At 68.7% G+C, this 40804-nt stretch carries 32 protein-coding genes and 8 pseudogenes; 20 read left to right on the forward strand and 20 right to left on the reverse strand.

Going from position 1 to position 40804, the window contains the following annotated elements; all coding sequences use genetic code 11:
- Positions 1 to 210: 210 nt before the first annotated feature.
- Positions 211 to 510: pseudogene (locus ACIBK0_RS47185) on the reverse strand (Ppx/GppA family phosphatase); the annotation flags it as partial.
- Between the two features lie 279 nt (positions 511 to 789).
- A pseudogene (locus tag ACIBK0_RS47190) lies at positions 790 to 1793 on the reverse strand (IS5 family transposase).
- 350 nt (positions 1794 to 2143) lie between these two features.
- Between ACIBK0_RS47190 and ACIBK0_RS47195 the strand changes: the two are divergent.
- Complete coding sequence (locus tag ACIBK0_RS47195; RefSeq protein ID WP_399095212.1) at positions 2144 to 2629, forward strand: DUF3761 domain-containing protein; 486 nt, start codon at positions 2144 to 2146, stop codon at positions 2627 to 2629.
- Positions 2630 to 3208: 579 nt separating this feature from the next.
- Here the strand turns inward: ACIBK0_RS47195 and ACIBK0_RS47200 are convergent.
- On the reverse strand, positions 3209 to 3496 hold the full coding sequence (locus ACIBK0_RS47200; protein WP_399095215.1) for a hypothetical protein: 288 nt from the start codon (positions 3494 to 3496) through the stop codon (positions 3209 to 3211).
- Between the two features lie 121 nt (positions 3497 to 3617).
- Between ACIBK0_RS47200 and ACIBK0_RS47205 the strand changes: the two genes are divergently transcribed.
- On the forward strand, positions 3618 to 4121 hold the full coding sequence (locus tag ACIBK0_RS47205) for a hypothetical protein (protein ID WP_399095218.1): 504 nt from the start codon (positions 3618 to 3620) through the stop codon (positions 4119 to 4121).
- 811 nt (positions 4122 to 4932) lie between these two features.
- On the opposite strand, the gene ACIBK0_RS47210 is transcribed toward ACIBK0_RS47205, so the two are convergent.
- The 3 genes from ACIBK0_RS47210 to ACIBK0_RS47220 are packed head-to-tail and all read right to left on the reverse strand — an operon-like array spanning position 4933 to position 7283.
- Positions 4933 to 5505 (reverse strand): hypothetical protein, encoded by a 573-nt coding sequence (locus ACIBK0_RS47210; RefSeq protein WP_399095221.1) that lies wholly within the window; start codon positions 5503 to 5505, stop codon positions 4933 to 4935.
- Positions 5505 to 6329 (reverse strand): hypothetical protein, encoded by an 825-nt coding sequence (locus tag ACIBK0_RS47215; RefSeq protein WP_399095223.1) that lies wholly within the window; start codon positions 6327 to 6329, stop codon positions 5505 to 5507. Before ACIBK0_RS47215 ends, ACIBK0_RS47210 begins: the two co-directional genes overlap by 1 nt.
- 27 nt (positions 6330 to 6356) lie before the next feature.
- The gene (locus ACIBK0_RS47220; RefSeq protein ID WP_399095226.1) at positions 6357 to 7283 is read right to left on the reverse strand and encodes a recombinase family protein; all 927 of its coding nucleotides are present in this window, start codon (positions 7281 to 7283) and stop codon (positions 6357 to 6359) included.
- 282 nt (positions 7284 to 7565) lie between these two features.
- On the opposite strand from ACIBK0_RS47220, the gene ACIBK0_RS47225 reads away from it, so the two are divergent.
- The 3 genes from ACIBK0_RS47225 to ACIBK0_RS47235 all read left to right on the forward strand — a co-directional run bounded on the left by ACIBK0_RS47225 (position 7566) and on the right by ACIBK0_RS47235 (position 10318).
- Complete coding sequence (locus ACIBK0_RS47225) at positions 7566 to 8480, forward strand: NADP-dependent oxidoreductase (protein WP_356011282.1); 915 nt, start codon at positions 7566 to 7568, stop codon at positions 8478 to 8480.
- Between the two features lie 36 nt (positions 8481 to 8516).
- Positions 8517 to 8996 (forward strand): MarR family winged helix-turn-helix transcriptional regulator, encoded by a 480-nt coding sequence (locus ACIBK0_RS47230; protein WP_399095229.1) that lies wholly within the window; start codon positions 8517 to 8519, stop codon positions 8994 to 8996.
- 248 nt (positions 8997 to 9244) lie between these two features.
- On the forward strand, positions 9245 to 10318 hold the full coding sequence (locus ACIBK0_RS47235) for an alkene reductase (protein ID WP_399095232.1): 1074 nt from the start codon (positions 9245 to 9247) through the stop codon (positions 10316 to 10318).
- 58 nt (positions 10319 to 10376) lie between these two features.
- Here ACIBK0_RS47235 and ACIBK0_RS47240 read toward each other — a convergent pair whose 3' ends face one another.
- Positions 10377 to 13502, reverse strand: coding sequence for a Tn3 family transposase (locus ACIBK0_RS47240; RefSeq protein ID WP_399095235.1), 3126 nt, complete (start codon positions 13500 to 13502; stop codon positions 10377 to 10379).
- Between the two features lie 267 nt (positions 13503 to 13769).
- Here ACIBK0_RS47240 and ACIBK0_RS47245 point away from each other — a divergent pair, with 267 nt between their 5' ends.
- Positions 13770 to 14525, forward strand: a complete 756-nt coding sequence (locus ACIBK0_RS47245) for a class I SAM-dependent methyltransferase (RefSeq protein ID WP_399095298.1) — start codon at positions 13770 to 13772, stop codon at positions 14523 to 14525.
- A 74-nt stretch (positions 14526 to 14599) separates the two neighbouring features.
- Here ACIBK0_RS47245 and ACIBK0_RS47250 read toward each other — a convergent pair whose 3' ends face one another.
- Entirely contained in the window at positions 14600 to 14899 is a 300-nt protein-coding gene (locus ACIBK0_RS47250; RefSeq protein ID WP_399095238.1) for a hypothetical protein, read from the reverse strand.
- 501 nt (positions 14900 to 15400) lie between these two features.
- On the opposite strand from ACIBK0_RS47250, the pseudogene ACIBK0_RS47255 reads away from it, so the two are divergent.
- Together ACIBK0_RS47255 and ACIBK0_RS47260 are read left to right on the forward strand one after the other, a co-directional pair.
- Positions 15401 to 15625 (forward strand): annotated as a pseudogene (locus ACIBK0_RS47255) (DDE-type integrase/transposase/recombinase); the annotation flags it as partial.
- A 56-nt stretch (positions 15626 to 15681) separates the two neighbouring features.
- On the forward strand, positions 15682 to 15903 hold the full coding sequence (locus tag ACIBK0_RS47260; protein WP_399095241.1) for an IS3 family transposase: 222 nt from the start codon (positions 15682 to 15684) through the stop codon (positions 15901 to 15903).
- Positions 15904 to 16165: 262 nt separating this feature from the next.
- Here the strand turns inward: ACIBK0_RS47260 and ACIBK0_RS47265 are convergent, their stop codons facing one another.
- Positions 16166 to 16663: a MarR family winged helix-turn-helix transcriptional regulator gene (locus ACIBK0_RS47265; protein WP_399095244.1), complete on the reverse strand. Its 498-nt coding sequence runs from the start codon at positions 16661 to 16663 to the stop codon at positions 16166 to 16168.
- A gap of 121 nt (positions 16664 to 16784) precedes the next feature.
- On the opposite strand from ACIBK0_RS47265, the gene ACIBK0_RS47270 reads away from it, so the two are divergent.
- Entirely contained in the window at positions 16785 to 17345 is a 561-nt protein-coding gene (locus ACIBK0_RS47270; RefSeq protein WP_399095247.1) for an NADPH-dependent FMN reductase, read from the forward strand.
- Positions 17346 to 17656: 311 nt separating this feature from the next.
- Here ACIBK0_RS47270 and ACIBK0_RS47275 read toward each other — a convergent pair.
- Positions 17657 to 17923 (reverse strand): annotated as a pseudogene (locus ACIBK0_RS47275) (hypothetical protein); the annotation flags it as partial.
- A gap of 214 nt (positions 17924 to 18137) precedes the next feature.
- Between ACIBK0_RS47275 and ACIBK0_RS47280 the strand changes: the two are divergent.
- Both ACIBK0_RS47280 and ACIBK0_RS47285 read left to right on the forward strand, forming a co-directional pair.
- Positions 18138 to 19325, forward strand: coding sequence for a CE1758 family FMN-dependent luciferase-like monooxygenase (locus tag ACIBK0_RS47280; protein ID WP_399095250.1), 1188 nt, complete (start codon positions 18138 to 18140; stop codon positions 19323 to 19325).
- Positions 19326 to 19328: 3 nt separating this feature from the next.
- Positions 19329 to 20042 (forward strand): CE1759 family FMN reductase, encoded by a 714-nt coding sequence (locus tag ACIBK0_RS47285; protein ID WP_399095253.1) that lies wholly within the window; start codon positions 19329 to 19331, stop codon positions 20040 to 20042.
- Positions 20043 to 20239: 197 nt separating this feature from the next.
- Here ACIBK0_RS47285 and ACIBK0_RS47290 read toward each other — a convergent pair.
- The 3 genes and pseudogenes from ACIBK0_RS47290 to ACIBK0_RS47300 all read right to left on the reverse strand — a co-directional run.
- Positions 20240 to 20299: pseudogene (locus ACIBK0_RS47290) on the reverse strand (hypothetical protein); the annotation flags it as partial.
- A gap of 291 nt (positions 20300 to 20590) precedes the next feature.
- Positions 20591 to 20887, reverse strand: a complete 297-nt coding sequence (locus ACIBK0_RS47295; protein WP_399095256.1) for a hypothetical protein — start codon at positions 20885 to 20887, stop codon at positions 20591 to 20593.
- Between the two features lie 193 nt (positions 20888 to 21080).
- Positions 21081 to 21527: a winged helix-turn-helix transcriptional regulator gene (locus ACIBK0_RS47300; protein ID WP_399095259.1), complete on the reverse strand. Its 447-nt coding sequence runs from the start codon at positions 21525 to 21527 to the stop codon at positions 21081 to 21083.
- 550 nt (positions 21528 to 22077) lie between these two features.
- Here ACIBK0_RS47300 and ACIBK0_RS47305 point away from each other — a divergent pair.
- Entirely contained in the window at positions 22078 to 22776 is a 699-nt protein-coding gene (locus ACIBK0_RS47305; protein ID WP_399095262.1) for an SDR family oxidoreductase, read from the forward strand.
- A 351-nt stretch (positions 22777 to 23127) separates the two neighbouring features.
- Entirely contained in the window at positions 23128 to 25602 is a 2475-nt protein-coding gene (locus ACIBK0_RS47310) for a SpoIIE family protein phosphatase (RefSeq protein ID WP_399095265.1), read from the forward strand.
- A 214-nt stretch (positions 25603 to 25816) separates the two neighbouring features.
- On the opposite strand, the gene ACIBK0_RS47315 is transcribed toward ACIBK0_RS47310, so the two are convergent.
- The gene (locus ACIBK0_RS47315; RefSeq protein ID WP_399095268.1) at positions 25817 to 26407 is read right to left on the reverse strand and encodes a TetR/AcrR family transcriptional regulator; all 591 of its coding nucleotides are present in this window, start codon (positions 26405 to 26407) and stop codon (positions 25817 to 25819) included.
- Positions 26408 to 26576: 169 nt separating this feature from the next.
- Between ACIBK0_RS47315 and ACIBK0_RS47320 the strand changes: the two genes are divergently transcribed.
- From ACIBK0_RS47320 to ACIBK0_RS47330, 3 genes are all read left to right on the forward strand, one after another.
- Positions 26577 to 27206 carry an isochorismatase family cysteine hydrolase gene (locus ACIBK0_RS47320; RefSeq protein WP_399095271.1) on the forward strand — a complete coding sequence of 210 codons (630 nt, stop codon included), beginning with the start codon at positions 26577 to 26579 and terminating at the stop codon, positions 27204 to 27206.
- Positions 27203 to 28780 carry an aldehyde dehydrogenase (NADP(+)) gene (locus ACIBK0_RS47325; protein WP_399095274.1) on the forward strand — a complete coding sequence of 526 codons (1578 nt, stop codon included), beginning with the start codon at positions 27203 to 27205 and terminating at the stop codon, positions 28778 to 28780. The genes ACIBK0_RS47320 and ACIBK0_RS47325 overlap by 4 nt, the downstream gene beginning before the upstream one ends.
- A 360-nt stretch (positions 28781 to 29140) precedes the next feature.
- Positions 29141 to 29626 carry a lipocalin-like domain-containing protein gene (locus ACIBK0_RS47330; protein WP_399095277.1) on the forward strand — a complete coding sequence of 162 codons (486 nt, stop codon included), beginning with the start codon at positions 29141 to 29143 and terminating at the stop codon, positions 29624 to 29626.
- Between the two features lie 300 nt (positions 29627 to 29926).
- Here ACIBK0_RS47330 and ACIBK0_RS47335 read toward each other — a convergent pair.
- Positions 29927 to 30061 (reverse strand): annotated as a pseudogene (locus ACIBK0_RS47335) (transcriptional regulator); the annotation flags it as partial.
- Between the two features lie 415 nt (positions 30062 to 30476).
- Between ACIBK0_RS47335 and ACIBK0_RS47340 the strand changes: the two are divergent.
- Positions 30477 to 31688, forward strand: a pseudogene (locus ACIBK0_RS47340) (IS110 family transposase).
- Positions 31689 to 32229: 541 nt separating this feature from the next.
- On the opposite strand, the gene ACIBK0_RS47345 reads toward ACIBK0_RS47340, so the two are convergent.
- The 4 genes from ACIBK0_RS47345 to ACIBK0_RS47360 all read right to left on the reverse strand — a co-directional run bounded on the left by ACIBK0_RS47345 (position 32230) and on the right by ACIBK0_RS47360 (position 34419).
- Positions 32230 to 32496: a hypothetical protein gene (locus tag ACIBK0_RS47345; protein ID WP_399095280.1), complete on the reverse strand. Its 267-nt coding sequence runs from the start codon at positions 32494 to 32496 to the stop codon at positions 32230 to 32232.
- Positions 32497 to 32783: 287 nt separating this feature from the next.
- Positions 32784 to 33632, reverse strand: coding sequence for a helix-turn-helix domain-containing protein (locus ACIBK0_RS47350; protein WP_399095283.1), 849 nt, complete (start codon positions 33630 to 33632; stop codon positions 32784 to 32786).
- A gap of 12 nt (positions 33633 to 33644) precedes the next feature.
- Positions 33645 to 34163, reverse strand: a complete 519-nt coding sequence (locus ACIBK0_RS47355; RefSeq protein WP_399095286.1) for a DUF6879 family protein — start codon at positions 34161 to 34163, stop codon at positions 33645 to 33647.
- Positions 34144 to 34419, reverse strand: a complete 276-nt coding sequence (locus ACIBK0_RS47360) for a hypothetical protein (RefSeq protein ID WP_399095301.1) — start codon at positions 34417 to 34419, stop codon at positions 34144 to 34146. Before ACIBK0_RS47360 ends, ACIBK0_RS47355 begins: the two co-directional genes overlap by 20 nt.
- Before the next feature lie 559 nt (positions 34420 to 34978).
- Between ACIBK0_RS47360 and ACIBK0_RS47365 the strand changes: the two are divergent.
- Positions 34979 to 35781, forward strand: a pseudogene (locus ACIBK0_RS47365) (IS5 family transposase).
- Between the two features lie 67 nt (positions 35782 to 35848).
- On the opposite strand, the gene ACIBK0_RS47370 reads toward ACIBK0_RS47365, so the two are convergent.
- Positions 35849 to 38119, reverse strand: coding sequence for an MMPL family transporter (locus tag ACIBK0_RS47370; protein ID WP_399095289.1), 2271 nt, complete (start codon positions 38117 to 38119; stop codon positions 35849 to 35851).
- Positions 38120 to 38294: 175 nt separating this feature from the next.
- Between ACIBK0_RS47370 and ACIBK0_RS47375 the strand changes: the two genes are divergently transcribed.
- Together ACIBK0_RS47375 and ACIBK0_RS47380 are read left to right on the forward strand one after the other, a co-directional pair.
- Entirely contained in the window at positions 38295 to 39467 is a 1173-nt protein-coding gene (locus tag ACIBK0_RS47375) for a sensor histidine kinase (RefSeq protein ID WP_399095292.1), read from the forward strand.
- Positions 39442 to 40104 carry a response regulator gene (locus ACIBK0_RS47380; protein ID WP_399095295.1) on the forward strand — a complete coding sequence of 221 codons (663 nt, stop codon included), beginning with the start codon at positions 39442 to 39444 and terminating at the stop codon, positions 40102 to 40104. The genes ACIBK0_RS47375 and ACIBK0_RS47380 overlap by 26 nt, the downstream gene beginning before the upstream one ends.
- Positions 40105 to 40804: the final 700 nt, after the last annotated feature.

The following is a 40804-nucleotide window of genomic DNA, read 5'->3' on the forward strand; positions in this document are numbered from 1 at the left end:
CGCGGGATGCGTCTTGGCGGGTGTGGCGGCGGGCGGGCGGGCGGGGGCGCCGCGGCCCCGCAATAAGCGCGGGGCCCCCCCCCCCGCCCCCCCCCCCCCCCGGCCCTGGCCGCCCGAGGCCACGCCACTCACATTCCCCTGGCCACTGGGCCACGAGCCGGGTTCCCGGCCGTCACGTGCTCAAACGGGCTTGCGGATCCTTCATCAACTTCACGCCGAGGTCGGGGGCGGTGTCACGATCTGCAGTCGTCCCGTCGTAACGGGCTCACCGCCGCGTTCCGCGATGGCCGTCCACCGGGCGGGTCCGTTCTCGATGTAGCGCAGGAGGACTCCCTCACGCACGGCCCAGGGACAGATCGTGACCGTCTTGATCCCGGTGAGTTTCATGGCCGTATGGCCCACCACTGCGCCGGCCAGACTCTGCTCGACCCGTGGCGCCGTGATCCCCGAAAGCTGAGCGCGTCCGGCTACGGTCAAAGCGCCGTCTTCGTCCCCGCCAACGGCGCCACCCGTGAGTCACGACCGTCTGGAGAACGGCTTCCTCGCCGCGGGCCGACATAACTCGCCCAGCTCTGGCCAGCACCCCCCGAAAGGCCGTTTCGGAGCTGGCGACGGCGCGCCGGGCACGGCCCGCCAGACCATCCCGGCCAGCGCTCGATGGAGAACCAGCGGATCTTGCGCGCGCCTTGGCAGCAGCGGGCCGTCGAGCTCGGCCTGGTCGACGTCCGTGTTCCAGTCGGCCCAGGCGTCGATGTCCGTGACCCGCCTAGGGCGCGTATTGAGTCGTGATCATTGGGTGGTCCGGGTGAGGTCTTTGATCCAGATCATCGAGGCACGTAAGTGGAGTCCGGCGAGGTAGCTGTCCGGGGTCTTGTCGTATCGGGTGGCGATGCCTCGCCAGGCCTTGAGCTTGTTGATCAAGCGCTCAACGGTGTTCCTCTCCTTGTAGAGGTCTGCGTCGTGGCTGACGGGCCGGCCGCCCCTGGAGCCCTTCTTCTTCCGGTTGGCGGCCTGGTCTCTCTTCTCCGGGATGACCGCCTTGATGTGGCGTTTCCGCAGGTGGGCCCGGTTCCCGCGGGACGAATACGCCTTGTCCCCGGCGACCGCATCCGGTCGGGTGCGGGGGCGGCCGACGGGCCCGGGGACCCGTACTTTCTTGAGCACGGGGATGAACTGCGGGCTGTCCGCAGCCTGTCCCGCGGTCAGGATGATCGCCAGCGGGCGGCACTTCCGGTCGGCAGCAAGGTGGACCTTGCTGGTCTGCCCGCCTCTGGAGCGTCCGAGGAGGGCGGCCTTCAGCCGGAGTTTGCGTCGGCGCCGGATACGTCGTCACTCTTCCCGCGCGGGATCCGCTTCGGCATCCTGCCCGTTTTGTTCTTCTAGGCTGCCCCCTTCGACCCGGTCTTCTCCTCCTCGCTGGCAGCCCTCTCCAGCGCGGTGATGACGTCCTCGCCCAGGTGCATCCCGGCAGCGTCGTGGTGAGCGCGCGCGGTGGTGGAGTCGATGCTGACCAGAGACATGTCTATCTCACCCCGCTTCGCGGCCTCCCCGATCAGCCCCTCCAGCAGGGCCTCGAAGACCCCAGCGTCACGCCACTGCCGGAAGCGGTTGTGGATGGTCGGCCAGGCACCGAACTCCTGCGGCATCTCCCGCCACTGCCCGTCGGTCTTGAACCGCCAGATCACGCCCTCGAACTGCTGCCGTAGCCGCTCGGGGTACGGGCCGTACCTGCCGATCGGCAGGTACGGCCCGATGAACTCCCACTCCGCGTCTGTCAGTTGCACTCGCGTCACAGAAGAAGATCTACCGCTCCAGGTCTCGCCACGAGGGAGAAATCGACAGATTGATCACGACTCAATACGCGCCCTAGTGATCATTAGCGGATATGTCACTTGCCCCCAGCCCTGGGGCTGTCGTATCCCAAGCCCTGGAATGGAAGCCGAGCGCGGCGCGGCGGGCGCAGGTGATCGGGCACCTCGGCTTCGATCCGTTCGACGAGCTGCGGTCGGCACCGGGCCGGGGCCCCATGGCCGGTCCGACTCCTCTCGGAAGACGTCACGAATGGGTGCCTGCTGCACGAAGTCTGCACACGAGATGCACAACTGGCGCTACGGTCTCCCTCCAACGCTCCCTGGGGGGACACATGACTAACCAGTACACGATGCCGCCGCAGCCGCCCGTCAGATCGGCCCCGAGGTGGGCGCGGAAGCGGTACGTGCTGCCGACGATCGGTCTCGCCTTCTTCCTCGGCATCGGCGCCGGCGCGAGCGGACAGAACAATGGGACCGATGCGAAGCCGACGGCCGACAAGGTGCGGCCGACGGCCACGGTCACCGCGACGGCCACGGCTACGGAGACCGCCAAACCTGAGCCTGGGCCGACCGTCACCGCGACGAAGACGGTCGATGTGAAGGTGACCGTCACCGCGAAAGCCGCCGCCGCAGGTTCGGGGAGCAGCGGCGGTTCGTCGAGCGGGTCGTCAGGGGGCGGCGACTCAAGCTCGTCGGGTGGTTCCAGCAGTGCCGGGAACGGTGCTACCGCTCTTTGCAATGACGGCAGCTACTCGTACGCCGCCCACCACCAGGGCGCCTGCTCGCATCACGGAGGCGTGGCCGTCTTCTACAAGTAGGCCCGGCGGTCTGCGGGCAACGAACGGCCCGGCCAGCGCGTTGACTGGCCGGGCTGTTTGGGCGAGGTCACCGTCCTCCCCGTGGTCGGCGAGTCCCTTGCGGGCGTGGTGCTGGAAGTTGGTCCAGTCGCAGGTGCCGCGGGGGCCGAGGCGGTATCGGTTGCTAGGACCTGTCCGGCCGATCACGTAACGTCCCTGCGGGATCTGCCTTGAGCCTAGTGCGTCATGATCTTGGTGTGACAGATGATTCCGTCTCGGTGACTTTCAGCTCGTTGTGGCATTTGAAGGCCCTGCATCGCATGGTGATGAACCGGAAGTTCGACGGTCCCAAACGACGTCTTCTTCGGCAGCCCTCATCTCGAGGCCGCGCAGCACGCGATCCTTGAAGCGTTGATGCGGGCTGAACCCCAGCAGGCCGCGAGATGGGAGTCTTGGCGGGACGCGCGAGGGCACGAGGATGTCCTGGACAGGGTCCGACGGCACCTGCGGGACCACGCTGAAGCCGTCACAGCCATGGAACCGGCGACTCGCCGTAGCTATGTGGAGAGTCTGCTTGCGCCGTTGGTGGGCGACCCCGCCCTACTGGCGGAGTTGATGGGGTGAGTGGGTCTTCTTGGGCCAGCGGGTGCGTAGCCAGATGACGATGGCGGCGACTGTGACGCTGCCGAGGAAGACGTAACCGCGCTTGCCCGTGAACTCGCCGCGGCCGGGTACTTCGCCCCTGCCATCGCGAAGATCCTGAACGCCGAGGGTTTCCGCCCGCCCAAACGCCGCGACCACTTCGGCACCCAGGCAGTGCGCGACGTGCTGCAGGAACTGGGCTGCGTCAGCCGACAGGAACAGGCCCTGCGCCGCAATGCGACACAACTCGGGTGAGGCCGTCGCGACGGCCCCAGCCGGGGCTTCACCATGTCGCCGGGACCCGCGTCTTCACGAGGTCCACACATGCCGCATGATGTCCCTCCAGCACAACATCCCAGGGGGGACAATGCGTAGACAGCTCACCGCTGAGCAGGAACAGCGCCGCCGCAGCCGCAACAAGAAGATCTTCGGCGTGCTCTGCCTGATGACCGTCGTCGGCGGCATCGTCGATGCGCTGGACGGCAGCGACTCCAGCGACGACAAGCCCAAGGCTGCCACCAGCGCCAAACCCAAGGCCGCGGCGAGCAGCAAACAGCACACCGACAAGAGCGCCAAGCCCAGCGCCGACTGGAGCGCCGCCGAGAAGGCGGCCGGCATCCCGCCCAAGCCGACGGGCGCCAAGCGCGCCCAACTGCTCCGAGCGCTGGCCGCGGCCAACCCGGGCATCGTCAAGTACGAGGACAAGGCGATCGACGCCTCCCGCAACCAGTGCAGCGCCATCAACGGCGGCGGCGGGAAACTCGACTGGGCCGCCGCGCAGCGCTTCACCTACAAGGACGTCACGACCACTGAAGCCCAAGGCAAACAGATCAACGAGGCTCTCAAGGGCCTCGGCTTCTGCAAGGTCTGACCGTCGCAATGGAGCCGGGCCGGGAGAGGTGAGCGTACGGTCGGCACAGGCGCACTGCGGTGCGTCCGTCCTCACGGCTGGTCGGCAGCCGGGCGCCGACGGCGCCTTCCTGGCCGAGCCGCTTGATCTTGTCGTACTTGCTCCCCCCATCGCCGCCTGCTGTCAGGTGAGTGGCGGCGGCCGCGTAGCAGTCGGTGGCCTTCCGCTCAGCGGGAGGGAGAGGTCTTGGGGAGTCGCGGTCCACTTCCTCGTCGAAAATTGGCGCCCTGAGTGCTGAAGGGAATGACGTGAGGACTCGACGGCGGGGAGACGAATGGGTGTGCGACAGGTTGATGGTCCTGTTCGCGAACCGGGCCTGCTGTCCGCTCCGCGCACCCGCGGAGTGGTCCCGACCGCGGGCGCAAGGAGCCCGTCGCCATGGGCTGCTCCCCGTCTCGGCGGGGATGGCCCCCGTCCGACGCGGACGTCGGGGCCGGTACAACACTCCTTGCCCTTGCGGGTTAGTGCCGGAAGCGCCAGAAAACAAGCATCCGGTCACAGCCCCTGAAGCAACTGCAACATGTCGTCCCGGAGTCCTGGAGCAGCCGCGATCGTGGCCGTTGACCGCAGGCTGTGCTTCGACATGGGCGCCTTCCACGGCCCCGGCCTCGATCACCGCGATGAGGCGCAGTGCCTCCGCCGGGCTTACGCCTGCGGCTTCAAGGAGATCGGCCCCACGAAGCCGGGCGCTCGCGGCTGCCTCTTTGTGCACGATGATCAGCGGTAACGCGGGCCGTTCCGGCTGTTCATACGCGGGTTCCCTACTGGTGTGTTACCTGAGTTCGACGGAGTATGAGCCTCCGTCGAACGTCCATCCGTCGGTGCCTTCGCCGATGTCCTCGACGATGACGTCGTCGATGAAGTGGTCCTCGAACGCGTCGTCGGTGAGTTCGCCGGCCAACCAGAGTTCCTCGATCTCGTTCCAGTCGCCACTTCGACCGTCGATCCGCAGGGGCGCGGCATAGCGTGTTCCGCGCTGGCGCCGGTCGCTGCCGGTGGTGACCCAGCCGCTGATCTCGAAATCGCCGTTCTTGACGTGGTCGGGGATCGGGTCGGCGGGGACGATGGCGACGTTCTCGTAGGCGGTGTGGATGAGGTCGCGGTAGCTGCGGCGGACGTGGTACTCGGGGTCGGACAGCCAGTTGAGAAGGGTTTTGACGGTCACGTCCAGGCCGGCTTCTTCCAGGGCCTGGTGGCCGCGGTGGGTTCCGGTGAGCTGGCTGAGCTGGGCGTGCCAGTGCTTGGCGTTGTACGAGGACAGCCGGTGGCGGGGTGTGACCTGGGAGCGCAGGAGGTCGTTGAGGGCGGCGCCCAGGGATCCTCCGTGGCCGGTGGGGCCGGCCATCAGTCGTCACCCTCGGGGATGATCTGGCCAGGCTGGATGAACTTGGCCTTGACTTCGCCGAACCCGGTCCCGATCCGGTACGTGGCGGGCGGTGTGTTGGCGGGTGTCCAGAAGACGGCCGCGTCGACGTTGCGCAGGGCGATGAGCTTGTGGCCTTCCTGGACTGCTTTGAAGGCGACGGTCCAGTGGCGGACGGACGCCTCGGCGACCATGCTCATGCGCCAGTCCGGCCGCCAGAAGGGGGATTTCTGTTCCTTGCGCTTGGGCCACAGCAGGCGCAGGGCGATGGACAGCCGGGTTTTGTACGCCTTGTAGGGGGCGCCGCCGGCCTGGACGAGCTCGGTACGTGCTTGCCGGGCGGCGGTGTAGAAGGGCTTGAAGAGGGACTCGTTGGCCTTTCCGGTCCAGGAGTCGTGGATGGCCGGCATCGCGGTGAGGTGGCCTTCGCGGACGAGTTTCTCGAGCTGCTTGATGTGCGGGGTGGTGACCCACACGTGGCCCTGCTCGCCGGGCCGCTCGATGATCCGTCCCAGCGGGTGCGGCATGTCCGTGCGGTTCCACTTGGGGATGTCGATGAGGTAGATACCGGCGCCGGCCTTGTCGAACGACTGAAGGGGCCCGGTGTGCAGCAGCTTGTTCGGGGCCAGGGGAACGGCCGAACACGCGGACGGGTAGCTGCCGTTGCGGTCGATCAGGCACAGCATCCCCTCGCCGAAGGCGGCGGGCACGTCGAGCTGATCTCGCCGGACACGCTTCCCGTTCTCCCGGATGTGGGGCACGCGGGTGCTGGTGACGTCGGGGTGGACCCCGACCTCGGGGAACATCGGTACAGCCGTTGGCGCTGAGAACGATCATGGCCCGGCCGGTGTGAGCGCGCTGACGCGGTTCTCGTACTCGCGGCGGGCCTTGCGCTGCGCTGGGACCGCGGGGACTCCGCGGCCGCCGTCGAGGGGCTGGCAGTGGGCGAGGAGTCCGAGGTGCACGGCGGGGACGGTGGTGACGCGCAGGGTATAGCCCTGGCCACGTCGTACGGTCACGCCCTGGTCGAGCGCGGCCCGCTCGACGTCGTCCAGCTCGGCGGCGCGGAGGAAGTCGGCGACCTTGCCCGGCATGTCGAGGGTGATCGGCAGCTCCGGCGCCGGGACGTCCTCCTCGATGGCGGCGTGGTCGGGCATGAGGTCGGCGACGGCCGTACGGATCGCGCCGCGGCTGACGCCGTGGTCGCGGGCGAGAGCGGCGATGGAGCGGCCTTCCAGGTACGCGGCGCGCACGTCGGCGGTCTTCGCGGCCGTCACGGCGGGGCGGCGCCCGCCCTTGCTCCCCTTGGCTTCGGCGGCGCGCAGTCCGTCGTAGGTCAGCTCGCGCTGGAGGTCGCGCTGAAGTTCGCCAGCGGCGGCGAGGGTCTGCACCATGAACTTCACGGTGGACAGCAGCTCGCCGGTGCGCGGGTGGCGGGCGGTGAGGTCCATCGCGGAGAACGCGCCGTCGTGGATGCGCAGCGCCACCTGGTAGCGGTGCAGGACGTCGAGCACGTCGAGGATGTGTCCGGTGCCGCGTACGAGGCGGAACATCTCGGAGATGTGCACGGTGTCGCCCGGCCGCGCGTAGGTGAGCAGCTCGCGGAACTTCGGCCGCTGGAGCGGGTGGAGGCGGCTGGATGTGCCCGGGTCCTCCTCGAAGGCGACCGGGTCCTCGATCCCGGCCTCGTCCAGGACGAGGTTCTGCCGGGCGGTGGACTGCTGGTCGGTCGAGACCCGCTTGTAGACCAGGTTCGCCACTGGGGGCCCCTTCCGTACGGAGGAGCGGACCCTATCTGTCGTCAAACCCTGTCAGCAATCACCATCGGATCTGATTGGATTCGCGCCGCCCCGAACCCCCGGATTGCACGGGTTCATTGGACGCCTCGGGCGCCCGTCGGCAAACGATCGTTTGACGACAGGCAGGCTCGCCTCTGGGAGTTCCTCAAACGATTACTTGGCCAGCCACATAATCGGTGCTACATTTATGTGGCTGGCCACGGAAGTTGGTCGGTGCGGCATCCCACTTCAAGGAGAGCAGTCATGAAGGCCATCGTTTTTGACACGTTCGGCGGCACCGAGGTGCTGCACGAGGCGAAGATCGACACTCCCCAGCCCGGCCCCGGCCAGGTCCGTGTGCGCGTCCTGGCTGTCGGCGTCAACCCGGTGGACGGCAAGATCCGCTCCGGCGGTATGGAGGCCATCTTCCCCACCACCCTCCCCGCCGTGCCCGGCGGCGAGATCGCCGGAGTGGTCGACGCCGTCGGCGAGGGCGTCGATCACCTCAAGGCCGGGGACGAAGTCCTCGGCTGGTCCGACACCGGCTCCTACGCCCAGTACGCCCTGGCTTCCGCGGCCGTCCTCGCGCCCAAGCCCGCCGGTCTGGACTGGACGCACGCCGCCGCCCTGCCCGTGGCGAGTGACGGCGCCGAGCGCGTCCTGGACCTGCTCGGTGTCACCTCCGGTGAGACGCTGCTGATCCACGGCGCGTCCGGGGCGCTGGGCACCATCGCCGTCCAACTGGCCGTCGCACGCGGCGCCCGCGTTATCGGCACCGCGGGCCCGGTCAACCAGGAGTACGTCACCTCCCTCGGCGCCACCGCACTGGTCTACGGCGACAACCTGGTCGAGCGTGTCCGTGCGCTTGCCCCCGAAGGGGTGGACGCTGTCTTCGACGCCGCCGGCAAGGGTGCGCTGGAGGACTCCATCACTCTGCGCGGCGGCACGGACCGGATCGTCACCACCGCCGACTTCCGCGCCGCTGAGCTCGGCGTCGTCTTCGCCGAGGGGCCCCAGCGCCGTTCCGCCGCTCGCCTCGCCGAGCTGGCCCAGCAGGCCGCCGACGGCACCCTGGTCACCACGATCAGCGCCGCCTACCCCCTCGCCGAAGCGGCCAAGGCCCAGCAGGCCAGCGACGCCGGCCACAACCGCGGCAAGATCGTCCTCACCGTCAACTAGTCCGCCAGCCCACGTGCTGTGTGATGAGGGAGAACCATGTCAGACCCCACCTCATCGGAGCTTCCGAACACGGCGGGAGCGGGGCCGTTGAGCTACGCCATCTTCCAGCTCGCCCGCACCCACCGCGCCCAGGCCGCCGGCATGCTGCGCGCCATGAACCTGCACCCGGGGCAGGAGCTGCTGCTGATGCAGCTCTTCGACCACGATGGCCGGACCCAGGCGGAACTGCTGGAGCGGGCCGGTCTTGACCACTCCACCGTTTCCAAGTCCCTGCGCCGTATGCAGGAGGCCGGGCTGCTCACCCGGGAGCCCGCCTCCCACGACCGGCGGGTCATGGTGGTCCACCTCACCGACGCCGGGCGTGCTCTCCAAGAGCCCATCGCCGACATGTGGCGGACTCTGGAACAGGTTTCCGTGCGCGACCTGACCCCCGACCAGATCCAGGCGTTCACCACATGCGCGCGCATCATCGAGGAGTCGGTCAGGGACCACAGCCGACAGCCACCTTGCGAGTAAGCGGGCACGGAGAGCCGGCTGACTTGCCGGCACCATCCGTGTCCTGAGGACATGCTTCAACTCCGCCCGTGATCGGCGTATCAGCGCGGCGGGAACGCACGAACACGCACGTGGGGCCTCTGCGGTCCCGTCGGCGCTACGCGGGCGCAGCCCCGTGCCCGGACCCGCGCGCAGTGATGCCTCGCAGGTCGGCGACGCAGCAGATGCCCCCGTTCTCTTCCATTTTTTGTGACAGCAGGGAGATTCTCATGACGAACGTATTCGCCCCGGTGGATGTGGCCGGCCGGTCGCTGGCCAACCGCATCGTGATGGCGCCGATGACCCGCAGCCGGGCCAACGGGCCGGGCGCCACCGCGACCGACCTGATGGCGACCTATTACAGCCAGCGAGCGAGCGCCGGCCTCATCGTCACCGAAGGCATACAGCCCTCTCCGGTCGGCCAGGGTTACCCCGACACACCGGGCCTGCACTCGCTGGAGCAGGTCAGTGCCTGGCGCAAGGTCACCGACGCCGTCCACGCCAAGGGTGGGGTGATCTTCGCGCAGCTGATGCACACCGGCCGCATCGGCCATCCCAGTCTCCTCCCCGCCGGTCTGCACCCCGTCGCGCCCTCACCCGTCGCCGCGAAGGGCCAGGTATTCACCCACCAGGGACCGGTGGACTTCGTCACCCCGCAGGAACTGGACGCCGACGGCATCGCCCGCACCATCGCCGACTTCGCCGACGCAGCACACAACGCGATCGCCGCGGGCTTCGACGGGGTCGAGATCCACGGCGCGAACGGCTATCTCATCCACCAGTTCCTCGCCCCCAACACTAACCAGCGCGCAGACGGCTGGGGCGGTGATGTGGCAGGCCGGATCCGCTTCGCTCTGGAGGTGACTGCAGCCGTCGCAAAGGCGATCGGCGGCCACCGCACCGGCTTCCGCATCTCGCCCTCAAACCCCTACAACGACATCGCCGAGCACGACGCGGTGGACGCGGAGAGCACCTACACCACGCTGGTCACCCGGCTCGGCGAGCTGAACCTGGCCTACCTGCACATGATCGAAGGAGCCGACCGGGAACTGACCACACGCCTGCGCAAGCTCTGGCCCTCGACGTTCATCCTCAACCCGCTCACCCACCCACAGCCCACCGGCCCGGACGCACTCACCCTCATCCATGACGGAACCGCAGACATGATCGCCTTCGGAGCACTGTTCCTCGCCAACCCCGACCTGCCCGCCCGCCTGGCCGCCCAAGGCCCCTACAACACACCGGACCCCGCCACCTTCTACGGCGGTGACCACCACGGCTACACCGACTACCCGCACCTGTAGGACACGCCCTCACCGCGGGACGGACTCTCACTCTGGTCGGCCGCTTGCATCCTCCGGTTCACGTTTCGTCGTCCTCATCCAGCTCCCGCGTGTCCGGGTCGCGCAGCGGACGCAGGGCGCCGGCGGCCGGGACGCTGGCGGTGAAGCTGTAGCGGCCGAGCAGGTTCAGGTTGCGGTGCTTGAGCGGGGAGAGCCGAGCGATGTCCTCCTCCCGGATCTCATGGCCCTCGGCCTGGAGCTGGGCGACGGCGGCGTCGATGTACTTCGTCGTCCAGAGCACGATGGCGTTGAGGACCAGGCCGAGCGCGCCGAGCTGGTCCTCCATCCCGTCCCGGTACGCCTGGTGGATGGTGCCGCGCTTGCCGTGGCACACGTCCCTCGCCAGCTTGTGACGAGACTCCTGCACGGTGAGCTGCCGGTTCATCTGACGGCGGTAGGTGTCGTCCACCGGGTCGACCACCCGCAGCAGGTGCTCGGTCTTCGCGATCCGCCCGTACTCCGCGAACGCCGTCCCCAGCGGAGTGGGGCGCCCCTCGCGCCCGAACATCCGCAGCAGGTCGTAGGCGCGGACCTGGTTGGTGACCAGGGAACCGGCGACCTTCAGCATGTCCGGCCAGTGCGTGATCACCTTGTTCAGGTTCACGCGGTTGCGGGCCAGGTCCTCCACCGCACCGTACGCGCCGGTCTCGACGCCGGGCATTGTGGCCCGCCAGAACCGCTGGTCGTCCAGGTCGCGGAACCGGGGTGAGAAGTTGTAGCCGAGGATCTTGAACAGGCCGAACACCATGTCGGAGTAGGAAGCGTTGTCGGTCGCGACCATCTCCGGCTTCACCCCGCCGTCCAGGTTCAGCAGCGCGTCCAAGATGTGCAGGGAGTCGCGCGGGGTGCCGGGGACGACCATCTGCCCGATGCCCGCGACCTGGTCGTTGACGGCGTTGAGCCAGGTGATGCCGCGCTTGAACCCGAAGTACTTCGGCGACGGCGCCGCGCTGATCGTGCGCACGGGCACGACGAACCGCAGTCCGTCCACCGAGGCGAGCAGGCCGTTGCCCCAGAACTTCACGATGGGCACGGCGGCCTGGGCCTCGATGAGCCGCGCATTCGCCGCGGCGATGGTCTCGGCGCGCAGGTAGTACTGGTCGACGTGCACGAGCCGGGCCCGCGTCAGGGCCTCGTGGCCGGGGTTCACCACCGGAGCCAGGCCGATGTTGCACGCCTCGGACACCAGCAGCGCGACCACCGAGGTGGACAGGTCCTTCATCCGGGTGGTGCCGTCCCCCAGGTGCACGAAGGCGTCCAGGAACCCGGTCCAGGCGTTCACCTCGAACAGCAGGTCCGGCAGGTCGATCTTCGGGAGCATCTTCTCGACCCGCTTGCGCAGCCAGGTCAACGACTTCGGCTCGCCGAGCGCGCCGAGCTTGTCGACGTGCAGCTTCACCCGCCCGTCGCCAGCCACCTCGACGGAGACCTTCGCCGCCGGCCCCGCCTCCTCAAGGCGCTCGGCGAGCTGCTTCCACCCGGCGTCCAGGCCCCGCACCAGCTCCGCCAGATGCTCCTCGACGGGCATGTCCAGGCTCAGGGCCGCCAGGACGTCCTCGCACACCGCCTCCCACTCGGGACCCTCCAGCAGGCGGGCCCGCGGGTTGGACCAGCGGTGCGAGGGCGAGGCAAACACGTCGCGGTTGTTCAGGCCCCGGTGCAGCTGCTCCAGCACGCACACCACGTACGCATCCCGGTCCACCGCGCCCTGCGGCAGGTCGGGGCTGGCGTACACCGCCTTGCGCCACGCCGGAGGCACCAGCTTGTCGTCCACCTCGCGCGGCAGCAGCGGCTTGACGCCCGTCTTCCGCCGCGCCAGCGCCGGCAGGCTGCGGACCCCGGCGAGGACCCGCTTGCCCGCGCTCGCCGCCTCCAGCGCCTTCGACTCGCCCAGCAGCGACAGGAACGGGCGCACCGTGGCGTACCGGGTCGCGAGCGCGGCCCGCATCGCGACCTCGGCCGAGCCCTCGTCCTCGGGCACCAGCGCGACCACCGTGGCCGCGGCGGTCATCACGGCGGCGCGCGGGGCGACTTCCTCCAGCGCCGCCCACAGCGCGGCCACGTCCACATCCGTGCCGTGCTCCTCGACCAGCTCCAGCTCCTCGAACAACACCTTCGCCGCCCGCGCGAGGGTCCGCGACGCCTTCTCCAGCTGAGGGAGCGTGGACAGGCGCTCCTTCTCCGTCTTCCGCTTCGCCGTGCTCAGCAGGCGGGTGGCCATGAGGACCTGGAACAGATCCAGCGCCTCGTCGATCGCCTTCGCCGCCAGATGCCGCATCACCGCGGTGAGCATCGCCGTACGCTTCGGCTCCGCCGCCCGCTCCAGCAACGCCGCCTTCGATCCCAGCGCGTACCGGGCCAGCGACGCCATCCGGTTCGGCGGGATCTGCGACAGCTTCAGCCGCCCGAGCTGGAAGGCGCCGATCTCGTCCACCCGCTCCAGCGCGCGGGCGAACGCCGTGCCCGTCGTCCGCGTCGGCGGCCGGCGCAGCCGCTCCAGCTCCGAGAACCGCGAGCCCTCCGGCGTCCTCAGCGTCGCCACCAGGTCCCCGGGCAACGCCGCATCCGCGCGGCGGGCGGCTCCCGCAACGGTGGCGTGCAGCCGCTGGTCCGCGACCTTGCGGACCTCCGACACCTGCCGGGCCAGCACGCTCACCCCCGGCAGCAGCACGCGGTTGCGGCGCAGCCAGCCCACCGCGTGGTCGAACAGCGCCTTCGGCCCCTCAGCGTGCGTCCACGCCCGCCCGTGCAGGAACGTACGGAACCGCCGCGACCACTCCGGGTCCTCATACTCGTGGTACTCGTAGGCGTCCCGGATCTCCCACGCGTGCTCGTACGCCGTCTTCGGCCGCTCGGTGTACCGCTTCACCACCGACGGGTCCTCGATGCCGAGCTGCGCGGCCAGGTGCTCGACCACCGGCCACGGTGCGTCGAGCGGGTCGTCCGGGAGGAACCGGCCGATGTAGCGCACCGTGCACATCTGGAGCGCGAAGCCGAGCTGGTGGTGCGTCGAGCGCCGCAGCGCGATCAGATCCCGGTCGACGTCGTCCAGGAAGAAGAACCGCTCCAGCTCAGGGCAGGTCGGCTCCTCGGCGAACTCCCCGTACGCCTCGGCCTGCTCATCAGTCAGAAATTCCACCGGCACGAAGCGGACCGTAGCCAGCCCCGGCACCCGCCCGGCGATCTTTCCGCGAACCCCAGCGGAGCCCCCAGCCCGTGTGCTAACCGACCATGATCGTTCTCGGCGCCAACGGCTGTACCGATGTTCCCCGAGGCCGGACACCGAATTCGTCATGCACTTCGACACCGAATTACTGACTGGCTTTGACCGCGAAAACCATTGGTGCGCGGCTTGCTCCGCTGATGGACTGACGTCCTACCGTGAGTCTGCCGCGTGACGGAGGTAGTGGTTGTGACAGGTTATGACGTGCTTGCCGAGGTGTACGAATGGCTCATCTCGGATGCAAAGTTGCCTCCAGCCGAGTTCGCTAAGTCGTTCGACGACGTCCTCAATCTCCTGCCGTCGAACGCTCACGTCCTCGACTGTTCGTGCGGAACCGGACAGTTGGCGGTTGGCCTCGCCGGTCGTGGCATGCAGGTTGTCGCAACTGACGCCAGCGAGGCGATGGTTCGCCGGACTGCAGAGTTGTCTGAGGAGTTCGGGGCATCCGTCCGGGCCGTACGAGCGAACTGGGAAGAGTTGCCCGACCATTTCCAGGACAACACGTTCGACATGGTGTTCTGCGTTGGCAACTCGCTTCACCATGCCGCGGGCGCGACAGGCAGGGGTGCTGCTCTGGAGTCGATGTCACGGCTTCTGCGCCCGGGAGGGCGCTTGGTGCTCACATCCCGGACTTGGGAACTCGTGAGGGCCAGAGGTTCCCGGCTGGACATCTGGGACCGACTCGTCCGCCGGAACGGTCGCGATGCCGTCGTAATTTACCGCTGGGAGATTGCGCCGCATTGGGAGGATGAGCACCATATCGAGATTGCGATCGCCCAAGTTGATGCGACTGGGCCGGTTCTTGTCCGCTCGGAACTGCTGTCCTGCTGGCCCTACCGGTACGAGGAACTCGAAGTCGAGCTGCACCGGGTCGGACTCCAGACGGAACTGAGCACGTTCGATCTTGAGGCCGAGAACTACATGGTGGTCGCGAGCAAGGTATAAACATCGGACTCTCAGTCCCTGGCCGGACCGCGCGGTTGCTCGCAGGACGCTTGCGCCCTCTCATCGGTGCGGGTTCAAGTGGTCAACGCAACGCCTCGGACGAGGAGTGCTCGTCGATCAGACGGCGGTAGATCCGGGGTGATGGTGTGGCGCTGTTTCCTGGTCGCATCCAGATCAATGAGCAGGATCTCGTCGATCAGCGGCGTGAACGGATCCAGCTTCGACGGCCGCGCCGAAGCGGTTGTCGTGCGTGGCTGCGGCCAAGCCGAGGTCAGGGCCTTGTTGACCGTGCTCCAGGTGACGCCGTACTTCGCGTGATGCCGGGCGGCGGGCACTCGCCTTCGCAGCTCAAGGCGTCGCCCCAACGACATCACGCATCAAGTCTCAGTAACCGGAACCGAGCCGTACACAGCCGAGGATCCCCGGCGGCAGAGCCAAGTTCGTGGTGCCAGCGCCTCAGAAATCGCGAACTCAGGCGCTTTAGTCGGCGACTACATCGGAGACAGCACCCGAGCGGAAATCGCCTACGCCCGGTCGCTGGGCAAGCCCGTGCGGTTCAGGCACCCCGAAGTCGACCCTGACGCCTGACCGCCCGCTGCCACCTCGACAACCAGGGCCGGCAGCCCGCCGCCTGACCGTCTCGCGGTGGCTTCGGCCGCCGCCCACCCCACACCCTCCGCAGGCATCCCTTGGAATTGATCATCTAGTTCGACCGGCAGTTGATGGCATGCTTTTGAGGATCGGGGCGTTGGCGCCCTCGGTGACGTGAGCCTGAATGGCGAACTGGTGTCGGCTCGCAGATCGACAGCCTCGTCGTTGTGGACGCGTCAGCAGGGTTCGCTGGCGCGCCCGTGGTGTTCAATTCCGGCTCGTTGATGACCTGGCGAGGCCAGCGGGGTCGATGCTCCCAGGACGACGGCCCAGACGTGCATCTGCTCGGACGGACAACGCGGAAAACGCTGGTCGCCGACGCCCTCGCGGGGGCCTGCCGGCAGCGTCGTCCCGCCCGGCCAGTGATCTTCCGCTCGGATCGCGGCTGCCAGTACACCAGCCAGCAATTCGCTTCTCTGGCAGCCGAGTTCGGCATCCGGCTGTCGGCCGGCCGGCCGGACCGGACAGTGCTGGGACTGTCAACGCCCTCGCGGAGAACCTCTGGATGCTCATCAAAACCGAGGGCCTCCGTGGCCGCACCTTCACCACGAGGGCCGAGGCGAATCTCGCGCTCTTCGAGTACATCGACGGCTTCTACAACTCCCGCCGCATCCAGGAACGGCTCGGCTTCCTCAGCCCGATCGAGTTCGAGGAGAAGTACTACGCCGAGCAGGCGACGGCCGAACCAACGAATCTGAACACCCGTCAACCCCTGCTGACCAGCTGATCAGCGGCTCCCGCATGACGGGGGAACCTCAGTGCTCGACCAGCGCAAACTGCTGGCCCACCGGATCGCCGCTTCGGCGAGCTTCGTGGTGGTACGGCGGGTGCCGGGTGACTCCGCACCCTCTTCGGCACGGCGATGCCTATCGAAAGACCGGCAGCACCCGGCACCTCCCGGCATCAGCCGGTGGCCGTTCTTGTATCGGGACACTCGCTCCGACGCCGGGGCAAACGCCCGGATCAGGTGGGAGCCCGTACACCACTTTTCAGGACGCAACCCGAGCCCCGCGGTTTGTGGACGGCTCAGACGTGGTCGCCACGTCCTGGAGTGCGGCTGTGAGGCGAGTGAGGTCCTGATCGCTGAGGTGGTCGAGGAGGTGTCGTCGAATGCTGGCCAGGTGGGCTGGCCAGGCCTGTTGCAGGCGGACCAGCCCGTTCGCGGTCAGGACGGCGTTCCAACCACGCCCGTCCTTGTCGCACTTGGCGCGAAGGACCCAACCTTGTTTCTCAAGACGGGCGACGACGCGCGTCATCCCGCTGAGCGAGAGGTTGCAGGCAGCGGCGAGTTCGTTCATCCGCATCTGTGCGCCTGGAGCCTCCGACAGGTGCATGAGGGCCGTGTACTCGGACAGAGGAAGCCCGGCATCGCGGATCATGTCGGTGTCGACTACACGCGGTAGTGCCATCATCACCCGGCCCAGCGTACGGACGAGGGCTTCCTCGTGTTCGTTCAAGGGCCGCAAAGGCCATTCAGTGGATGGCATGCCTCACACACTACCTCCTTGACAGGTCAAGGAGGTAGGCATTTACTTGCCGAGTCAATTATCTACTTGATGAGGCAAGCACATGCTCGGCAAGCTGTTCAAGAGGCACGGAGGAACATCCATGACCAAGATCGGAATCATCCTGGGAACCACCCGCCCGGGACGCAATGGAGAGGCGGTTGCGCGCTGGGTGCACGGAATTGCCGCCCAGCGCACCGACGCCGAGTTCGAACTCGTCGACCTGGCCGACTACAAGCTCCCACTGCTGGACGAGGCCTACCCCCCGTCGATGGGCCAGTACACCCAGCCGCACACCCAGGCCTGGGCCGAGAAGATCGCGTCCCTCGACGGCTTCGTGATCGTCACCCCCGAGTACAACCGCTCCGTGCCCGGCGCGCTGAAAAACGCCATCGACTTCCTCTACGCCGAGTGGAACAACAAGGCCGTGGGCTTCGTCAGCTACGGCGGCAACGGTGGCACCCGCGCGGTGGAGCACCTCCGTGGTGTCGCCGGCGAACTCCAGATGGCAGACGTGCGCTCCCAGGTAGCTCTCTCCCTGTTCACCGACTTCGAGAACTTCAGCGTTTTCAAGCCCATAGATGTACAGCGCGATGCCCTCACCACCACACTTGATCAGGTAATCACCTGGACCAACGCTCTCGCACCACTGCGCACCAACTGACCGCAGTCTCAATCGGAACCGGGGGGCCGAACTTGCGGCATCTTCTCCCAGGCCGGTGGGGACTTTCCGCGACGGCGACTGCACCGCTGCACGCAGCAACCGCAGCGCTACGTGCGGGGAGATGAACGGGAGAACGCGGTCCTGACAACCGGACGGCACGACCGGTGGGCGAGCTGTGCACGTAGGCCGTGACGGCCAGGCGTGATGACCACCCGTCGGGCGCCGGGCCGGGCCCGGGCTTCGAGGTGCACGCGGGCCGCGGGAACGCCGATCCTGCGGCGGCGTCAAGTAAATAGATCATGATTGACGAGTCAATCATTTGGTGGAGTGCAGGGAGAGCCACGGCGAGGAGATCCCGCTTTCGCCTCCGGATCTGGTGCCGGCCGCGGCGGCAGCCAGAACCCCACGGAGCCGGCTGGATTCAGCGGGAGTGCTGAGCCCCGACGGCCCGGTTCGCACTTGGTTCTCGCTCCGCACTGTGCGCAGTCCATCGTGGTGTGCGCGGGGTGCACGAGGCGGACATCCCGTGCGTGCTTGCGGCCCATCTCGATCAGGGTCGCCGCGATGGCGGCATCGGCCTCAAGACCATGCGAGAGCTGGGCACGACCCGGTTCGACCTCACGTGCGCCTCGGGCCTGATGCCGCGCTCGCTCCTCATGGAGAACATCCGGCTCTTCGGTACCGAGGTCGCCCCCGCGCACGAGAAGCGCGCGGCTTGGGATCACAGCACGTTCAGGGCGCGTCCGCGCGCTCCTGAATCACCGACCGCACCGTTCAGAAAGGCGGATCACCATGGAATTCGGGATCTTCGGAGTCGGCGACGTCACCCGCGACCCGATAACCGGCCGCACCCCCAGCGAGGGGGAGCGCATCGACTCGGTTGTGCGCACCGCCAAGCGGGCGGAGGAGGTCGGTCTGGACGTATTTGCCATCGGCGAGCATCACAACCCACCGTTCATCCCCTCCTCACCGACCATGCTGCTGGGGCACATTGCGGCCATGACCGAACGGATCACGCTCAGCACCTCGGTCACCCTCATCACCACCAACGACCCGGTGCGCCTCGCCGAGGAGTACGCGATGCTCCAGCACCTCGCCAAGGGTCGGGTCGATCTGGTGATCGGGCGCGGCAACACCGTCCCGGTCTACCCGTGGTTCGGCCAGGACATCCGCCACGGCCTGGAGCTCGCGCTGGAGAACTACAACCTGCTGCACCGGCTCTGGCGGGAGGACGTGGTCGAATGGGAGGGCAACTTCCGTTCCGCACTTCAGGGGTTCACCTCAACCCCGCGACCACTCGACGACGTCCCGCCGTTCGTATGGCACGGCTCCATCCGCACCCCCGAGATCGCTGAGCAGGCGGCCCACTACGGCAACGGCTTCTTCGCCAACAACATCCTCGCCCCATACGGGCACTTCGAGCGACTCGTCGCCTTCTACCGGCAGCGCTACGCCCACTACGGGCACGGAACCCCCGAGCAGGCCATCGTCGGGCTGGGCGGACAGGTTCACATCGCCAAGAAGTCACAGGACGCGGTCAAGGCGTTCCGCCCCTACTTCAACGGCTTTCCCATGTTCCGCGGCCACTCGCTCGAGGAATACATGAAAACCACCCCACTCTCGGTCGGCAGTCCGCAGGAGGTCATCGACAAGACCATGGGCTTCCGGAAGCGCTTCGGCGACTACCAGCGCCAACTGTGGAACGTCGACGGTATGGGCCTTCCCCTCGAAGCCGCCCTCGAGCAGATCGAGCTCCTTGGCACCGAGGTCGTGCCCGTGCTCCGCAAGGAGATGGCCGTGCTCCGCGCGCCCGGCGTCCCTGAGACCCCCACGCACGCGAGCCGCGTCAAGGCGAAGTACGGGGACACGCAGCCCCGTCAGCCGCGCCCGAACCCCAACCGAGGCGACAACGTCACCGGCACCTCGCCGTACGAGGACAGCGACCCCGCCATCGCTGCCCGCCTCCCGCTGGTCGGCTGAGCCATGGCCGACACACACAGCCCACTCTCCCTCGTGGTTGTCAGCGCGGGGATCAGCGACCCCTCGTCGACCCGGCTGCTCGCCGACCGCATCGCACAGAAGACCGTCAACTCGCTTCAGAAACAGGGCCGGACCGTCGCAACCAAAGTCATCGACCTCGGCCCGCTCGCCGTCGACATCGCGCAGGCGATCGTCTCCGGACACCCCAACGAGCGCCTTCAGCCGGAGATCAAGGAGCTCGCTGCCGCGGACGGCCTGATCGCCGCCACCCCGGTCTACACCGCCGGCGTGAGCGGCCTGTTCAAGTCGTTCTACGACATCCTCGACACCGATCTGATCGTCGCGAAACCCGCCTTGCTGTCCGGGACGGGTGGCAGCTCCCGGCACGCACTTGTCATCGAGGACCAGCTCCGTCCGACGTTCTCGTACCTGCGTGCACTCACCGTTCCCACCTCGGTCTACGCCGCGCCAGGGGACTGGAGCTCGCCGGCGCTGGGAGAGCGCATCGACCGCGCAGCAACGGAGCTCGCTGCTCTGATGACCAGCGGAGTCGGCAAGGCGATCGCCGACCGGGCCTGGGCCGGCTACCAACACCGCTTCGGCGGGAACGCGACGCGCGCCGAGCAGACCGCCGCCGACATCGACTTCGACTCACCGCTCATGAGGCTCGCCGCCGGCGGCGAACCGATCCGGAAGGACCACACCTCCGGCTCTTGAAGGCTCCCCCGTCTGAAGGACTCCGTTGGGAAATCCGTGAACCGGGTGTGGGTGGGCCTCTGTGCGGCCAGGTCAAGTCGGGCCAGATGCGAGGTCCTGGTCTGGCCGAGTGGGGTTTCGGTGAGCCAGGCGTCGACTCGGATGATGTTGATGGCGGTGGCGGCGAAGACGTGGCCGAGGTGGGTCTTGGGCAGGTCGGTGAAGCGGGTCCGGCGGATGCGAGTGCGCCGGACCGCCTGGGAGATCGTGCCCTCCACGCCAGCGCGGATGTTGTAACGCTGCTGCCACTCGTCGGTCAGCTGCTCGCGGCGCCGCGCTTCCCAGCGCCTCTTGCTGGTCCCGGGGAAGCAGGGTCAGGCTGCGGCCCCATTTGCCGTTCGCCGCCTTGCTGGTGTGTGGCCTTGGACCTGGCCACACACTCATTGAAGATCCACCATCTTCGATTCCGCAGGTCATCGGGGCTGGTGTGAGTCAGCGATCTTGTACTTGTGCTGGTCGAGGGCAGTTGCCATAGTTCAAGATCGCCTGACAGTCAGCTTCGGTGTTGGTCAGCACGAGCAGGGCCCGCAGCAGGGTGGTCGCGTAACGGGCTTCTTCGCCGCCGGCTTCTTGGTGGCCTTCTTCGTAGCCGCGTTCTTGGTGGGCGCCCTCTTCGCCGTCTTCTTGGCCGTCGTCTTCTTGGGTATCTCGTGGACGGTGGCGTCCTCGCCGCGGGAGGCCTGCGCCTTGCGCACGCACTCCTGGAGGGCGGCCATCAGGTCGACGACCCCGCCCGGGGCGGCCTGCTCCTCGGACGCCTTGGGCGGCTCCTTGTGCTCCCGCTTCGCCTCGATGAGCTTCTCCACGGCCTCCGTGTACCGGTCGGTGAACGCACGGGATGTCCGTCCGGGGCGTGCACCCGCTGCCGGCGAGTGCTTTCCGGCCAGGGGGCAGGACACCGCGCAAGTCTCCTCGGTGCCACGACAGTTCAACGGAAGGAGCGGCGGCTCTACGGTCGTCAGCACAGGAGGGCCGGCTCGGCCCTGCCCGCGGCTTCGGTCAGGTCCTGGCCACCGTGTCCGTGACGATGACCACCTCGGTGACGGGCACTTCGTGACCTTCGTCGTCGAGGAATCCCACGTGGACGGGCCGGCCGGTGGAGCGCGTGCGCCGCAGCGCAGAAGGGCCCGAGGGGCGCGGTCGATGGAGGTCGCCCCACTGCTGGAGCGCGGACAGCACCACCCGCAGGTCGCGCCCCGCCTCTGTCAGGTGATAGCTCTGCCGCGGCCTGCTGCCCGGCTCCCGATAGGTCTGCGTGCACAGCACGCCACTCTCGACAAGAAGCTTGAGCCGGGCGCTGAGCAGGTTGGTTGCAATGCCCAGGGCTGACTGGATCTCGGCGAACCTGTGTTTGCCGGCGAAGATCTCGCGGAGCACCAGAAAGGACCAGCGTTCGCCGAGAATCTGCAGACTGCGCTCGATGGAGCAGGCCGGATCATCGTGCATGGGGTCTGACCACTGTCGTTCGGTTGACACTGTCCACCTCCCACATGGCGCCGGGTTCCGCATGCACCTGCTGCGGCACTGCGCAGGGACGAGTCTACTCCCTGAGTTTCATCTTGCAATTCAGATCTCCAGCAGCCGCTTCGGCCGACGGCCCCGCAGGCCACCGACCCCACGAGCCCTCGCCTTCAAGCCCTGCGCGCAACCGGCACTGCCGCGGCCGGCGCGCCCCACACCTCCAGCAGCTGAAGCGCATCAAAGACACCAGAACAGGCAGATCGGGTGTTATCGGCCTCAATCCTGAGCTAAGCTGACTTGCATATATAAATCCAGATGCTAACGTGGGTTCCACGAACGGCGTGCTGGAGGCGAACCGCCCGGGAACGCTTGACCATGGGATGCCGTTCCGGCCGCGCCGGATGGTGCGGCAGCGGCCGTCGAGCCGACCGCGGCCGGATTACGCCCCCCATTCCTGCCAGTCCTGCCCGGCCGGCAGACGACGACTTACCAAGAGCCCGCCCGGACAGGGCGTGCCTGTCGCAAAGGGAAAACGATGGACATCAAAGGATCAGTCGCCCTGGTGACGGGCGCCAATCGCGGCATCGGCCGCGCATTCGCCCGCTCACTGATCAACCACGGCGCAACGAAGGTCTACGCCGGTGTGCGCGACCCGGCCACCGTGGAGGATTCCGACCTGGTCCCGCTGCGCCTGGACATCACCGACCAGGCGGACGTCGCCGCGGCCGCCGCCCTCGCCAACGACGTCTCCATCGTGATCAACAACGCGGGCATCGGCGGCGGCGGCACTCAGCTTCTGGAAGGCACCTTCGACGGTGCGCGCCAGGCGATGGAGGTCAACTACTTCGGCACGTGGGCCGTTTCCCGGGCCTTCGCCCCGGTCCTGGCCCGCAACGGCGGCGGCGCGCTGGTCACCATGCTCTCGTTGGCTTCCTGGGTCGGCCAGCCGCAGTTTCCCGGCTATGCGGCCTCCAAGGCCGCGCAGTGGTCACTGACGGACGCCCTGCGGCAGGCCCTGAACGCGCAGGGAACCCTGGTGGTCGGAGTGCATGCCGGTTTCGTGGAGACGGATCTCAGCTCCTGGACCAACGCCTCGAAGGTCACCCCCGCCACCGTGGCCGAGCTGACCATGGACGCCCTGACCGGCGACCAGTTCGAAGTCCTCGCCGACGAGGAGACCCGGCGCGTCAAGGCCGCACTGTCGCAGCCGGTCAGCGCGCCCTCCGGCCTCTGATGCCTCGCATGCCTCGCGTCGGCCAGCACGAGGCTGTGGAGCCTGGCTGCCCCGAGGAAGGGGACGCAGCCGTGTCCACCCCCGGTCGGCAGTGCGCCGGCCGGGGCCGGGAACGGCCGCACAGGGGGGTCCACGCGCATGGCGTTGCGGAGCCGGTCGGCCGGGGATCTCTCTTTCCCCGGCGCACGCCCTCGCCGCGGGTCCGCCGCCCTGGAGGAGCGCTTCTGCCGCAAAGCCTGCCGGGGCCGCGAGCGCAGGCCGAGCACCCGGCGCGCTCCACCACGGGGCACACCGACGCGGCGTACACAGACGCGGCGTACACAGACGCGGCGTACACAGAAAGGATGATCGATGGGCAGTTCCATGGGAGCGGCATTCGCCGCAGCCCAGACGGCCGTTGAGGCGGCCAGCGCCGGCGCGGCCATAGCCCTGCTGGACGCGGAGGAGAGGGTGGTCGGGTGGACCCGGGCCGCCGAGCGGCTTGTCGGCTACGCGCCGGCGGACGTGGTGGGCCGCTCCGCCGCCGTCCTGCTGGCGGACGGCAAGGACCGGGCGAAGGCGTCGTCGTTCTTCGAGCAGGGCACTGCCCGCGGCCGCTGGTCCGGCTTCGCCAAGATCCGTCACCGTGACGGCCACAGGATCGACGTGCGCCTGTGCGTGCAGTCGCTGTCCGGACAGGACGGCCGGGCCCAGTGGGTCGTATCGGCGACCGACAAGGCAACGCCTCCCGCGTGGGCGGCGGACCGAGCGGTGCCGGAGTCACTCCCGGGGGCACTGCATCTCCCGAGCCGCCTGCCGGTCGGTGTCGTGATACGCGACACCGCGCTGCGCTGCATCTGGGTGAACGACACCCAGGGCTTCAAGGACGGCATCCCCATCTCACGGCGGCTGGGGCGCAGGCTGCCAGAGGCGGCCCCCGGCACCGAGGCCGCAAAGCTCGAGGCACTGATGCACCAGGTGCTGCAGAGCGGCGTCCCGGAACTCAACGTGGAATACCGGACGTTCCTGCCGGCGCATGCCCACAGGGGACGCACCCTGACGGCCTCCCTCTTCCGCCTCGACGACGCACAGGGCCGTGCCCTGGGCGTGTGCGCCGTGAGCGTGGATGTCACCGACAGCCGACGGGCGCGAGAGCGTCTGGCGATCCTGGGCGAGGCCAGCAAGCGGATCGGAACCACCCTGGATGTGATGCAGACCGGGCAGGAACTCGCCGACCTCGCGGTGCCGCTCCTCGCGGACTACGTCACCGTCGACCTGGCGGAGTCGGTTCCCCTCGGCGAGGAGCCCCTGGCACGCCTCGGCCTGCAGGGCGGGCGCACCCCCGCGCTCCGCCGCGCCGGCCTGGCCTCGATCCGCCAGGAGGCCCCGGACTCCCTGGCCGCGCGGGGAGAACCGGTCTTCGTCCCGCCGGCGTCGCCCTTCACCAACGTCCTGCGCTCGGGGAAGTCCCACTTCGAGCCGGTGCTGGACACCTCGCCCGGCACGTGGCTGGACCACCACGATGCAGTGCGGGCGGCGATCGACGACTACACGGCGCATTCATTGATCGTCGTCCCGATCCACGCACGGGGGGCCGTGCTGGGCGTGGCGGTGTTCGTACGGACCCACGACCGTGCGCCGTTCGAGGAGGACGACCTGCTCCTGGCCGAGGAACTGGTCAGCTGGGCCGCGCTGTCCCTGGACAACGCCCGCCAGTACGCGCGTGAACGCTCCGCGGCCCTCGCCCTGCAGCGCCACCTGCTCCCCCACTACGCGACGGGCGGCTCTGCCGCCGACGTGGCCTCGCGCTACCTGCCGGCAGACAGTCACCACGGCGTGGGAGGCGACTGGTTCGACGTGATCCAGTTGCCCGGCGCCCGGGTCGCTCTGGTCGTCGGAGACGTGGTCGGACACGGCATCAACGCGGCGGCGACCATGGGCCAGCTCCGCACCGCGGTACGCACTCTGGCCGACATGGACATGCCTCCCGACGAACTGCTGACCCGCCTCGACGAGCAGGTCATCCGCCTCGCCGGGGCAGGTGCCGACCCGGGTGACCCGGCCAACGCAACCATGGCCGCGACGTGTCTGTATGCCGTGTACGACCCGGCCACCTGGTGCTGCACGATGGCGCGGGCCGGCCACCCGCCGCCCGCGATCGTCGATCCGCACGGTGACGTCACCTTTGCCCGTCTGCCTGCCGGAGCGCCGCTCGGCCTCGGGCTGGTCCCCTTCGAGTCCGTGACAGTTCAACTGCCCGAGCACACCACGCTCGCCTTCTACACCGACGGCCTGATCGAGGACCGCAACCAGGACATCGACGTCGGAATGGACCGCCTGGCCACCGTGCTGGCGCAGCGTGGCCTGACGCTGGACGAGCTCAGCTCGTCGGTGGTGGAGACGCTGCCGGCGAGGGCACCGAGCGACGACGTCACCCTGCTTCTCGCCCGAACCCGCTCACTGGGCCCGGACCAGGTCGCCTCGTGGCAGCTTCCGGCCGACCCGGCCGTCGTCAGCCGCGCCCGGGCCCTGGCCACCCGGCGACTGGCCCAGTGGGGACTGGACCACCTGTCAACGTCCACGGAACTGATCGTCAGCGAACTTGTCACTAACGCCATCCGGCACAGCGACGGCACGATCGGCCTGCGCCTCATCCAGCACGAGGCGCTGACCTGCGAGGTCTACGACACCAGCAACAGCCACCCGCGCCTGCGCCGCCCCCGCACGACCGACGAGAACGGCCGTGGCCTCGCCCTCGTCTCGCACCTGTCCCGCCGATGGGGAACCCGCAACACACCGGGCGGCAAACTCATCTGGGCCGAACAGCAACTGACACCCAGTCCGTGACAGCGCGCCCCCACACCCCATGTCCCGGCGAGGCATGACCCATCGGTCCCACCCTTGACCGGTGACGAAGGCCGTTGCGGGCGTGGTCCCATGCAGCGACCGTGCAGCCCGGGCGGACGCAGATGTTCCGCCGATCCCCGGTCCGCAGGAGAGGATTCCCATGACCTGGGAGCCTTGCCGGCCGGCGACGAAGTGATCCGTGCCGGGGAACGCGTCAGTCGGCGGGAGGCAGAGGTCCTGACGCGCGCCGCTTGAGTTGGCCGGTCACCGTCTCCAGCAGTTCGTCGGAGAGGTCGGGGTCGGCCAGGGCCCGGGACATGAGCGTGGCGCCGACCAGGGCGCTGAGGGTGAGCATCGCCTCGGCCCGGGCCTCCTCGGCGTCGCCTTCGAGGCTGGCGATCAGGTCGAGGTACGCGCGGACCTGCTTCTCGTAGGCCTCTTTGAAGTGCTGGTCGCCGCGTCCGGCGGCGGCGCCGAGGGTGACCAGGGCGCAGCCGGTGGCCGGCGAGTCGCGGTGCTGTTTGGCGAGGTAGGCGTCGACAAGGCCGGCACGCGGATCCTGCTCGTTCTTGCGCGCGGCCCTCTCCATTTTCGCCGAGCCCTCGGCCAGGGCCACGGCCGAAGCCTGGGAGATCAGGTCGTCCCGGGAGGTGAAGTGCTTGTAGAAGCCGCCGTGCGTCAGCCCTGCCTCCTTCATGAGTTCCGCGACGCCGGGGCGGGTCACGCCCTCGGCGCGGACCTTGCGGGCCGCGATCCGCAGCACCCGCTCGCGGGATGCCGCCTTGTCCGCCTGCGAGTGCCCCATGTCGGGCCTCCCTTCGAGGAGCTGGTGCATGCCGCCGACGCGGCTGGATGACTTGCATCATACACATGGCACGAATAACCGAATGCGAGCTGCATCTATTTGACTTTCAGGATGACTCTGGTAATCCTCAATCTAGATGTTGTACATCATCCAGATCTGAGGAGACACCTTGACCGGGACCTACGACCCCCGCCGTTTGGCGGTCCTGCTCGTCGACCCCTACAACGACTTCCTCTCCGAGGGCGGCAAGGTCTGGCCGCGCCTGGAGCCCCTGGCGGAGGAGGTCGGCCTGCTGGACCACCTGCGCTCCGTGGTCACCTCCGCCCGCGAGACCGGCGTCCGTGTGGTGTTCGTCCCGCACCGCCGCTGGGAGCCGGGCGACTACGAGACCTGGGACCACCCGAGTCCCACCCAGCGCAAGATCCAGGAGCGGCACAACTTCGCCCGCGGCACCTGGGGCGGCCAGTTCCACCCCGACTTCCAGCCGCAGGCCGGCGATGTCGTCGCCCAGGAGCACTGGGGGCAGAGCGGGTTCGCCAACACCGACCTGGACCTCCAGCTCAAGCAGCACGGCATCACCCACGTCGTGGTGATCGGCCTGCTGGCGAACACCTGCATCGAATCCACCGGCCGGTACGCCATGGAACTCGGTTACCACGTGACGCTGGTCCGCGACGCCACCGCGGCCTTCCGCCCCGAGGAAATGCACGCCGCGCACGAGCTGAATGGCCCCACCTACGCCCACGCCATCGTCACCACGGACGATCTCACCACCGCATTCAAGGGAGCCCGGGCATGACACTGACCGGAGAACTGCTGATCGGAGCGGCCCGCGTGCCCGCCACCGCGGGAACGATGAAGGCCCTCGACCCCGCCACCGGAGAGCTCCTCGAGCCCGAGTTCTCCTTCGGCGGCCCCGCCGAGGTCGACCGCGCCCTCCGCCTCGCCGACGAGGCCTTCGACGGCTACAGCCACATCGGCCTGGCCGAGCGCGCCGCATTCCTCGACCTCATCGCGGACAAGCTCGAGGCGGTCAAGGACGAACTCGCCGCGCGTGCCTCGCTGGAGACCGGCCTGCCCGCCGCCCAGCTCGAGGGGGAGACCCTGAGGGCTGCAGCACACTTCCGCAAGTTCGCCACCGTCGTCCGTCAGGGCCGGTTCCTCCAGGCGACCATCGACCCCGCACAGCCGGACCGCCAGCCCGCACCGCGCATGGACCACCGGATGCAGAAGGTGGCCCTCGGCCCCGTGGTGATCTTCGGCGCCAGCAACTTCCCGATCTCCTACTCCGTTGCAGGCGGCGACACCGCGTCCGCCCTGGCCGCCGGCTGCCCCGTAGTCCTCAAGGCGCACAACGCACATCCCGGTGCCTCCGAGATCCAGGGACGCGCCATCCAGCAGGCCGTCGCCGAAGCGGGACTCCATGAAGGTGTCTTCTCGCTGGTCCGGGGCGCGGGCAATGACATCGGCGAGGCACTGGTGTCTCACCCCCTGGTCCGGGCGGTCACCTTCACCGGCTCCGAGGGCGGCGGCATGGCCCTCTTCCGCCGGGCCCAGCAACGCCCCGACCCCATCCCCGTGTTCACCGAGATGACCAGCGTCAACCCGACCTTCGTCCTGCCCGCCGCCCTGGCAGCCCGGGGCGCACAGATCGGTGCCGACGTCGCCCAGCGCGCGCAGTACAACGTCGGCCAGGCCTGCCTGAAGCCCGCCGTCCTCCTCGCCATCGACGGCCCCGGCTTCACACAACTGCGCGACGCGGCGACGGCCGAGGTGGAGAAGACAGCCGCGCGGACCATGCTCACGCCCGGCATCCACGACTCCTACACCCGCCGCGTACAGCGGATGGAGGAGGACGGCGCCACCCGGATAGGCGCGGGAGCGGCCCCGGTCCGCGCCGGGGACGGCCAGTCTGTGCTGTATGAGGTCACCGGCGAGCAGTTGCTGGCCGAACCGGCCCTGCGTGAGGAGGCCTTCGGCCCCGCCGTCCTGCTGGTCCGGCTGACCGACCCGGAGCAACTGCAGGAAGTCGCCCGCTCCTTCCGAGGACAGCTGTCGGCCACGGTCCACGCCGAGACGGCCGACCGCGACGGCGCCGTTCAACTCCTGCCGATCCTGGAGCGCCGCACGGGCCGCATCGTGATCAACGCCTTCTCCATGCCGCAGGAGGTCTCCTACGCCTCCGTCCACACAGGCCCCTTCCCGGCCACTTCCGACAGCCGCTTCACCTCCGTCGGGATGAGCGCGATCGAGCGGTTCCTGCGGCCGGTCACCTACCAGGGCTTCCCCGACGAGCTGCTGCCCGAACCGCTGCGCGAGGCCAACACACTGCACCTGTGGCGCCTCGTCGACGGCGAACTCACCCGCAACTGACCCCCCGGGGCCTGCCCCCCGGCAGGCCCACTCTGCTCTCCCCTCTCCAAGAAGCAGCACGCTGTCCACCGTCCCGGGCACGAACCGTGGCACCATCCCCGGCTTCGCCACCGCCACCGCGACATCGTCCCCCTCGCCGACCGCGCTCGGCCGCGCAGCCTCACCGCCCTGCTGCTCACCGTTCACCTCAACCGACCCCGCTCGCAGGGCCAGAGGCCAGTGCCGCGCGCCCTGCGCCGGCCGTCCCCGAACACCACCAGGCGCTCCACGAGGCCGGCCGCCGCCCGCCCGCCTCGTCGCCGCGGGGAACCCCACGCGACGGGGCCGGACGACGAACCCACCGAGGAAGGGAACTCATCCATGACCACCGACGACCACGCCACGGCAAGCAGCGAACGCAAGGCCTGCGAAGAGGTACGCAAGAAGCTGCTGGGCGCATGGAACCTGGTGTCGTACACCGCCGCAAGCACGGACGGCCAGGTCATCCACCCACTCGGCCCCCGGCCCCAAGGGCTGATCGTCTACACCCCCGACGGGCACATGTCCGCCCAGCTGTGCCGCGGTGACCGCCCGCACATGGGATCCGACCGTCTCGAGGAAGCCGCCACGGAAGAACTCGCCCAGGCAGCGCTGACCTACGTCGCCTACGCAGGCCCCTTCCACGTGGCCGATCCGACGACCGTGGAACATCACGTCGCGACCAGCATCTTCCCCAACTGGGTCGGACGGCCCCAGGTCAGGACGGTCACCTTCGAAGACGAGCTCCTGAAGCTGAGCCTGGCCACCCCCACCCGCCTCTGGGGCACCCACCGCACGGCCGAACTCACCTGGCGCAGACCGCGCTGACACCATCGCGGCGACGGAGGACTGCGTCCAGTCCACGGCCGAAGTCCGGTACCCCGGATCGGCGAGGGAGGCTGCGCAGGCGCCCAAACCGCACCCCACATCCCCTGCTTGCTACCCAGGACTGGATGAGGTGTGCTCGGCCAGCAGGCGCAGTTCCTCGTCGTCGGCAGGGCCCAAGCCACGGCCGCCGACAAAGATCTCACCCACTGGGTCACCGCGACGGTGGGTGCCTCCCGGCTTCGGTGTCGGGTGACGGTGACGGAGTCGGGGTGCCGGTGTGTGTCGGGGTGTTGGCGCTGGTCAGGCGGCGAAGCCGACGTTCGTCACGTACTCGTACTGTCCCCACTGCGAGCCGAGATCCACGATCTGATCGACCCATGCCTCGTCCAGTGCCCGGTCGTCGCCGGCTGCCCAGGCCCGCACGACGGCGTCCCAGTGAAGATCCACCATCTTCGATTCCGCAGGTCATCGGGGCTGGTGTGAGTCAGCGATCTTGTACCCGCCTGTCAGCCCAACTGGCCAGCATGGCACTCAGGTTGGAAAAGGCTCAGTGTCGAAGAGCAGTTTTATGGGGCGCTCGCAGAATCCGCCGAGAACAGCATGCAGAGAGAGCGGCACGACCTGCCCATTACCTTCGTCGTAGAGCCCGGTTCGGGTTCGTGGCCATCGGGGCCGGTATGACTCGTTGCCCCTGTCCTTGATGATCCGGGGGGTGCTGTCGCTGGTCCCGGCGGCACCGGTTGATCGCTGATGGAAGCGTGTCCGCCCACGGGCAGGGCTGCGTAATGTGGCTGCCGATCTCCGGTGCCCCGCAGGCCATCCGTTGTGCCGGGAGGGGAGGGAAAGCCCGGTGACCAGCAACGACTTCACGTCGATCGATGTCTTCTGCGCCCTGGACGTCGGCAAGTCCGAGCACCACGGCACGGCCCTGCTACGCGATGGCCGCACGACCTTCGACTAACCGCTGCCCAACGGTGAGCCGCAGCTGCGGGAACTGTTCGCTCACCTCAAGCGCAAGGGAAAGGTCCTGGTCGTGGTCGACCAGCCGGCCTCCATCGGCACCCTGGCGGTCACCGTCGCCCGCGCCTGTGGATGCGAAGTCGCCTACCTGCCGGGCCTGTCGATGCGCCGGCTCGCCGATCTGCACCCCGGCACCGGCAAGACCGACGCCCGCGATGCCTACGTCATCGCCGATGCCGCCCGCACCATGCCCCACCTGCTGCACGCCATCGACCCGGCCGAAAGCGTGCGGGCCGAACTGACCATGGTCCTGGGCCACGACGACGACCTCGCCCAGGACGCCACCCGCACCTCCAACCGGCTGCGCGGACTGCTCACCTCCATCCACCCCGCCCTCGAACGCGTCCTCGGGCCCCGCCTGCGGCACCCGGCCGTCCTGGCCCTGCTGCAGACCTTCGGCTCCCCGGCCCAGCTGGCCCAGGCCGGCAGCGAGCAGATCGCGCAGGTCATGCTCCAGGCGGCCCCGCGGATGCGCAGTGCCCACACCCTGGCCGGCCAGATCACCACCGCCCTGGCCGAGCAGACGGTGCAGGTTCCCGGCACGGCCTCGGCAGGGGAGATCGTCTCCGGCCTGGCCGAGGCCCTCGCCGTCCTCCTCAAGCGCCGCGAGATCCTGGAAACCCGCGTCGCCGCCCTGCTGGAGGCCCACCCTCTCGCGAAGGTCCTGACCTCCATGCCCGGGGTCGCAGTCAGGACCGGCGCCCGCATCCTGGCCGAGGTCGGCGACGCCAGCGCGTTCCCCACCGCCGCCCACCTGGCCTCCTACGCGGGTCTGACCCCCACCACGCGTCGTTCCGGGACCTCCATCCGGGGCGAAGGCCCGCCCCGCGGCGGCAACAAGACGCTCAAACGGGCCCTGTTCCTGGCCTCGTTCGCCTCGCTGAGCAGCCCCGAATCACGGGCCTACTACGACAGGAAGCGCGCGGAGAAGAAGCGACACAACGCCGCGCTCATCTGCCTCACCCGCCGCCGTGTCGACGTCCTGCACGCCATGCTCAAGCACCGCGCCCTCTACCAACCCGGACACGAACAAACAGCCTGACCAAGCCCACAGACCTTGACCGAACAGATAGAAGCACCCCCCGACAGCCGAGATTGGTGATCGGACCTCCAACCGCACGGACTCGCTTGATTTGGGGTACCTGAACGTCTGCTGCGATGCCAGGAAACGAGCACGGATCTCCCCTCCCCCGGGCCCGTCAGACCTCAATGCGGGCTTCGCCTACCGACCCGCTACGCCGCCAACACATCCACACGCCCGGTCGTCAGTCAACCTGGCCAGCGACCGGGCATCGAACAACTGACGCATGGACAACCGCGGTCGAGTCAGCAGAAGTCGTAAGCGGTACGCCCCTCAAGGTGCCTGACCAGCAAGAATCCCAGAACGAACAATAGCGGTCTGCATGAGGATGACATGGGCTTTCGTCAGTCATGTCATAGCCGACAAGCACAGCCCGTCAGTGCAACGTCCCCGGTCAGCCCCCACTCTTCACTGACATCCACGTGACGACCAGCAGCTGACACTCCCCCGCAGACTGTCACATGCCGGATGGTGTGGCGCACGTAGCGCAGGACCGCGCGGCTCATCCGAACGCCTCAGCGGGCAGCGTGGGGCCGTCGTCGGTGCCGCCTTGGGGCAGGGCGAAGGGCAGCGCGTTGAGTAGCTTCACCGCTGAGTCGAGCGGGAGTGCCCCGACTTCCACATAGGCGCGGCCCTTGCCGGTTACCAGGGCCCGAACGCGCGCGGCTGCCTCTTCGGGGATGCCGGCGCGCGTGAGGGCTGCACGCAAGAGAGCCGCCGTGTGCTCCGCCTCAGCACGAGCGCTCTTGTACCGGTCCATGGGGATCACGAGCGGCGCCCCTTGTGCGGGTGGCTGCGGATCTCCACATTGCAGTCAGAGACCTTGGACCCGTTGCCCTTGGCTCGTGCCTCGCTGCGCTCCCTGCCGAGCGCTGAACACACATCGCACTGCGGTGCCGGGGGCGGATCCGTGTCCAGCCTCAGCGGCAGTTCAACAGGCAAAGTTGCGTATCTCGTCGGCTCGCTCATGGCGTCCCCTCGCGTCGTGCGAATGACGACAACGCTAGGAACCCGGAGGCTTCAACTTCCAGGAGATTGCACGAGATTGCATGGCAATCACCCGAGCGCGTCCATGGCTGCAGTGATCAGCGCGCGGGCGCTCGCGCCGTAGACGGCCAGATCTGCCAACTCCGCGAACGTGTCGGCGTAGGCGCCTACCTCGCTGGGCTGCGTGAGCGTGAGATAGCCGGAGACCAACTCGACGTTGACCTGTTCCGCGTCGAAGATCCAGAACCCTTCTACCGGCATCCGGGACCGATCGGGCCCCGTGGGTAGCACACCCAAACTGACGTTGGGCAATGAGCCGATCGTGAGCAGGTGGCCAAGCTGCCCGATCAGCACGTCTGCCCCGCAGAGTCCGTTACGCAAGACGGATTCCTCGATCAAGAACGCGAACCTTCGGTCACTCTCGTACAGCACGCGCTGACGCTCCATGCGGACGGCCACAGCTTCGGCCACGTCGTCCACCTCTACCCTGCGGCGCTGAACAGCGCGCAACACGGATTCGGTGTAGCCGTACGTCTGGATCAAACCCGGCACGAACCAAGACGAGTAGGAGCGGAAACGGTGGGTCCGCTCAAACAGCGGCAAGCGCGCTTCCTGAGCCTGCTTGAGTCCGGCACGCTCCATGCGCCGCCAGCCAACCCACATGCCCTCAGCGGTCCGCAGCGAGGCAATCAGATCGGCGGTCTGCTCCTGCGCCCCGCACACCCGGCACCAGGCCCGAACGTCGGCCTCTGACGGGGGCGTACGTGCGTTCATGATCCGTGACGACTTGGACGGATGCCAGCCGCAGCGCTCGGCGATGTCGCGCCCGGACAGCCCGGCATCCCGGCACAGCTCGGCGAGCCGATCCGCTAGAGCCTGCCGAGCCTGCTGGGCACTTGAAGACGGAGAGAGAGCCATGGTTCCGGTAGATCAGCGAGGCCGGTACTCCTCGTGAGGGATAGCCCGTTGCCACACGGCCTCAAAGGCGTCGGCGCAGAGCTTTACCCGCGCTGGATCGTCCGTGTACTCCCGTCCGTCCTCGTCCAACTGCCCATCCCCAGTGAAGTGGTGAAAGAGTGCCTGCGTGTCGTCGAACACCCAGAAGTCCGTACCGGGCAGCGCAAGATCGGTCGTCTTACGCCTCGGCAACCAGCGGACCGACTCACCCGCCGCGATGTTGGTGAACGTGCCGTCGTACTCATAGCGGACGTAGTCACTGATCGGCTCAGAGACGATGCGCGCGCGCCGGACTACGACGCCACGGGCGATCGCATCACGCACCGCGTCATGCCAGCCGCCCCACCACGAGGACCGGTCAGCGGGGTCTAGTCGCTTGCCCCGCTGCCATGCGATGAACTCGGGGTCATCGAGCATGTAGCTGTCGCGCAACTCAAGGTGTACCGCTGAGCGTTGGGCCGTCGCCAGGGCGTTACGCGCCGGTGGTTGCACTTGCCGTCTCTCCGTTGCCGTCGTCCAGTCGGGGGATGTGCTTCAGCATGACCGCTGGAAGCCTGATGATCGTCTCGTGGTCGGGGACGTCCGTGGAATGGCCAGGGATCGAACCAACCTCCTGACACTCCTTCACTTCCTCTTCGGTCGCCTTGTACGACTGGATCAGAAGGTCTCCCGTCTCCTCGTGAAGCCAGATCGTCGGAGACTCGTCGGTCGGCGTGTTCGGGATGATGCCGAGGAACTTTAAGGTCACGGTCGCTCCCGCTGTCGAGTGGGTTGCACCAGCGTGCACGAGCGTCATCTCCAGGGCGGAACAGCGTCAAGGGGGCATGCATCAGCGGCACGGTTCGCGGCGCCACGCGGCAAGGGACAAGACGGGCTGCCAGATATGACAAAAGCCCCCGCCTTTCACACCAGTGATGGCGCGAGGCGGGAACTTGCATCAGGTTGTGGAGCGGCAGGCGCGGTACGTCGAGCGACGACCATCAGGACGACGACGATCGCGCACGAACCATGAACGGGGGCGGGCTGCTGCCCAGATGACCATGAGCAACTCCGTGCGGAGGTTGGGCTATTCGGCGAGCGTCGGATACCGGCAGCCGGTGCGCTCGGACACGCCGAAGTGCTCGGCCGGCAAGGCGACGCGGGGGTGTTCCGAAGAACGAGTCGTCGACCAGGCCGATCAATAGTCCTCCCCGCCGACGCGGGGTGTTCCGTCCTGGGCACCGTGCCCGTCTAGGGCGCGTATCGAGTCGTGATCAATTTGCGGGATGTGCCTTCGTGGCACGGTCCGGTCCGATAGACGGTCTTACGTGACGCGAGTGCAACTGACCGATCCGGATTGGGAGTTCATCGAGCCGTACCTGCCGATCGGCGAGTACGGCCCGTACCCCGAGCGACTGCGGCAGCAGTTCGAGGGCGTGATCTGGCGGTTCAGGACGGGCGGGCAGTGGCGGGAGATGCCGACGGAGTTCGGCGCCTGGTCGACCGTCCACAACCGCTTCCGGCAGTGGCGTGACGCCGGCGTCTTCGATGCCTTGCTGGAGGGCCTGATCACGGAAGCCGCGAAGCGGGGTGAGGGTCCGGCGTCGGCGGAAACTCCGGCTGAAGGCCGCCCTCCTCGGACGATCCAGAGGCGGGCAGACCAGCAAGGTCCACCTCGCCGCCGACCGCAAGTGCCGCCCGCTGGCGTTCATCCTGACCACAGGCCAAGCAGCGGACAGCCCGCAGTTCATCCCCGCCCTGAAGAAGGTACGGGTACGCGGGCCCGTCGGCCGACCCCGCATCCGGCCGGACGCGGTCGCCGGGGACAAGACAAGACTCGTCCCGCGGAAACCGCGCCCACCTGCGCAAACGCCGTATCAAGGCGGTCATCCCGGAGAAGAAGGACCAGGCCGCCAACCGGAAGAAGAAGGGCTCCAGAGGTGGCCGACCCGTCAGCCACGACGCCGATCTCTACAAGGAGCGGAACACCGTCGAACGCCTGATCAACAAGCTCAAAGCATGGCGAGGCATCGCCACCCGATACGACAAGACTCCGGACAGCTACCTCGCCGGTCTCCACCTGCGCGCCTCGATGATCTGGATCAAGGACCTCACCAGGACCACCCGATGATCATGACTCGATATGCCCCTAGGTGACGCGCTGAGGTGCCGGACGCCAAGGGCGGGCAGGAGTTGAGTCAACGGTCAACCAGCCGTGGACGCGGGGCTTCACCCGTGGATTCCGCGTCGGTGTCGTCGGTGCCGACCGGGCCGCGGGGAAGCATCCAGTCTAGCCACTTCGGCAGCCACCAGTTGGTCCGGCCGAGGAGTGTCATGGTCGCCGGTACCAGCACCATGCGTACCAGCGTGGCGTCGATGAAGATCGCGGTGGCCAGGCCGAGTCCGAACATTTTGGTGGACGGGTCGTCGGCGACGGCGAAGGACAGGAAGACCGTCACCATGATGAGCGCGGCCGACGTGATGATCCGCGCGGTGCCCGAGACGCCTTCGACGATCGCCGTGCCGTTGTCGCTGGTGCGCACGTACTCCTCGCGAACGCGCGAGAGAAGGAACACCTCGTAGTCCATCGACAGGCCGAACAGGATGGCGAAGAGGAACATCGGGATGAACGACACGATCGGAACCGTCGCTTCCAGCCCGATGAGTGAGCCTCCCCAGCCCCACTGGAAGACCGCGACCATGATTCCGTATGCCGCGCCGATGCTCAGCAGATTCAGCAGCACCGCCTTGAGCGGTACGAGTATCGAGCGGAAGACCAGCATCAGCAGCAGGAACGACATCGCCAGCACGGCGGCGACGAACACCGGCAGGCGTTGGCTGGTGCGTTGGCCCACATCGGACAGGCTCGCGGCGGCGCCGCCGACGTGGGCCCTGGCCGGGCCGTGCCCGATCGCCGTGGGCAGCACGTCGGTGCGCAGCCGGGCGATGGTGTCGGCCGTGGCCTTGTCCTGAGGGCTGGTGGTCGGGAACACCACGAGGGTCGCGATGCCGGTGGCCCGATCGATGTGCGTCGGCGCGACGGATGCGATGCCCGGATCCGCCGCGACCGTTGCGACGAGTCGGTCCAGCACTCCCGGATCACCGGTGGGGTCCGCGGCGATGACGAGGGGACCGTTGGTGCCCGGGCCGAACCCCTCGGCGACGAGGTCGTAGGCCCGGCGCTCGGTACGGCTGTGGGACAGTGAGCCGTCGTCGGGCAGGCCGACGCGCAGGCCGAGCACGGGCAGCGTCGCGGTCAGCAGCAGCCCCGCCGCGCCGACCGCGTACGGCACCGGGTGCTGGCTGACGTGCCCGATCCAGCGCCGCCACCCGGCGGCGTGGGCGGCGCCTGCCGCCGGGTCCCGCCGCCGTGCGAGTCGGCCCAGCTTCCACCTCTGAAGAGCCCTGCCGATCCGACCGGCCCGGGCCAGGCGCATGCCGGCGGCGCCGAGGAAGGCCGGCAGCAGTGTCACCGACGCGACCACCATGATCAGGACGACGATCGAGACGGCGAGCCCGCCCACCGTCATGAACGGCACGTTCGCGACCGCCAGTCCGAGGATCGATACGACGACGGTGCCGCCGGCGAAGACCACGGGGCGCCCCGCCGTGGCCACCGCCCGTCCGGCCGCCTCGTGGGGATCGAGTCCGCGCGCGAGGTACTCCCGGTGGCGGGCCAGCACGAACAGGGCGTAGTCGATGCCCACCCCGAGCCCGACCATGCTGCCCAGGACCGGGGCGAAGGTCGGGACGTCCGTCATCCCCGCGAGTACCGTCATCGTGGCGACTCCGACGGTCAGCCCGAAGACCGCCATGCCGATCGGCAGCGCGGCGGCGACGAGCGAACCGAACGCCAGGAACAGGATCGCGGCCGCGGCGAGGAGGCCGATCAGCTCGCTCGCGCCGCCGTCGGGGTCGGAGAAGACGTAGAAGAGGTTCCCGCCCATTTCGATGCGCAGCGGCAGCTCGCCGCGCAGCCGGTCGCCGAGATCGACGAGGGCGTGGAGGTCCTTGGCCGACAGCCGGCTCTGGTCGGGGTACTGCACCCGGACGACTGCGATCCGTCCGTCGGCCGAGACCAGGCCGCCGCGCACGGCGGTGTCGCCGCCTGTGTCGACTGCCCCCGCCGGGTCGGTCGTGCCGAGCACGTGCGGCAGTAGCCTCACCTCGGCCTGCAGCCGCGCGAGCGCGGTGCGCGCGCTGCCGTGGTCGAGGAACGTCGCCCCGCCGTCGAGGGGGGTGACGACCACCTGGGCGGTCATCCCCTCCTGGCCGGTGCCGGCCCGCTCGATCAGTTCCGCGGCCCGTTGGGAGTCCAGTCCCGGAGCGGTCATCGAGTCCGCGGTCCGCCCGCCGACGGTGACCGCGGCCAGGACGGCGAGCGTGGCGGCGATCAGCCATGCCGCGATCACCCGCCAGGGATGGCGGGCGGCGCTTGCGCCCACGCGCAAGAGGGCTTTCGAGAGCATCGGGTCCTCCAACCACCTCGTCGGCCGTCCTTGTACGGCCGCCGATGCCGAGGCTCGTCGCCGCGGCGCTGCGGGACATCGGCTCGCGGGCCGCGGATCCGCCGGCCCCAGGACGGAGTAGCGCCCCGTCCTTTCGGCCGATGCGCGGCACGGCGCGGTCCCTAGGCTGAGAACCGTGCTGCGAGACGACCTTCGAACCCTGTGGACCGAACCACGGCCGCCCGACGCGCCCGCCCGGGTGTGGCGGGACTGGGCACTGCTCGGCGCGGGCCTGGGCGGTGTGGTGCTGGAGGCCGCACTGCGCGAGGACGTGGTGTGGCGGCCGGTGGCCGTGGTGCTCGCCGTCTGGCTGTGCGTGCTGCCCCTGTGGCGCCGGACCCGCCCGCTGGCGATGGTCGTGCTGGCGTTCGGCTCGATGATCCTGCTCCAGGTGGCCTCCCTGGTCGCCGCACCCAGCGAGCCCGTCGGCCTGAACACCGGCGCGATCGTGCTCGTACTGGTGTATGCGCTGCCCCGGTGGGGGGCGGGACGGGAGATCGTGCTGGGCGGCGCGGTGATCCTCGGGGCCTTCGCCATGTCGGCCGTTACGGACGACACCCCGGCCGCCGAACAGGTGGGGGGCTTCGTCTTCCTGTTCCTGCCCGGCTTGATCGGGGCCGCCGTGCGGTTCCTGGCGACCGCTCGCGAGCGGCAGTTGGAGAAGGTACGCTCCCGCGAGCGCGAGCAGCTCGCCCGGGAACTGCATGACACGGTGGCCCACCATGTTTCGGCCATGGTGATCCGCGCCCAGGCGGGCCGGGTGCTCGCAGGCACCGACCCGGCCGCCGCCGTCGAGGCGCTGGAGGGCGTCGAGGAGGAAGGTGCGCGCACGCTGGAGGAAATGCGAGCCATGGTCGCCGCGCTGCGCGACCGCGGGGCCGGCGCCGAGCTGGCGCCTCCTGCCGGTGTCGCGGATCTGGAGCGCCTGGTGCGCACCCCGGGTGGCCGCCTCAGGGTCGACCTGGGGCTGGACGGCGAATTGGAATCGCTGGCCCCGGCCGTGGACGCGGCCGTCTACCGCATCGTGCAGGAGTCGGTGACCAACGCCATGCGCCATGCGGTCAACGCGACCGAGGTCGTCGTCCGGGTCACCGCGGAACGGCACAAGGTACGGGTGAGCGTGCGCGACAACGGCCAACGCACGGGCCGAGGCCGCGACGGATACGGACTTGCCGGACTGCGCGAGCGCGCTGCCCTGCTCGGCGGCAAGCTACAAGCGGGCCCCGGCGCCGACCAGGGCTGGCATGTCGAAGCCGAGCTGCCGAGAGGGAGGACGGAGAGCGGTGTCCATCCGCGTCCTACTCGCTGACGACCAGACCATCATCCGTACCGGGCTGCGGATCATGCTGAACGCCCAGCCCGGCATCGAGGTGGTCGGCGAGGCCGCCGACGGACAGGAAGCGGTACGTCTGGCCCGCGAACTGCGTCCCGACGTCTGCCTGTTCGACATCCGCATGCCCGGGCTCGACGGGCTCGAGGCCACCCGGCTGGTCGCCGGCCCCGGCGTCGCCGACCCGCTGGCCGTGGTCGTCATCACCACGTTCGACCTCGACGAGTACGTCTACGGCTCACTGCGTGCCGGCGCCCGCGGATTCCTCCTCAAGGACACGGGACCGGACCTTCTGGCGCAGGCCGTACGGTCGGCGTCCGACGGTGAGGCGCTCATCGCGCCCAGCGTCACCGTCCGTCTGCTCCAGGCATTCGCGGACCTGCCCGCCGGCCGGCCCGTGGCCCAGCCGGTCTCCCCCGTCACCGCCCGCGAGGAGCAGGTGCTCCTCGCCGTCGCTCGCGGGCTGACCAACACCGAGATCGCCGATGCACTGCACATCAGCCTCAGCACGGTGAAGACCCATCTGGCCAGCCTGATGGCCAAACTCGGCGCCCGCAACCGGGTCGAGATCGCGATGTGGGCCTACGAAACGCGCCGTATCCTCCCCGGAACCTGAGCCGGGGTGCCGGGCCATGTCCCATGAGTCCCCGCCCGGACATCAGTGCACCGGTCGGCTCACGTCGGCTCCACGTGCCTCACCCGCCCCAGAGCGTGACGTACCAGGAGGCCGGAACTGGGACGGTGAGACACCCGATACGACAAGACTCCCGACAGCTACCTCGCCAGTCTCCACCTGCACGCCTCGGTGATCTGGATCAAAGACCTCACCAGGACCACCCGATGATCACGACTCGATACGCGCCCTAGCTGCCGTGGTCGGGCTCGTGGTCGGGCCGACCACGCGTCTCAGCCCTGGCGTGGATGTGGTGCGCAGCCCGATTGCGCATCCTCGGACGGGCGGTGCGCAATCGGGCTGCGCAACCGATCGAGGTTCGTGCGCAGTCGGGTTGCGGGGAGCGGATGCGCATTCCAGTCCGTGGATCTTCCTGTCCCCATGCGCAGGTCTTGGTTTCGCGATGCGCAGGCTCCGGCCGCGGCCGGAGCCGCGTCCGTCTGCGTAGCGGTGCGCGGGCCCCGATCGCCGTGAGGCACGCGGGTCGCACGCCGGTGTTCGGCCTGGGACGTGTGGCCGGGCAGGTGGCCTGTCGTAGGCCCGTGGGGGGGGGGGGGGGGGGGGCCCCCCCCCCCCCCCCCCCCCGGGGGGTGTGAGCCAACGGGAGGGGGGGGGGCTTAGGGGGGGGGGGGGGGGGGCGGGG

Origin of the sequence: Streptomyces sp. NPDC050564, from assembly GCF_044457265.1 — a bacterium.
In the GTDB taxonomy this organism is placed as follows: domain Bacteria; phylum Actinomycetota; class Actinomycetes; order Streptomycetales; family Streptomycetaceae; genus Streptomyces.

Coding starts and splice junctions, on each gene's coding strand:
- ACIBK0_RS47325 (WP_399095274.1), top strand. CDS start 27,203: ATGACACTGACCGGAGAACTGCTGATCGGAGCGGCCCGCGTGCCCGCC.
- ACIBK0_RS47260 (WP_399095241.1), top strand. CDS start 15,682: ATGCTCATCAAAACCGAGGGCCTCCGTGGCCGCACCTTCACCACGAGG.
- ACIBK0_RS47310 (WP_399095265.1), top strand. CDS start 23,128: ATGGGCAGTTCCATGGGAGCGGCATTCGCCGCAGCCCAGACGGCCGTT.
- ACIBK0_RS47265 (WP_399095244.1), bottom strand. CDS start 16,663: ATGCCATCCACTGAATGGCCTTTGCGGCCCTTGAACGAACACGAGGAA.
- ACIBK0_RS47230 (WP_399095229.1), top strand. CDS start 8,517: ATGTCAGACCCCACCTCATCGGAGCTTCCGAACACGGCGGGAGCGGGG.
- ACIBK0_RS47370 (WP_399095289.1), bottom strand. CDS start 38,119: ATGCTCTCGAAAGCCCTCTTGCGCGTGGGCGCAAGCGCCGCCCGCCAT.
- ACIBK0_RS47350 (WP_399095283.1), bottom strand. CDS start 33,632: ATGGCTCTCTCTCCGTCTTCAAGTGCCCAGCAGGCTCGGCAGGCTCTA.
- ACIBK0_RS47270 (WP_399095247.1), top strand. CDS start 16,785: ATGACCAAGATCGGAATCATCCTGGGAACCACCCGCCCGGGACGCAAT.
- ACIBK0_RS47285 (WP_399095253.1), top strand. CDS start 19,329: ATGGCCGACACACACAGCCCACTCTCCCTCGTGGTTGTCAGCGCGGGG.
- ACIBK0_RS47280 (WP_399095250.1), top strand. CDS start 18,138: ATGGAATTCGGGATCTTCGGAGTCGGCGACGTCACCCGCGACCCGATA.
- ACIBK0_RS47330 (WP_399095277.1), top strand. CDS start 29,141: ATGACCACCGACGACCACGCCACGGCAAGCAGCGAACGCAAGGCCTGC.
- ACIBK0_RS47225 (WP_356011282.1), top strand. CDS start 7,566: ATGAAGGCCATCGTTTTTGACACGTTCGGCGGCACCGAGGTGCTGCAC.
- ACIBK0_RS47215 (WP_399095223.1), bottom strand. CDS start 6,329: ATGTTCCCCGAGGTCGGGGTCCACCCCGACGTCACCAGCACCCGCGTG.
- ACIBK0_RS47300 (WP_399095259.1), bottom strand. CDS start 21,527: ATGCACGATGATCCGGCCTGCTCCATCGAGCGCAGTCTGCAGATTCTC.
- ACIBK0_RS47235 (WP_399095232.1), top strand. CDS start 9,245: ATGACGAACGTATTCGCCCCGGTGGATGTGGCCGGCCGGTCGCTGGCC.
- ACIBK0_RS47205 (WP_399095218.1), top strand. CDS start 3,618: ATGCGTAGACAGCTCACCGCTGAGCAGGAACAGCGCCGCCGCAGCCGC.
- ACIBK0_RS47305 (WP_399095262.1), top strand. CDS start 22,078: ATGGACATCAAAGGATCAGTCGCCCTGGTGACGGGCGCCAATCGCGGC.
- ACIBK0_RS47210 (WP_399095221.1), bottom strand. CDS start 5,505: ATGGCCGGCCCCACCGGCCACGGAGGATCCCTGGGCGCCGCCCTCAAC.
- ACIBK0_RS47315 (WP_399095268.1), bottom strand. CDS start 26,407: ATGGGGCACTCGCAGGCGGACAAGGCGGCATCCCGCGAGCGGGTGCTG.
- ACIBK0_RS47195 (WP_399095212.1), top strand. CDS start 2,144: ATGACTAACCAGTACACGATGCCGCCGCAGCCGCCCGTCAGATCGGCC.